Origin of the sequence: Streptomyces sp. NPDC058240 (assembly GCF_042882135.1) — a bacterium.
GTDB lineage: Bacteria > Actinomycetota > Actinomycetes > Streptomycetales > Streptomycetaceae > Streptomyces.
The window spans coordinates 253,822-311,085 of sequence record NZ_JBHVWT010000002.1 but is presented as its reverse complement, the minus strand read 5'-3'; the positions used below and the strand labels follow the sequence as shown (position 1 = coordinate 311,085).

General features: G+C 69.5%; 47 protein-coding genes, 2 pseudogenes and 1 riboswitch (1 of these 50 only partly in view). Of the genes and pseudogenes, 27 read left to right on the top strand and 22 right to left on the bottom strand.

Annotation, left to right across the window (positions count from 1 at the left end; genetic code table 11):
- The 5 genes from ACFVX4_RS06640 to ACFVX4_RS06620 all read left to right on the top strand — a co-directional run.
- Positions 1-2,097, top strand: partial view of a plasmid pRiA4b ORF-3 family protein gene (locus ACFVX4_RS06640; RefSeq protein ID WP_389972573.1) — the 3' portion only. Its footprint begins 147 nt before the window's first position; the window shows 2,097 of its 2,244 coding nt (coding positions 148-2,244); its start codon lies off the left edge, out of view; its stop codon occupies positions 2,095-2,097.
- Between the two features lie 184 nt (positions 2,098-2,281).
- Complete coding sequence (locus tag ACFVX4_RS06635) at positions 2,282-5,065, top strand: DEAD/DEAH box helicase (protein ID WP_389972928.1); 2,784 nt, start codon at positions 2,282-2,284, stop codon at positions 5,063-5,065.
- Complete coding sequence (locus ACFVX4_RS06630; RefSeq protein WP_389972571.1) at positions 5,062-6,297, top strand: SWIM zinc finger family protein; 1,236 nt, start codon at positions 5,062-5,064, stop codon at positions 6,295-6,297. Before ACFVX4_RS06635 ends, ACFVX4_RS06630 begins: the two co-directional genes overlap by 4 nt.
- Positions 6,298-6,536: 239 nt before the next feature.
- The gene (locus ACFVX4_RS06625; RefSeq protein WP_389972569.1) at positions 6,537-7,436 is read left to right on the top strand and encodes an LLM class flavin-dependent oxidoreductase; all 900 of its coding nucleotides are present in this window, start codon (positions 6,537-6,539) and stop codon (positions 7,434-7,436) included.
- Between the two features lie 120 nt (positions 7,437-7,556).
- Entirely contained in the window at positions 7,557-8,423 is an 867-nt protein-coding gene (locus tag ACFVX4_RS06620; RefSeq protein ID WP_389972567.1) for a Cof-type HAD-IIB family hydrolase, read from the top strand.
- Between the two features lie 36 nt (positions 8,424-8,459).
- Here ACFVX4_RS06620 and ACFVX4_RS06615 read toward each other — a convergent pair whose 3' ends face one another.
- The 5 genes from ACFVX4_RS06615 to hisC form a co-directional block, all read right to left on the bottom strand.
- Entirely contained in the window at positions 8,460-10,166 is a 1,707-nt protein-coding gene (locus tag ACFVX4_RS06615; protein WP_389972565.1) for a GAF domain-containing sensor histidine kinase, read from the bottom strand.
- Between the two features lie 57 nt (positions 10,167-10,223).
- Complete coding sequence (cydD, locus tag ACFVX4_RS06610; protein ID WP_389972563.1) at positions 10,224-13,808, bottom strand: thiol reductant ABC exporter subunit CydD; 3,585 nt, start codon at positions 13,806-13,808, stop codon at positions 10,224-10,226.
- Positions 13,809-13,915: 107 nt separating this feature from the next.
- Positions 13,916-14,917: a cytochrome d ubiquinol oxidase subunit II gene (gene cydB, locus ACFVX4_RS06605; RefSeq protein ID WP_266416733.1), complete on the bottom strand. Its 1,002-nt coding sequence runs from the start codon at positions 14,915-14,917 to the stop codon at positions 13,916-13,918.
- An 18-nt stretch (positions 14,918-14,935) separates the two neighbouring features.
- Positions 14,936-16,444, bottom strand: a complete 1,509-nt coding sequence (locus ACFVX4_RS06600; RefSeq protein ID WP_389972561.1) for a cytochrome ubiquinol oxidase subunit I — start codon at positions 16,442-16,444, stop codon at positions 14,936-14,938.
- Positions 16,445-16,730: 286 nt separating this feature from the next.
- Positions 16,731-17,810: a histidinol-phosphate transaminase gene (gene hisC / locus ACFVX4_RS06595; protein ID WP_389972559.1), complete on the bottom strand. Its 1,080-nt coding sequence runs from the start codon at positions 17,808-17,810 to the stop codon at positions 16,731-16,733.
- A gap of 371 nt (positions 17,811-18,181) precedes the next feature.
- On the opposite strand from hisC, the gene ACFVX4_RS06590 reads away from it, so the two are divergent.
- From ACFVX4_RS06590 to ACFVX4_RS06580, 3 genes are all read left to right on the top strand, one after another.
- On the top strand, positions 18,182-19,294 hold the full coding sequence (locus ACFVX4_RS06590) for a LacI family DNA-binding transcriptional regulator (RefSeq protein ID WP_093548194.1): 1,113 nt from the start codon (positions 18,182-18,184) through the stop codon (positions 19,292-19,294).
- 173 nt (positions 19,295-19,467) lie between these two features.
- Positions 19,468-20,526, top strand: coding sequence for a metallophosphoesterase (locus ACFVX4_RS06585; protein WP_389972557.1), 1,059 nt, complete (start codon positions 19,468-19,470; stop codon positions 20,524-20,526).
- Positions 20,527-20,708: 182 nt separating this feature from the next.
- Positions 20,709-21,530 carry a hypothetical protein gene (locus ACFVX4_RS06580; RefSeq protein WP_389972555.1) on the top strand — a complete coding sequence of 274 codons (822 nt, stop codon included), beginning with the start codon at positions 20,709-20,711 and terminating at the stop codon, positions 21,528-21,530.
- 83 nt (positions 21,531-21,613) lie between these two features.
- Here the strand turns inward: ACFVX4_RS06580 and thiC are convergent, their stop codons facing one another.
- Complete coding sequence (thiC, locus tag ACFVX4_RS06575; RefSeq protein ID WP_389972553.1) at positions 21,614-23,428, bottom strand: phosphomethylpyrimidine synthase ThiC; 1,815 nt, start codon at positions 23,426-23,428, stop codon at positions 21,614-21,616.
- Positions 23,421-23,554: riboswitch (TPP riboswitch) on the bottom strand. It overlaps the preceding gene by 8 nt.
- A 70-nt stretch (positions 23,555-23,624) precedes the next feature.
- On the opposite strand from thiC, the gene ACFVX4_RS06570 reads away from it, so the two are divergent.
- Positions 23,625-24,947, top strand: a complete 1,323-nt coding sequence (locus tag ACFVX4_RS06570) for a YibE/F family protein (RefSeq protein ID WP_389972551.1) — start codon at positions 23,625-23,627, stop codon at positions 24,945-24,947.
- A gap of 80 nt (positions 24,948-25,027) precedes the next feature.
- Here the strand turns inward: ACFVX4_RS06570 and ACFVX4_RS06565 are convergent, their stop codons facing one another.
- From ACFVX4_RS06565 to ACFVX4_RS06550, 4 genes are all read right to left on the bottom strand, one after another.
- Entirely contained in the window at positions 25,028-25,465 is a 438-nt protein-coding gene (locus ACFVX4_RS06565; protein WP_072488197.1) for an SsgA family sporulation/cell division regulator, read from the bottom strand.
- 101 nt (positions 25,466-25,566) lie between these two features.
- Entirely contained in the window at positions 25,567-26,337 is a 771-nt protein-coding gene (locus ACFVX4_RS06560) for an IclR family transcriptional regulator (RefSeq protein ID WP_389972549.1), read from the bottom strand.
- A gap of 243 nt (positions 26,338-26,580) precedes the next feature.
- Positions 26,581-26,793 carry a DUF5326 family protein gene (locus tag ACFVX4_RS06555; protein WP_389972925.1) on the bottom strand — a complete coding sequence of 71 codons (213 nt, stop codon included), beginning with the start codon at positions 26,791-26,793 and terminating at the stop codon, positions 26,581-26,583.
- A gap of 149 nt (positions 26,794-26,942) precedes the next feature.
- A complete protein-coding gene (locus tag ACFVX4_RS06550; protein ID WP_072488196.1) occupies positions 26,943-27,260 on the bottom strand; it encodes a cupin domain-containing protein in 318 nt (105 codons plus the stop codon).
- Between the two features lie 68 nt (positions 27,261-27,328).
- Between ACFVX4_RS06550 and ACFVX4_RS06545 the strand changes: the two genes are divergently transcribed.
- The 4 genes from ACFVX4_RS06545 (at position 27,329) to ACFVX4_RS06530 (ending at position 30,533) form a co-directional block, all read left to right on the top strand.
- Positions 27,329-27,706: a phage holin family protein gene (locus tag ACFVX4_RS06545; RefSeq protein WP_266416748.1), complete on the top strand. Its 378-nt coding sequence runs from the start codon at positions 27,329-27,331 to the stop codon at positions 27,704-27,706.
- A 67-nt stretch (positions 27,707-27,773) separates the two neighbouring features.
- Positions 27,774-28,904 (top strand): cystathionine gamma-lyase, encoded by a 1,131-nt coding sequence (locus ACFVX4_RS06540; RefSeq protein ID WP_389972546.1) that lies wholly within the window; start codon positions 27,774-27,776, stop codon positions 28,902-28,904.
- Positions 28,905-29,093: 189 nt separating this feature from the next.
- Positions 29,094-29,990, top strand: coding sequence for a LysR family transcriptional regulator (locus ACFVX4_RS06535; protein WP_389972544.1), 897 nt, complete (start codon positions 29,094-29,096; stop codon positions 29,988-29,990).
- A 63-nt stretch (positions 29,991-30,053) separates the two neighbouring features.
- Positions 30,054-30,533 carry an NUDIX domain-containing protein gene (locus ACFVX4_RS06530; protein ID WP_385825119.1) on the top strand — a complete coding sequence of 160 codons (480 nt, stop codon included), beginning with the start codon at positions 30,054-30,056 and terminating at the stop codon, positions 30,531-30,533.
- 37 nt (positions 30,534-30,570) lie between these two features.
- Here ACFVX4_RS06530 and ACFVX4_RS06525 read toward each other — a convergent pair whose 3' ends face one another.
- Positions 30,571-31,752 carry a globin domain-containing protein gene (locus ACFVX4_RS06525; protein WP_389972541.1) on the bottom strand — a complete coding sequence of 394 codons (1,182 nt, stop codon included), beginning with the start codon at positions 31,750-31,752 and terminating at the stop codon, positions 30,571-30,573.
- A gap of 322 nt (positions 31,753-32,074) precedes the next feature.
- Between ACFVX4_RS06525 and ACFVX4_RS06520 the strand changes: the two genes are divergently transcribed.
- Together ACFVX4_RS06520 and ACFVX4_RS06515 are read left to right on the top strand one after the other, a co-directional pair.
- Positions 32,075-32,602: a DUF2269 domain-containing protein gene (locus tag ACFVX4_RS06520; RefSeq protein ID WP_389972539.1), complete on the top strand. Its 528-nt coding sequence runs from the start codon at positions 32,075-32,077 to the stop codon at positions 32,600-32,602.
- A gap of 5 nt (positions 32,603-32,607) precedes the next feature.
- Entirely contained in the window at positions 32,608-33,477 is an 870-nt protein-coding gene (locus ACFVX4_RS06515; protein ID WP_389972537.1) for a GNAT family N-acetyltransferase, read from the top strand.
- Positions 33,478-33,547: 70 nt separating this feature from the next.
- On the opposite strand, the gene ACFVX4_RS06510 is transcribed toward ACFVX4_RS06515, so the two are convergent.
- Together ACFVX4_RS06510 and ACFVX4_RS06505 are read right to left on the bottom strand one after the other, a co-directional pair.
- Entirely contained in the window at positions 33,548-33,976 is a 429-nt protein-coding gene (locus ACFVX4_RS06510; RefSeq protein ID WP_389972535.1) for a heme-binding protein, read from the bottom strand.
- A 74-nt stretch (positions 33,977-34,050) separates the two neighbouring features.
- The gene (locus tag ACFVX4_RS06505) at positions 34,051-35,262 is read right to left on the bottom strand and encodes an MFS transporter (RefSeq protein ID WP_389972533.1); all 1,212 of its coding nucleotides are present in this window, start codon (positions 35,260-35,262) and stop codon (positions 34,051-34,053) included.
- Positions 35,263-35,403: 141 nt separating this feature from the next.
- On the opposite strand from ACFVX4_RS06505, the gene ACFVX4_RS06500 reads away from it, so the two are divergent.
- The 3 genes and pseudogenes from ACFVX4_RS06500 to ACFVX4_RS06490 form a co-directional block, all read left to right on the top strand.
- Positions 35,404-35,871 (top strand): MarR family winged helix-turn-helix transcriptional regulator, encoded by a 468-nt coding sequence (locus ACFVX4_RS06500; RefSeq protein WP_389972531.1) that lies wholly within the window; start codon positions 35,404-35,406, stop codon positions 35,869-35,871.
- 79 nt (positions 35,872-35,950) lie between these two features.
- Positions 35,951-36,403 (top strand): GNAT family N-acetyltransferase, encoded by a 453-nt coding sequence (locus ACFVX4_RS06495; protein ID WP_266416773.1) that lies wholly within the window; start codon positions 35,951-35,953, stop codon positions 36,401-36,403.
- 140 nt (positions 36,404-36,543) lie between these two features.
- Positions 36,544-36,714: pseudogene (locus ACFVX4_RS06490) on the top strand (winged helix DNA-binding domain-containing protein); the annotation flags it as partial.
- 39 nt (positions 36,715-36,753) lie between these two features.
- Here ACFVX4_RS06490 and ACFVX4_RS06485 read toward each other — a convergent pair.
- Both ACFVX4_RS06485 and ACFVX4_RS06480 read right to left on the bottom strand, forming a co-directional pair.
- Positions 36,754-38,136, bottom strand: a complete 1,383-nt coding sequence (locus ACFVX4_RS06485; RefSeq protein ID WP_389972528.1) for a serine hydrolase domain-containing protein — start codon at positions 38,134-38,136, stop codon at positions 36,754-36,756.
- Between the two features lie 323 nt (positions 38,137-38,459).
- Positions 38,460-38,945, bottom strand: a complete 486-nt coding sequence (locus ACFVX4_RS06480; protein ID WP_389972526.1) for a carboxymuconolactone decarboxylase family protein — start codon at positions 38,943-38,945, stop codon at positions 38,460-38,462.
- Positions 38,946-39,143: 198 nt separating this feature from the next.
- On the opposite strand from ACFVX4_RS06480, the pseudogene ACFVX4_RS06475 reads away from it, so the two are divergent.
- Positions 39,144-39,808, top strand: a pseudogene (locus ACFVX4_RS06475) (sigma factor).
- Positions 39,809-40,058: 250 nt separating this feature from the next.
- Positions 40,059-40,805: a dienelactone hydrolase family protein gene (locus tag ACFVX4_RS06470; RefSeq protein WP_389972524.1), complete on the top strand. Its 747-nt coding sequence runs from the start codon at positions 40,059-40,061 to the stop codon at positions 40,803-40,805.
- A 64-nt stretch (positions 40,806-40,869) separates the two neighbouring features.
- Here ACFVX4_RS06470 and dnaB read toward each other — a convergent pair whose 3' ends face one another.
- Entirely contained in the window at positions 40,870-42,330 is a 1,461-nt protein-coding gene (gene dnaB / locus ACFVX4_RS06465) for a replicative DNA helicase (protein ID WP_266425630.1), read from the bottom strand.
- Positions 42,331-42,806: 476 nt separating this feature from the next.
- Between dnaB and ACFVX4_RS06460 the strand changes: the two genes are divergently transcribed.
- Positions 42,807-44,144 carry an MATE family efflux transporter gene (locus ACFVX4_RS06460; protein WP_389972522.1) on the top strand — a complete coding sequence of 446 codons (1,338 nt, stop codon included), beginning with the start codon at positions 42,807-42,809 and terminating at the stop codon, positions 44,142-44,144.
- Between the two features lie 173 nt (positions 44,145-44,317).
- Here ACFVX4_RS06460 and rplI read toward each other — a convergent pair whose 3' ends face one another.
- The 4 genes from rplI to rpsF all read right to left on the bottom strand — a co-directional run bounded on the left by rplI (position 44,318) and on the right by rpsF (position 46,033).
- On the bottom strand, positions 44,318-44,764 hold the full coding sequence (gene rplI / locus ACFVX4_RS06455) for a 50S ribosomal protein L9 (protein ID WP_072487612.1): 447 nt from the start codon (positions 44,762-44,764) through the stop codon (positions 44,318-44,320).
- A gap of 18 nt (positions 44,765-44,782) precedes the next feature.
- Positions 44,783-45,019, bottom strand: coding sequence for a 30S ribosomal protein S18 (gene rpsR / locus ACFVX4_RS06450; protein WP_003967857.1), 237 nt, complete (start codon positions 45,017-45,019; stop codon positions 44,783-44,785).
- 43 nt (positions 45,020-45,062) lie between these two features.
- Positions 45,063-45,668, bottom strand: coding sequence for a single-stranded DNA-binding protein (locus tag ACFVX4_RS06445; RefSeq protein ID WP_344512583.1), 606 nt, complete (start codon positions 45,666-45,668; stop codon positions 45,063-45,065).
- 74 nt (positions 45,669-45,742) lie between these two features.
- Positions 45,743-46,033 (bottom strand): 30S ribosomal protein S6, encoded by a 291-nt coding sequence (rpsF, locus tag ACFVX4_RS06440; RefSeq protein ID WP_266416788.1) that lies wholly within the window; start codon positions 46,031-46,033, stop codon positions 45,743-45,745.
- A 277-nt stretch (positions 46,034-46,310) separates the two neighbouring features.
- Between rpsF and ACFVX4_RS06435 the strand changes: the two genes are divergently transcribed.
- From ACFVX4_RS06435 to ACFVX4_RS06425, 3 genes are all read left to right on the top strand, one after another.
- A complete protein-coding gene (locus ACFVX4_RS06435; RefSeq protein ID WP_365464192.1) occupies positions 46,311-46,625 on the top strand; it encodes a hypothetical protein in 315 nt (104 codons plus the stop codon).
- A 235-nt stretch (positions 46,626-46,860) separates the two neighbouring features.
- Positions 46,861-47,979 (top strand): peptidoglycan bridge formation glycyltransferase FemA/FemB family protein, encoded by a 1,119-nt coding sequence (locus tag ACFVX4_RS06430; RefSeq protein ID WP_266416792.1) that lies wholly within the window; start codon positions 46,861-46,863, stop codon positions 47,977-47,979.
- A 117-nt stretch (positions 47,980-48,096) separates the two neighbouring features.
- Positions 48,097-49,128, top strand: coding sequence for an alanine racemase (locus ACFVX4_RS06425; RefSeq protein WP_124719891.1), 1,032 nt, complete (start codon positions 48,097-48,099; stop codon positions 49,126-49,128).
- A 48-nt stretch (positions 49,129-49,176) separates the two neighbouring features.
- Here the strand turns inward: ACFVX4_RS06425 and ACFVX4_RS06420 are convergent, their stop codons facing one another.
- Both ACFVX4_RS06420 and ACFVX4_RS06415 read right to left on the bottom strand, forming a co-directional pair.
- Positions 49,177-50,676 carry a glycosyltransferase family 87 protein gene (locus ACFVX4_RS06420; protein ID WP_389972519.1) on the bottom strand — a complete coding sequence of 500 codons (1,500 nt, stop codon included), beginning with the start codon at positions 50,674-50,676 and terminating at the stop codon, positions 49,177-49,179.
- 101 nt (positions 50,677-50,777) lie between these two features.
- Entirely contained in the window at positions 50,778-53,480 is a 2,703-nt protein-coding gene (locus ACFVX4_RS06415; RefSeq protein ID WP_389972517.1) for a transglycosylase domain-containing protein, read from the bottom strand.
- Positions 53,481-53,869: 389 nt separating this feature from the next.
- On the opposite strand from ACFVX4_RS06415, the gene ACFVX4_RS06410 reads away from it, so the two are divergent.
- From ACFVX4_RS06410 to ACFVX4_RS06400, 3 genes are all read left to right on the top strand, one after another.
- On the top strand, positions 53,870-54,577 hold the full coding sequence (locus tag ACFVX4_RS06410; RefSeq protein ID WP_266416801.1) for a PadR family transcriptional regulator: 708 nt from the start codon (positions 53,870-53,872) through the stop codon (positions 54,575-54,577).
- A 62-nt stretch (positions 54,578-54,639) separates the two neighbouring features.
- Positions 54,640-55,722, top strand: coding sequence for an inositol-3-phosphate synthase (locus tag ACFVX4_RS06405; RefSeq protein WP_389972515.1), 1,083 nt, complete (start codon positions 54,640-54,642; stop codon positions 55,720-55,722).
- A 124-nt stretch (positions 55,723-55,846) separates the two neighbouring features.
- The gene (locus ACFVX4_RS06400; RefSeq protein WP_389972513.1) at positions 55,847-57,115 is read left to right on the top strand and encodes an MFS transporter; all 1,269 of its coding nucleotides are present in this window, start codon (positions 55,847-55,849) and stop codon (positions 57,113-57,115) included.
- Positions 57,116-57,264 lie beyond the last annotated feature (149 nt).

Sequence of the window (57,264 nt, the reverse complement as noted above, 5' to 3'; positions counted from 1 at the left end):
TGGCAGGGTGGCCATCTGCACCTCTTCACCGACGAGTCCGGCCAGGTGTACGGCGACGCGGCCCTGCTCACCGACATCGATCTCGGCTTCAGTCCCGGCAGCAGCGACCAGCACGCCACCGCGCTCGGTGATGTTCTGCCCGAGGATGGGGCGCGGCTGCGCTATGTCTACGACTTCGGCGATGACTGGGAGCACCGGATCACGCTGGAGAAGACACTGCCGCGACCGGTCGGCGCGGAGCGAGCGGTGCGCTGCGTCGGCGGCCGTCGTGCCGACGTACCGGCCGAGGACATCGGCGGGGTGTGGGGCCTGGGCGAGATACTGGCACACCTCGAAGTACCTGACAGGGCGGGAGACGGCCCGTACGACGGGCTGGTCGCCGAGCTGCGGTCGGCCGGCTACGACCCGGCGGCCTTTCCCCGGGGCGGGATCGCTGAGCGGCTGGCCCGTTTGACGCCGGACACGGTGCCCGGCACGGCGAAGCCGCCGGCCAGTACCCGGGCCGGGCGCGGCGGTGGGGGACAGCCGGCTGCCGAGGGCACGGCATCGTGCGCCTGCGGGCGCTGTCGAGGGTCGGGCGGCCCGGTCGACGCCGGAGTCGACGGACCGGTCGCGAGTATGCCCGTGCTGCGCCCGGTGACCCTGGCTCCGCGGGAGGACCTCGCGGCGGCTGTGCGGGATGTCCCGCTCTTCGACTCGGCGCTGCGGCTCACCGCCTGGTGTCGCGAGGGACGGCAGGTCACCGCGGGCCGGGTGCTGCGGCCCGCGCTCGCCCGTGAGGCCGTCGACGAGCTCCGGCTATGGGAGTTCGCCGACGAGGACTCGCCATACGCCGAGGCCGCCGCCCGGGCCCGTGCGTTGAAGGCGCTGCGTAGCGCCAAGGACGTGGACGTTCTCGACGAGCCGTGGAGTTTCGCCGTGAACCGCGGGCTGATCACGATCAGCGGGGGCCGCGCCTGGGGCGGCGAGACGGCCGACTTCGCCGGTGAGAATCTTCTGGAACTCTGGTCCGTCACCCTGGGCGACCTGCTGGAGGAGATCGACGGGACAGGGGTACTGGACGAATCGTTCGGCGAGCTGGGCGAGCTGTCGGCCGAGATCGCCGACGCGCTGATCGGGCAGCTGTACGACGCCCTGGACGGCGCCTGGGTGGAGATCGACGACCTGCGGGCGAAAGCCCGAGAGGCGGGTGCTGAAGGGCCCGAGCTCGATTTCTTCCTGGCTTTGATCGCGACGGCCTTCCGGGACCTGGCGGCAGAGCTCGCCTACCTGGGCGCGGTGGAGTTCGTGCCCGGTGACCGTGATGTCGCGACCGAGGATGTCCTGGCCACGTCGCTGAACGCCGTCAGCAGGCGCGGGCTCGCCGGTTCGGATGCCTGGTTGGACGCGCCGGGCCGGCCGTGGGACCAGGAGAACGGGGACCGCATGCGGCTGACCCCGCTCGGCCGCCACGGACTGCGTGCCTACCTGATGGAATGCGGTGCGATCGCACCGCTGCTCGGCGAGTACGCCGAAGCCGACGCCGACACCCTCCTCCAGGGCCTTCTGGGCTACTCCCCCGAGGAGACGCGCCAGGAGGTCGAAGGGTGGCTGAAGCACCGTTCCGGGGCCGACGCCGCGGTTGGACTGCTCGACGCCTGTGCGGGCGACGGCCCCGACATCGCGGCCAGACGCGCCGTGGTCCAGCCGGTGCTGGCCGTACTCGACGACTCGCGAGCACTGCGCGTGCTGCACAAGGCGGCGGACTCCGACGTCGAGGGATGCCGCCAGGTGGCCGCCGCGGCCCTGGGCGCACGCCCTGAGGCGGACGCGTACGCGGATGCGGCGCGCGCGGAGCAGGCCCGGTTGTGGCTGTTCATCGACGGTCTCTCGCTCTTCGTCGGTGCCCAGGAGGACGAGGAGCTGCTCCTGGGCTTCCAGGAGAACCCGAACGTGGCACCAGAGGAACTCGAACAGCGGGTGGACGAGCTGTGGCGAGTGGAGCACCCGGCCACCGCCCAGGTGCTTGCCGAGCTGGGCGAGAGCCTGCGCGACGTCGACAAGCGGCTGGCCAAACGCATCCGCACCGCGGCGAACAAGGCGCGCTCCCGCCGGTGACGGCGGGGCGGCGGAACTCACCGGAGAACGACGGGTACGTGGTGATGAGCGAGGCCCGGCGCGGCTCGCTCACAGAAGGACGGAGTTGAGGAAGGTGGCACGAGTCGTCGTACGGGAGCCGGGCACGGGCCGGAGGAGTGTGCTGCCGCTGGCGGCACCGGAGTCGGCCTCCTGGGCGCGGGGCCTGCTCGACAACGGCTGGGCGGCGGTGTTCCTGCCCGGCGAGCCCGCCCGCCTCGGCCGGCTGCTGCTGTGGCAGCCCGCCGGGGCGGCCGCCGCCGAGGGCACGGCACCCACCGGCGTCGAGACCGACACGGTGGAACTGGTGCTGCCGCACGGCCGCTCGGTCAGGCGGCGCAAGGTGACGGGCCACGCGCTGCCCGCCGCCCTCGCCGTCGCCGCCCTGACCGGGGCGCGGCCACCGCATCCGTCCGCCGCCGCCTGGCAGGCCGCCGCCCGCCTCGCGCTCCGGCTGCTCGCCGACGGCCGTCTCCACCCCGCCCTCACCCCCGCCGGCTACGACACCTGGCAGGCGGGGCCTTTCACCGCCGCCCAGCGTCAGACCCTGGACGCCCTCGCCGCCGCGTTCCCGCCCCACGCCCACTGTCTGCCCGAGCCCGGCCCCCCTCCGGTGCGGATCGCCGAACCCGCCGCGCTGGTACGCCAGTTCTGCGACGCGGTCGCCGACGACCTGGTCCGCACCCCGGCCGCGCCGCTCGCCATGGGGGCGCTGCCGTACGCCTGGCGCGAGACGCGTGCCGTACCCGCCCTGCGCGAGTGGGCCGAGGAGACCGCCGCCGCGTTCACCGCCGATGTCGGCGTCTCCTTGCGCGTCGACCCCCCGGAGGGACGACGCCGAGTGTTCCGGGCCGTGCCGCAGCTGCACACCGCGGCGGATCCGGGGCTCGTCGTCGAGGCCGCCCGGCTGTGGAGCGAGCCGGACGAGGTGGAACGGCTGCTCGGCCCGCGCGCCGAGACCGAGACGCTGCTGGCGCTGCGCCGCGGCGCCCGCGCCTGGCCTCCGCTTCAGCGGCTGCTGAAGGACGCCGTTCCCGACGAACTCCGCCTGTCCGACGACGAGGCCCTTGACCTGCTGGGCGACGCCACCGACACACTGCGTTCGGCCGGCATCGACGTGCACTGGCCGCGCGAGCTGGTCAAGGCACTCACCGCGACCGCGGAGATCGGGCAGCGCACCGCCCCCGGCTCCAGTGCGGGCGGGCTCCTCGACGCCGACGCGCTCCTCGACTTCCGCTGGCAGATCTCGCTCGGCGGCGAGCCGCTCACCGAGGCTGAGATGGACGTCCTCGCCGAGACGCGCCGCCCTCTGGTCCGGCTGCGTGACCAGTGGGTGGTCGCCGATCCGAAGCTGGTGGCCCGCGCCAGGCGCCGCCGGATGGAACCGCTCACGCCCATGGAGGCGCTGAGTGCCACGCTGACCGGCGAGGTGGAAAGGGACGGCGAGCAGATCCCCTGTGAGGCGGTCGGCGCGCTCGGCGACCTCGTCGCCCGTATCCGCGATCCCGAGTCACGTACTCCCGCCCCGCAGCCCGCCGCGCTCAAGGCCATGTTGCGCGACTACCAGAAGCGGGGCCTCGCCTGGCTGGCGGAGATGTGCGGACTCGGCCTCGGCGGCTGCCTCGCCGACGACATGGGCCTGGGCAAGACCATCACCCTGCTCGCCCTGCACCTGCACCGCCAGACCGACCCCACCACCGCCGGCCCCACCCTCGTCGTCTGCCCAGCCTCCCTGCTCGGCAACTGGGAGCGCGAGGCGGCCCGGTTCGCGCCGTCCACTCCCGTGCGCCGCTACCACGGCGGCGAGCGCCACCTCGACGACCTGGCCGGCGACGAGATCGTCCTGGTCACCTACGGGGTGCTGCGCCGCGACCGCGAAGCCCTCGCCGGGACCGACTGGTCGCTGATCGCCGCGGACGAGGCGCAGCACGTCAAGAACCCCTACGCCGTCACCGCCCGCGAGCTGCGCGCCCTGCCCGCCCGCGCCCGCGTCGCCCTCACCGGCACGCCCGTGGAGAACAACCTCTCCGAGCTGTGGGCGCTCCTCGACTGGACCACTCCGGGGCTCCTCGGCCCCCTCGCGGCCTTCCGAGACCGGCACGCCCGCGCCATCGAGTCGGGCGAGGACCCCGAGGCCGCCGAACGCCTGTCCCGTCTCGTGCGCCCTTTCCTGCTGCGCCGCAGGAAGTCCGACCCGGGAATCGCGCCCGAGCTGCCGGCCAAGACCGAGACCGAGCGGGTCGTGGCGCTGACGGCCGAACAGGCGGGCCTCTACGAGGCGGTGGTCCGCGAGACCTTGGCGAAGATCGCGGAATCCGAGGGCATCGCCCGCCGCGGTCTGGTGCTCAAGCTGCTGACCGGGCTGAAACAGATCTGCAACCACCCCGCCCAGTATCTGCGCCAGTCCACGCCGCTTGGCGGCCGTTCCGGCAAGCTCGACCTGCTCGACGAGCTGCTCGGCACCATCACCGCCGAGGGCGAGTCGGTGCTGGTCTTCACCCAGTACAAGCAGATGGCGACCCTCCTGGAGAAACATCTCGCCGAACGCGGCACCCCCACCCTCTTCCTGCACGGCGGCACCCCCGTCGCGCGGCGCGAGGAGATGGTGGAGCGCTTCCAGCGCGGTGAGGTACCGGTGTTCCTGCTGTCGCTGAAGGCGGCGGGCACGGGACTCAACCTCACCCGCGCCACCCACGTCGTGCACTACGACCGCTGGTGGAACCCTGCGGTCGAGGACCAGGCCACCGACCGCGCCTACCGCATCGGCCAGGACAGGCCCGTCCAGGTGCACAAGCTCATCGCGGAGGGCACCGTGGAGGACAAGGTGGCGCTACTGCTGGAGTCCAAGCGCGCGCTCGCCGACGCCGTCGTCGGCTCCGGCGAGGCCACCCTGACCGAACTGTCCGACGCCGAACTCGCCGAACTCGTCGCCCTGGGAAGGCAGTCATGACCCGCTCACTCCCCGGCCAGCGCCGCGCACCCGCCCGCGGCAAGCGCGCCTTCGCCACGACCTGGTGGGGCCAGGCGTGGGTGACGGCCCTGGAGGACTCCACCCTGGACGCCGGACGCCTGTCCCGCGGACGTACCTACGCCCGTCAGGGCAAGGTCGGCCCAGCCGATGTCGCCCCGGGCCGGGTCAAGGCCGCCGTCCAGGGCAGTCTGCCGAGCCCGTACCGCTCCTCGGTCCGTCTGCCCGTCCTCACCGACGCCCAGTGGGACACCCTGCTCGACACCGTCGCGGCCCGTGCCGGGCATCTGGCGGCGCTCCTCGACGGCGAGATGCCCGCCGAACTCGTCGACGACGCCCACCAGGCGGGCGTCCCCCTTCTCCCTCAGCCCACCGAACTCGACCCGGACTGCTCCTGCCCCGACTGGGGATACCCCTGCAAACACGCCGCCGCGCTCTGCTACGCCATCGCCGCCGCAATCGACGCCGACCCGTTCGTGCTCTTCGCGCTGCGCGGCCGAGGCCGCGAGGAGGTCCTCGCCCAGCTGCGCACACGCCGTACGGTGCCCCGGCAGGCAGCGAGCCCGCCGGCCCCGACCGGCGTCCCGGCCTCCGCCGCGTACACCAACTGGGCCGAACACGCCCCCGGGCTGCCAGAACTCCCCGCACCGGCCGCCCACACCGCAACCCTGCCCGTAGCCCCACCACCCGGCAGCGGCCTAACCTCCACGGACCTGGAGCACCTCGTAGCCGACACCGCCTCACGCGCCGTACGGCTCCTCGCGGGTGACACCGCCGACCTGCACCTGACCCAGCACCAGGACACGGTACGGATCGCCGCGTGCAGCCCCGGCCCCGAGTGGTTCCACCACCTGATCGAGAACACCGGCACCAGACCGACCGATTTCGCCCGCCTCACCCGCGCCTGGCGCCACGGCGGCACGACGGGCCTCACCGTCGCCGAACAACCCCACACCCCAGCTCCGGCGACGATGTCGGCCGCCCGCGCCACTCTGACCACAGCCCTCACCGAGATGACCACCGCACCCGGCCCTCTCCGGACCTGGCGCAACCGCCTCACCCTCACCGACCACGGCATCCAGCTGCGCCTGGGCCCCGACACCTGCTGGTACCCCTACCTCCAGGATGACGACGGCGAATGGTGGCCCGCGGCACCGGCCGATACCGACCCGATCACAGCGCTCACCGCGGTCTGGCAGCAGACCGAGGCGTGACACGAACGACGGGCCCGTGGGCGGTGGGGCACAGGTCCACGTCAGTCGCGCCTCGTTCATGCATCATGCACTGACCTGCGAAACCGACCGGCACCCTGCTCTTGCGGACTCCGGTGACCGACTTCGGGACAGTGCTGCGGTCAGAGGCCGATGAGCCGGACTGCTGCCGCACAACCGGGACAAGTCGTCGAGGTCGGACGGGAGGATGGCGGCCCTCGGCCGCCGCGTAGGCTCTGCCCATGCGTCTGAGCACCGTAATCCTTCCGATCTATCCCTGGGCCGAGGGGAAGAAAGTGTGGCAGCGAGCCGAGAGCCTCGGCTTCCACGCCGCCTACACCTATGACCACCTGTCGTGGCGGAGCTTCCGCGACCAGCCCTGGTTCGGCGCCGTACCCACCCTTACCGCTGCCGCCGCATCAACCGAGCGTATCCGTTTGGGCACCCTCGTCACCTCCCCCAACTTCCGGCACCCCGTCACGCTCGCCAAGGACCTCATCACGCTCGACGACGTCTCCGACGGGCGCCTCACCCTCGGCATCGGCGCCGGCGGCAACGGCTTCGACGCCACGACACTGCGCCGGAGCGACGAGGAGCCGTGGACGCCGCGCGAACGGGCCGACCACTTCGACGAGTTCGTACCGCTGCTCGACCAGCTGCTGCGTGAGCCCTCGGTGACGCACGAGGGCAGGTTCTACTCGGCGAACGAGGCCCGGAACATCCCCGGCTGTGTGCAGCGGCCCCGGCTGCCGTTCGCGGTGGCCGCCACCGGCCCGCGCGGAATGAAGCTCGCCGCCCGGTACGGCCAGGCCTGGGTCACCACGGGCGACCCGAAGCTGTACGAGTCGGGTACCCCGGAGCAGTCCGTGGAGGCCATCCGGGGACAGCTCACCAAGCTGGGCACGGCCTGCGAGTCCATCGGCCGGGATGTCGCCGAGCTGGACAAGATCCTCCTCACCGGCTTCACCCCGGACCGCCCGCTGCAGTCCTTCGACGCCTTCGTCGACTTCGCGGGCACCCACTTCGCGCTGGGCTTCACGGAGATCGTCGTTCACCTGCCGATCCCCGACTCCGACTTCGCGGCGGACGAGAAGGTCTTCGAGCGCATCGCCACCGAGGGTCTGGCCCAGCTCGGCCACTGACCCGCCCACCGTCGGGACCGTTGGCATATACACCAGGCATGTTCGCCTGGTCAGGGGCGCGCATCCTCAGATGTGCGCCCCTCCGCACGCCCGTGCACCCTCGTGCGCGAGAATGGCCCGGTGACCTCAGCTACCGACTCGCCTTCGCCTGCCGTTATCCGGCTGATCGCCACCGACCTGGACGGCACCCTGCTCCGCGACGACAAGACGGTCTCCGACCGTACGGTCGCCGCGCTCGCCGCTGCCGAGGAGGCCGGTATCGAGGTCTTCTTCGTCACCGGGCGCCCGGCCCGCTGGATGGATGTCGTCAGCGACCATGTGCACGGCCACGGCCTGGCGATCTGCGCCAACGGCGCGGCGGTCGCCGATCTGCACGCCGGCGGCGAGCTGGTCGAGGTCCGGCCGCTGGAGCGCGCCATCGCCCTCGACGTGGTCCACTCGCTGCGCGCCGCCGCCCCCGGCACCACCTTCGCCGTCGAGCTGGCCACCGGCATCCACTACGAACCGGACTACCCGCCGTTCCACCTGGACCCGTGCGCCTCGGTCGCCGTAGCCGAGAAGCTGCTGCACGAGGAGCCGCCCGGCACCGGCGTCCCCGTACTGAAGCTCCTCGCCCACCACGCCGAACTCGCCCCGGACGACTTCCTCGCCCTGGCCCGTGCGACGGCCGGTGAGCGGGCCTCTTTCACCCGGTCCAGCCCCACGGCCCTGCTGGAGGTCAGCGGTCCCGGGGTCTCCAAGGCCAGCACGCTGGAGCTCTGCTGCGCCGAGCGCGGTATCTCGCCCGCCGAGGTCGTCGCCTTCGGGGACATGCCCAACGACGTGGAGATGCTGAGCTGGGCGGGCACGTCGTACGCCATGGGCAACGCCCACCCGGCCGCGCTCGCCGCCGCCTCCGGCCGGACCTCCACCAACGGCGAGGACGGTGTCGCGGTCGTCATCGAGCGGATCATCGCCGAGCGCCGGGCGTCCGGCATCGGGCGCTGAGCCCCCTCCTCCGGAAGAGGCAGGGCCCGGCCGCCTTCACAGAGGCGCCTCCCACACCACCGTCGTACCGCCCCCGTCCTCCCCGATCCCGGGCCCGAACCAGCTCGCGCCGCCGAGCGACTCCGCCCGGCGCGCCAGGTTCCGCAGCCCGCTGCGGCGGCCGCCCTCGGGGATGCCCACTCCGTCGTCGGCGACCGACAACCGCACCGCGTCCCTCCCGTCGGGCAGCGTGGCGGTCGCGTCGACGACCACGTCGATCAACGACGCCTCGGCGTGCCGGAAGGCGTTGGACAGCGCCTCCCGCAGCGCCGCGATGAGGTTCTTGCCGGTCAGCTCGCCGACCAGCGAGTCGACCGGGCCGAGGAAGCGGTGCGAGGGCTTGAAGCCCAGCGGGACCGCCGCCATGTTGATCTCGCGCAGGACGCGGGTGCGCAGCCCCGAAGGCGCCTCGGCGGGTTCCTGCTGCAGCGCGAAGATCGCGGTACGGATCTCCTGGATGGTCACGTCCAGTTCGTCGACCGCCCGGCCGACCCCGGTCTGCACCTCGGGCACGACCGACCGGCGCTGGGCGCTCTCCAGCATCATCCCGGTGGCGAACAGCCGCTGGATGACCAGATCGTGCAGATCGCGGGCGATCCGGTCCCGGTCCTCGTAGACCGCCAGCCGCTCCCGGTCCCGCTGTGCCTCGGCCATCATCAGCGCGAGCGCCGCCTGCGAGGCGAACTGGGTGGCGAGGGTCCGCTCCGCCTCCGTGAAGGGTCTGCCGCCCCGGGCGCGGGGGGTGGCGAGCGCGCCGAGCACCCGCCCGCCGCTGTGCAGGGGCAGCAGCATGCTCGGGCCGTACCGATGGGCCAGCCTGGTGACCATGCGGGGGTCGGTGGCCGAATCGTCCACGAAGACCGCCTCGCCGCCCAGCAGCTTCGCCGCCACCGAGCTCTCGGGCCCGATGATCACTCCGAGCGAGGAGGAGGGGTCGTCCGCGGAGACGGCGACGATCTCCAGCCCGCCGTCCTCGGTGGGCAGCAGTACGATCCCGGCGGCGGAGTCGGCCAGCCGGCGGGCCTGTTCGGCGACGACGGAGAGCGCGTCGTCGGCGTCCCCGCCGGAGAGCAGGGCGGTTGTCACGGCCACCGATCCGTCGATCCACCGCTCGCGCTGGCGTGCCGCCTCGTACAGCCGGGCGTTGCCGATGGCGATCCCGGCCTCCGTGGCGAGCACCCGGACCATGTGCAGGTCGTAGTCGTTGAACTCGCCGCCGTCGTCCTTCTCGGCCAGATAGAGATTTCCGAAGATCTCTCCCTGCACGCGGATCGGGACGCCGAGAAAGGTCCGCATCCGGGGATGGCCGGGCGGGAAACCGGCGAACCTCGGATCGGCCGTCAGATCGGCGAGCCTCACCGGTACCGGATCGTGGATCAGCGCGCCCAGCAGTCCCCGGTGCCCGTCGGGGCGGTGCCCGATCTCTTCCGCCACCTCGTCCGGCACTCCGTACGTGACGAAGTCGGAGAGCCCTTCGCCCTCCTCGTCCACGACCCCGATGGCGGCGTAGCGGGATCGGGCGAGTTCGGCGGCCGTCTCGCAGATCCGGTCGAGGGTGGAGTGCAGTTCCAGCCCCGCGCCGACGGAGCGCATGGCTTCCAGCAGCTGAGGGATGCGGGCGGTGATCTCGGTGGACAGGCCCTGCAGGCTGCGGGTCGCCCGGGTAGCCGCTTCGAGTGAGTCCTTCGGGTCCTGCTCCGGCATACCCCGAGAGTAGTTAGTCCTGATTGGGGAGGAAAGTCGGCTGTCGCGCCGCCCGGCTCACACCTGCACGCCCACGGCCCCTTCCGGCACCCGCGCACTCTCCCGCTCGACCACGGTCCCTTCCGGCGCCCGTGCGGTCTCCCGCTCGCGCTCCAGCATCCGGCGCAAGGGGCCTTCCCCGGCGGCGAGATCGGTGTACGAGCCACGCTGCACGACCCGGCCGGCGTCCAGCACCAGCACCTCGTCGACGGCTTCGAGTCCCTGCAGGCGATGGGTGATCAGCACGGTCGTGCGCCCCTCGGTGGCGGCCAGCAGGTCCGCAGTCAGGGCGTCCGCGGTCGCCAGGTCGAGATGCTCGGCGGGCTCGTCCAGGACCAGGACGGGAAAGTCGGCGAGGATCGCCCTGGCCAGGGCGAGGCGCTGGCGCTGGCCGCCGGAGAGGCGTGCGCCGTGTTCGCCGACGAGGGTGTCGAGCCCGTCGGGCAGCGCGTCGGCCCAGTCGAGCAGCCGCGCCCGGCCGAGGGCGGACCGCAGCTCCTCCTCCGTCGCACCGGTTCGGGCCAGCCGCAGATTCTCCCGGATGGAGCTGTCGAAGACATGGGCGTCCTGGGCGCACAGCCCGACGAACCGCCGGACCGTGTCCCCCTCCAGCGCACGGGCCTCGACGCCGCCGATCCGGTACGTACCGGCCCGCTCGTCCAGGAAGCGGACCAGGACCTGCGCGAGGGTCGTCTTCCCGGAGCCGGAGGGTCCGACGACGGCGATACGCCGGCCAGCCGTCAACGTCAGATCGACGGCGTCGAGGGCGTCCCGGCCTGCTCCCGGGTACCGGGCCGACAGCCCCCGTACCTCCAGCGGGAAGGGCGATACGGGCGCCTCGGCCGGGTTGTCGGGTTCGCGTACCGGCAGCGGGGCGTCCAGCACCTCGTACACCCGCTCCGCGCTCCGCTCGACCCGCCGACGGTACTGCACGGCGAGCGGCAGACCGGTCACGGCCTCGAAGGCGGCCAGCGGGGTGAGCACCACCACCGCGAGTTCCACACCCGCGAGCCGGCCGTCGTGCACGGCGGGAAGGGCGACGAGCGCGGTGGCGACGACGGTGAGGCCGGCGACCAGGGCGATGAGGCCGCCGCCGAGCGCGGTGGCGGTCGCCGCGCGGGCGGCGATGCGGGTCAGTACGCCGTCGGCGTCCCGGGTCCGTTCCGTACGGGCTGGCAGGGCACCCGCGACGGTCAGTTCGGCGGTCCCGCCGAGCAGGTCCGTGACCCGGGTGGCCAGATCGGCGCGCGCGGGGGCGAGCCGGCGTTCCGCGTGACGGGAGCAGGCACTGCTCACCAGCGGCACTCCCACTCCGGCCAGCAGCAGTCCGGCGGCCAGCACGGCGCCTGCTGCCGGCAGCAGCCAGCCGATGAATCCGGCAGCCGCCGTTCCGACGACCACGGCGGTCCCGGCGGGCAGCATCCAGCGCAGCCAGTAGTCCTGCAGGGCGTCGACATCGGCGACGAGCCGGGAGAGCAGGTCCCCGCGCCGGGTCCGGCGCAGTCCGGCGGGCGCGACGCGCTCCAGGCCCCGGTAGACCGCGACGCGCAGTTCGGCGAGCATCTTGAGCACCGCGTCGTGCGACACCAGACGCTCGGCGTAGCGGAAGACGGCCCGCCCGAGTCCGAAGGCGCGGGTCGCGGTCACGGCGACCATCAGATAGAGCACCGGGGGCTGTTCGGAGGCGCGCGAGATCAGCCAGCCGGAGACGGCCATGAGCCCGACGGCCGAGCCCAGGGCGAGGCTTCCCAGCAGCAGCGCGAGTGCCAGCCGGCCGCGCTGTGCCCCGGCGGCCTCCCTGACCCGTGCCAGGACCCGGCCGGAGCGGGCCGCGGTGTCCCTCAGCACCTCGGGCTCCGCTCCCTCGTCGATCCGGTCGGAGGGAGCGCTCGTCTCCGTCCGGTCGGAGGGAGCGCTCGTCGGCCGCGGCACGGCCGCGGACGCCTCGGTCATCGCCGGCCGCGCCGTCGCGCCCGGTTCGAGGGTCACCACCCGGTCGGCCACCGAGAGCAGCGCCGGGCGGTGCACGACCAGCAGCACGGTCCGTCCCACCGCCAGCCGCCGTACCGCCTCGACGATCCCCGCTTCCGTCTCGCCGTCCAGGCTCGCGGTCGGCTCGTCGAGCAGCAGCAGCGGGCGGTCGGCGAGGAAGGCCCGCGCGAGGGCGAGCCGCTGCCGCTGTCCGGCGGAGAGGCCCGCGCCGTCCTCGCCGATGAGCGTCCGTGCCCCGTCCGGCAGTTCCGCCACGAAGTCGGAGGCCCCGGCGTCCCGCAGCGCGGCCGTCACCGCGCTGTCGTCGGCATCCGGCCGGGCCAGTCGTACGTTCTCCGCGATGGTGCCCGCGAAGAGGTGCGGGCGCTGCGGCGCCCAGGCGATCCGTTCCCGCCATCGCTCGGGCGCGAGCGTCGTCAGGTCGACGCCGCCGACGCGTACCCGCCCCTCGTCGGGGTGCGTGAAGCCGAGGACCACGTCGAGCAGGGTGGACTTCCCGACGCCGCTGGGGCCGACCAGGGCCACGGTCTCCCCTTCGTCCACCACCAATGAGGCCCCGTCCAGCGAGGGTTCGGCACGGCCCTCGTGCCGCACGGTCACCCGCTCCAGCTCCAGCCGCAGTGAACCGGGCACGTCCGCCGTGCCGTCCTGCCGGAGCTCGGTCTCCAGGACCGCGAAGATCTCCTCCGCGGCCGAGAGCCCCTCGGCGGCGGCGTGGTACTGCGCTCCGACCTGGCGGATCGGCAGATAGGCCTCGGGCGCCAGGATCAGCACCACCAGGCCGGTGTAGAGGTCGAGTTCGCCGTGCACCAGCCGCATGCCGATGGTGACGGCGACGAGGGCCACCGACAGCGTCGCCAGCAGTTCCAGGGCGAAGGACGACAGGAACGCGATCCGCAGGGTCCGCAACGTGGCCCGGCGGTACTGCGAGGTGATCGTACGGATGGACTCGGCCTGCGCCTTGGCGCGGCCGAAGACCTTCAGCGTCGGCAGTCCGGCGACCACGTCGAGGAAGTGGCCGGAGAGCCGGGACAGCAGCCGCCACTGGCGGTCCATCCGTGACTGGGTGGCCCAGCCGATGAGGATCATGAAGAGCGGGATGAGCGGCAGCGTGACCACGATGATCGCTGCCGAGACCCAGTCCTCGGTGAGGATCCTGGCAAGGACCGCCACCGGCACGACGACCGCGAGGCCGAGCTGCGGCAGATAGCGCGCGAAGTAGTCGTCCAGCGCGTCGACGCCACGGGTCGCGAGCGCCACCAGGGAGCCGGTGCGCTGTCCGTTCAGCCAGCCGGGGCCGAGCGCCGCGGCCCGCGCCAGCAGCCGGCCGCGGAGTTCGGACTTGACCGCCGCGCTGGCCCGGTACGCGGCCAGTTCGGTCAGCCAGGAGACCAGCCCCCGGCCGAGCGCGACCGCGGCGAGCAGGATCAGTGGGGTCCGCAGAGCGGAGACCGTCAGTCCGTCCTCGAACCCGCCCACCACCACTTCGGCGATGAGCATGGCCTGGGCGATGACCAGCGCCGCCCCGACAACTCCGAGCGCCACCACGGCCGCCAGGAAGAGGCGGGTGGCGCGGGCGTATCGGAGCAGACGCGGGTCGATCGGTTTCACGTGAAACAGCCCCTAGGCAAGCTCGGTCGGTGGACCAGGGCCGGTCCGGCGGATCGGGGTCGGCGTCGTGCCCCGGCCGCGATCCGCCGGACCGGCTTCAGATGCGTTCAGTGCGCCTCGGCGATGTGCTGCGTGCCGATGCGCTTGCGGAACACCCAGTACGTCCAGCCCTGGTACAGCAGGACGACGGGGGTGGCGATCCCCGCACACCAGGTCATGATCTTCAGTGTGTACGGGGTGGACGAGGCGTTGGTGACCGTGAGGCTCCAGGCGTCGTTCAGCGAGGACGGCATGACGTTCGGGAAGAGCGTCAGGAAGAGCATGGCGACCACCGCCGCGACGGTCACGCCGGAGAACGCGAACGACCATCCCTCGCGTCCCGCCGCGATCATGGCGACCGCGCCGACCAGTGCCACCACAGCGACGATCATCGCCAGCAGGCTCCAGCCGTCCCCGTTGTCGAGCTGGGTCCAGATCAGGAAGCCGAGCGCGAGCACCGCGGTGACGATCCCCAGCTTCAGCGCCAGCCTGCCCGCCCGCTCCCGGATGTCCCCGGCCGTCTTGAGCCCCGCGAACACGGCGCCATGGAAGGTGAAGAGGGAGAGCGTGACCAGTCCGCCGAGGATGGCGTACGGGTTGAGCAGGTCCCAGAAGTTGCCCACGTACTCCATGTCGGCGTCGATCTTCACGCCGCGCACGATGTTCCCGAAGGCCACGCCCCAGAGCAGGGCCGGGAGCAACGAGGTCCAGAAGATGGCGTGTTCCCAGTTGGTCTGCCACTTCTCGCCGGACCGCTTCGCCCGGTACTCGAAGGCGACCCCGCGCACGATCAGGCAGACCAGGATGAGCAGCAGCGGCAGGTAGAAGCCGGAGAACAGGGTGGCGTACCACTCGGGGAAGGCGGCGAAGGTCGCACCGCCCGCGGAGAGCAGCCACACCTCGTTGCCGTCCCAGACGGGCCCGATCGTGTTGATCAGGACCCGTCGTTCCTTGCGGTCGCGGGCCAGCAGCTTGGTGAGGACACCGATCCCGAAGTCGAATCCCTCCAGGAAGAAGTAGCCGGTCCAGAGGACGGCGATGAGTACGAACCAGACGTCGTGGAGTTCCATCTCTCAGCTCCTCTGCTCTCAGTAGGAGAAGGCCATCGGCCGGTCGGCGTCGTCATGGTCGCCGCCGATCTTGGTGGGCGGGTTGAGGTCGGCCTCCGTGAGCTCCGGCGGACCTGCCTTGATGTACTTCACGAGCAGCTTGACCTCGACGACCGCGAGCACGGCGTAGAGCAGGGTGAAGCCGATCATCGAGGTGAGCACCTCGCCCTGCGAGACGCCGGGGGAGACCGCGTCGCGGGTCTGGAGCACGCCGTAGACGACCCAGGGCTGGCGGCCCATCTCGGTGAAGATCCAGCCCCAGGAGTTGGCGATCAGCGGGAAGAGCAGCGTCCAGAGCGCGACGATCCAGTAGCACTTGGCGAGCTTCGGGCTGAGAGCCTTGTTCTTGAAGAGGACCAGGTGGGGCACTTCGTCCTCACCGGTCCGCAGCCCCGGCGGCAGCATGAACTTCTTCCGGGTCAGCCACAGTCCGAGGATGCCGAGGCCGAAGGACGCCATCCCGAAGCCGATCATCCAGCGGAAGCTCCAGAACGCGACCGGGATGTTGGGCCGGTAGTCGCCGGGTCCGAACTTCTCCTGCTCGGCCTTGTTGATGTCGTTGATGCCGGGGACGTACGAAGTGAAGCTGTCGTCCGCGAGGAAGGACAGTATCCCCGGGATGGAGATCTCCACGGTGTTGTGGCCCTTGGCCACGTCGCCGACCGCGAAGATCGAGAAGGGCGCCGAGTCCTGCCCCTCCCAGAGCGCCTCGGCGGCGGCCATCTTCATCGGCTGCTGCTTGAACATGACCTTGCCGAGCTGGTCGCCGCTGATGGCGGTGAGCAGTCCGGCGATGACCACGGTGACCAGGCCGAGCCGCAACGAGGTCCGCATCACCGGGATGTGCTTCTTGCGCGCCAGATGGAAGGCGGCGATGCCGACCATGAACGCGCCGCCGACCAGGAAGGCCGCGGTGATGGTGTGGAAGAACTGGGCGAGCGCGGTGTTCTGGGTGAGCACGTGCCAGAAGTCGGTGAGCTCGGCCCGGCCGCGTTCCTTGTTGATCCGGTAGCCGACCGGGTGCTGCATCCAGGAGTTGGCCGCCAGGATGAAGTACGCGGACAGGATGGTGCCGATGGAGACCATCCAGATGCAGGCGAGATGGATCTTCTTCGGCAACTTGTCCCAGCCGAAGATCCACAGGCCGATGAAGGTGGACTCGAAGAAGAACGCGATCAGTGCCTCGAACGCGAGCGGGGCACCGAAGATGTCGCCGACGAACCGCGAGTAGTCGGACCAGTTCATGCCGAACTGGAACTCCTGGACGATGCCGGTGACGACGCCCATGGCGATGTTGATCAGGAAAAGCTTGCCCCAGAACTTCGTCGCCCTGAGGTACTTCTCGTTGTTCGTCCGGACCCAGGCGGTCTGCAGGCCGGCGGTGAGCGCGGCGAGAGAGATCGTCAGGGGGACGAACAGGAAGTGATAGACGGTAGTGATACCGAACTGCCATCGCGCCAGGGTTTCCGGCGCCAGAGCTAGCTCCACGTCGTCTTCTCCTTACGTCGCCGTAATCACACCGGCACTTTGCCCTTTAAATCCGACTAATCACGGGAGGAACAGGACACGCTTGTGAACGCGTTCACATTCACAAGCATTATGGCGCACAGACTTTCGGGACGTTCGGGCGGGGTACCCCTCTTGGGACGTTCCGATCAATCTGCCCGAACCAGACGCCCGGGAGCACCGCGGACCCCGACAGCGAGAAGGCCCCGCACCTCGTCGAACGAGGTGCGGGGCCCGGTCCCCGAGTCGCGCGGCCTGCGCGACCGCCCTACAGCTCCTTGCGGTACGACTCCGCCACCCTCAGGAACAGGTCGTTCGCCTCGTCCTCCCCGATCGTGACCCGCACGCCCTCGCCCGCGAACGGCCTGACCACCACTCCGGCCCGCTCACATGCCGCGGCGAAGTCGGCGGTACGGTCCCCGAGCCGCAGCCAGACGAAATTCGCCTGGGAATCCGGCACGGTCCACCCCTGGCCGGCCAGTGCCCGCTGCACACGCTGGCGCTCGCACACCAACGAGCCCACCCGCCCCATGAGTTCGTCCTCGGCACGCAGCGAGGCGACCGCCGCGTCCTGCGCGAGCTGACTGACCCCGAAGGGCACCGCCGTCTTGCGCAGCGCGGCCGCCACCGGCTCGTGGGCCACGGCGAAACCGACCCGCAGACCCGCCAGGCCGTACGCCTTGGAGAAGGTCCGCAGCACCGCCACATTGGGCCGGTCCCGGTAGATCTCGATGCCGTCCGGCACCTCGACGTCACGGATGAACTCCCGGTACGCCTCGTCGAGCACCACGAGGACATCGCCCGGCACCCGGTCCAGGAACCGCTCCAGCGCGTCCCGGCGCACCACGGTGCCGGTCGGGTTGTTCGGGTTGCAGACGAAGATCATCCGGGTGCGGTCCGTGATCGCGTCCGCCATCGCGTCGAGGTCGTGCACGTCACTGTCGGTCAGCGGGACCTTCACCGAGGTCGCACCGCTGACCTGCGTGATGATCGGGTACGCCTCGAAGGAGCGCCAGGCGTAGATGACCTCGTCACCCGGGCCCGACGTGGCCTGGAGCAGTTGCTGCGCGACGCCGACCGAGCCGGTTCCGGTGGCGAGGTGCGAGAGGGGCACACCGAAACGCTCGGCCAGCTCGTTCATCAGGCCGGTACAGGCCATGTCCGGGTAGCGGTTGAAGTTCGCAGCCGCGGCCAGGGCGGACTCCATCACCCCGGGCAGCGGCGGATACGGGTTCTCGTTGGAGGACAGCTTGAACGCGACCGGTCCGCCGGCAGCGGCCGGCTTGCCCGGTACATAGGCGGGAACGCCGTCCAGCTCGGCGCGCAGCTTGGGGCTCGTCTCGCTCACCGCAGGTCCTCCTCGACCGTCTGTACACATCAATACTGCTCACCTTATGAGGATTGGGCGCTGCTGCGAATGGCCGGAGCGGTCCAATCGTCCGGTGCGACCAGGAATGGGGGGAGCGCCATCCGCTCCGGCGCGCGCCGGTGGCTCACTCCGTGGCGCGCATCCCTCGAAGAGGTGAGATGAGACCTCTTCGAGACATCGGCCATTTAGTAGGCCCATCGACTTCGACACATGACACACTACGGTCAAGTCCCTCAACATCCTTGCTTTGCAAGGCATTTGACCTTAAATGATCATGCAAAAACGTGCCTGTCAACGAGTGGATATGCGACCAGGCCAACCGCCCTTCCGAGCCCTACTATCGGCTCGCCATGACAGCAGCAGGGAAGCACCAGGTGAGCCGGACGGACACACCCCGGCGCGGCGGCCGGCAGGGACGAGCGGGAATCCGGGACGTGGCCGCCGCCGCCGGAGTCTCCATCACGACCGTCTCCGACGCGCTCAACGGCAAGGGCAGGCTCCCGGACGCCACCCGCCGCCATGTCCGCGAGGTCGCAGAGCGCCTGGGCTACCGCCCTTCCGCCGCGGCCCGAACCCTCCGTACCGGCAAGTCCGGCCTCATCGGCCTGACCGTGACGACCTACGGGGACGAACCCTTCACCTTCACCGAATTCGCGTACTTCGCGGAGATGGCCAGAGCGGCCACCTCCGCCGCGCTCGCCCGCGGCTACGCCCTCGTCATCCTGCCCGCCACCTCACGCCATGACGTCTGGTCGAACGTCGCCCTCGACGGCACGGTCGTGATCGACCCCTCCGACCAGGACCCGGTCGTCACGGAACTCGTACGCCAGGGACTGCCCGTCGTCTCGGACGGGCGCCCGGCCGGCACCCTCCCGGTCACCGCCTGGGTCGACAACGACCACCGGGCCGCCGTGCTCGATCTGCTCGACCATCTCGCCGCCGCCGGAGCCCGCCGCATCGGCCTGCTCACCGGCACCACCACCGACACGTACACCCGCCTCTCCACCACCGCGTACCTCCACTGGTGCGAGCGCGTGGGCCAGGACCCGGTGTACGAGTCGTACCCCGCCCACGACCCGTGTGCGGGCGCGGTGGCCGCCGATCGGCTGCTCGCCCGCCCGGACCGGCCCGACGCCGTCTACGGGCTCTTCGACCCCAACGGCACCGACCTGCTGGCGGCGGCCCGCCGGTACGGCCTGCGCGTCCCCGAGGACCTGCTGCTGGTCTGCTGCAGCGAATCCACCGTGTACGCGACGACCGAGCCCCCCATCACCACCCTCTCGCTCAAGCCGCGCAGGATCGGCACGGCGGTCGTCCAGCTCCTGATCGACGCGATCGAGGGCGTGACTCACGACGGACCGGTGGAGCAGGTCATACCGACCGAACTCATCGTGCGGACCTCCTCGCAACGCCGTCCACCCCGCACCACGGTCAGTGCGCCCCGCTCCCCGGCAGGGGATTGATCAGGCGATTTCGGACCAATCGGCCGGTGAACCCGACGTGCGTCCGGATTCACCACCCCTGGTGCGTCACAGAGCACGATCCGCATTCCTATGATGGGCGCACGACACCGCGGACCGCCCCGACCAGCAGGGCCCGTCAGGTGTACGGCGGCGCGACGGTGGTGGAGGGGTCGATGACACAGGGGGCCGGTCAGGAACCCGTGGTGCGGACTGCGACGTTGCGCGACTTCCGCGTACCGCCCTATGCCCAGAACCCGGTGCCGCCATCGGCACCGCACCCGGGCAATGCCGTCCCCGGCGGCGAGCCGCCGGAGGGGTACACCCCCACCGCGCGCGATCTTCCCGTGATCAACCGCGGTGACACCCTGCAGGTCGCGGCCGTCCCCGACCCCCGGCCCGTTCCGGACCAGGGCCTCGGGCCGCTGTACGTCGTCGGCGACGTCCACGGCTATCTGGACGAGCTCCACGCCGCCCTCGCCGAACAGGGCCTCATCGACGCCGACGGCAAATGGTCGGCGGGCAATGCCCGGCTCTGGTTCCTCGGCGACTTCACCGACCGGGGCCCCGACGGCATCGGGGTCATCGACCTCGTGATGCGCCTGTCCGCCGAGGCCGCCGCCGCCGGCGGCTACTGCAAGGCCCTGATGGGAAATCACGAACTGCTGCTCCTCGGCGCGAAGCGGTTCAGCGACACCCCGGTCAACTCCGGCGCGGGCACCGCCACTTTCCAGGCGGCCTGGCTGCTCAACGGCGGCCAGAAGAACGACATGGAGCGGCTCCAGGACGTCCACCTCCAGTGGATGTCCCGGCTCGACGCGATCGTCGAGGAGGACGGGCATCTGCTGATGCACTCCGACACGACGGCCTACCTCGAATACGGCACCACCATCGAGGACGTCAACGACACCGTGCACGCCATCCTCACGCGTAACGACGCCGATGAGTGCTGGGACCTCTTCCGGAAGCTCACCAAGCGGTTCGCCTTCCGTGACGAATCGGGTCCGCAGGCGGTCCGGGAGCTGATGTCGGCTTACGGCGGACAGCGCATCGTCCATGGTCACAGCCCCATTCCGTACCTCCTCGGAGAGGTCGGTTCGGAGGACGGCGAGGACGGCTCCGGCCCTGTGGTCGAAGGTCCGCACGTGTACGCGGACGGGCTCGCCATCGCCATGGACGGCGGAGTGACCATGGCCGGAAAGCTACTGGTCGTCCAACTGCCCCTGCATGACTGACGTTCTTCTGGGCAGACGCATCCACGAACCGACCACGCCGACCACTGGGCCTATTTCCGGAAACCCCCTGTCACCCCGTGCCGTGGGCGCTCTACCATCGGCGTATCAGTAGCAGGCTCTCCTCCGTTTCCGCCCAACTGCCCGTTCAGAGCGGGCATTCAGGCCCTACGGAGCATCGGGGGATGCACATGAACAGCGCTCCGCACCTGCTGGCCGAGGACCGCCCCGAGTACGAGCGGATCCTCGACGACGCACTGCGCCATGCCCATGAACGGCCGGATCTGGCCGCGGTCGGCGAGCGGCTCAACGCCGTGCAGCTGCGCACCATGGCGCTGGACGCCACGGAGCTGATCACCTCGACGGCCGCCACCGAGTACAAGCACTATGTGCAGGCCCGCGAGGAACTGCGCGGCCCCGCCGAAGAGGCGGACCAGGACACGGGCCCCGGGTCCGGCACCGCCCGTCCGCATCAGTCGGGCGTCGGCATAGGAGCAGTCGTCACGGTCCTGGCACCCGTGCTCGCCGGAACCGCCGCGTTCATATTCCTGCTGGCGGGCTACCTGCTGAGGCTGCTCGACCCGCCGCCGTCCTTCGCCTCCGCCATGGTCTCCGCGGGCTGGTTCTTCGCGGCGGTCACGGCCGCCGCCATCCTGGTCGCCGCCGCCGGGCTGCTCATCACCGCGCTGCGCAACGGATCGACGTCGCAGCCCGTCGAGGACCCCGAGGACGAATTGCCGGAGGACGTGGCACGGGCCAGAGAGGCGTGGCGCCACGCCCTGCTGGAGCGCGGCATACTGCCGTTCCTGCGGGACGCGCTCGCCGATCCCGAAGCCGCTCCCGCCTCCCGCAGACCGCTCCGTTCGGCGAACCGCATCCCGAAGATCGGCTACAGCAGGCCGGACTTCTCCAGCCCGGACGACGGCCCGGCGGGCCCCCGCCCGACGTTCACCTCACCGGACTTCACCAGCCCCGACTTCGGCGGCCCCGAGCACGAACTGGACTGACCGAGCCCGCATACCGGCCGGACGGCAGGAGCGGTCGCCCCGGAGACAGGAGTCTCCGGGGCGATACCTCGTCCCGGGTACGGTCAGTCCGCGATCGGCAGATAGACCCGGTTGCCGGCCGCCGCGAACTCCTTGGACTTCTCCGCCATGCCCGCCTCGATCTCCGTCTGCGAGCCGCCGTGCTCACGCCGGATGTCCTGGGAGATCTTCATCGAGCAGAACTTCGGACCGCACATCGAGCAGAAGTGCGCCGTCTTCGCCGGCTCGGCGGGCAGTGTCTCGTCGTGGAACTCCCGTGCGGTGTCCGGGTCGAGAGCCAGATTGAACTGGTCCTCCCAGCGGAACTCGAAACGGGCGTCGGAGAGCGCGTCGTCCCAGTCCTGCGCCCCCGGGTGCCCCTTGGCGAGGTCCGCCGCATGCGCCGCGATCTTGTAGGTGATGACGCCGGTCTTCACATCGTCCCGGTTGGGCAGGCCGAGGTGCTCCTTCGGCGTGACGTAGCAGAGCATCGCCGTCCCCCACCACGCGATCATCGCCGCGCCGATGCCCGAGGTGATGTGGTCGTACGCCGGAGCGACATCGGTGGTCAGCGGGCCGAGCGTGTAGAACGGCGCCTCCTCGCAGATCTCCTGCTGAAGGTCGATGTTCTCCTTGATCTTGTGCATCGGGACATGGCCCGGCCCCTCGATCATGGTCTGGACGCCGAACCGCTTGGCGACCGTGTTCAGCTCGCCGAGCGTGCGCAGTTCGGCGAACTGGGCCTCGTCATTGGCGTCGGCGATCGAGCCGGGACGCAGCCCGTCGCCCAGCGAGTACGTCACGTCGTAGGTCGCGAGGATCTCGCAGAGCTCCTCGAAGTGCTCGTACAGGAAGGACTCCTTGTGGTGCGCGAGGCACCACGCCGCCATGATCGAGCCGCCGCGGGAGACGATGCCGGTCTTGCGGCGGGCGGTCAGCGGTACGTACGGCAGGCGCACGCCGGCGTGGACCGTCATGTAGTCGACGCCCTGCTCGGCCTGTTCGATGACGGTGTCCTTGTAGATCTCCCACGTCAGTTCCTCCGCCCGGCCGTCGACCTTTTCGAGGGCCTGGTAGAGCGGAACCGTGCCGATCGGCACGGGGGAATTGCGCAGAACCCACTCACGGGTGGTGTGAATGTTGCGGCCGGTGGACAGATCCATGACGGTGTCGGCGCCCCAGCGCGTCGCCCACGTCATCTTCTCCACCTCCTCCTCGATGGAGGACGTCACCGCGGAGTTGCCGATGTTGGCATTGACCTTCACCAGGAACCGCTTGCCGATGATCATCGGCTCGATCTCGGGGTGGTTGACGTTGGACGGCAGCACGGCCCGGCCGGCCGCGATCTCCTCGCGCACCACCTCGGGCTCGACGCTCTCCCGGATGGCCACGTACTCCATCTCCGGGGTGATCTCGCCCCGGCGGGCGTACGCGAGCTGGGTCACCGGCTGCCTGTCCCGGCTGCGGCGCGGCAGGCGCGGGCGGCCGGGGAAGACCGCGTCGAGGTTGCGCAGTCCTTCCCCGGGCTCTCGGCTTCGCTCGAGCAGGGGAGACCCCATTCGCGGCGAGGTGTGCTTGAGCCCGTCGTCCTCGGGACGGGCGGGGCGGCCCGGATACTCCTCGGTGTCGCCGCGGGCGACGATCCAGCTCTCCCGCAGCGGTGCGAGCCCGCGGCGGACATCGGTCTCGACGGTGGGATCGGTGTACGGCCCCGACGTGTCGTACAGCGTCACGTCCTTGCCGTTGGTGAGGTGCACCTGACGGACCGGCACCCGGAGGTCCGGGCGCGAGCCCTGGACGTACCCCTTGTGCCAGCCGATGGACTTCCCGGCCTCGTCGCTCTGGTTCGAGGCAGGCGTGCGTGCGTCCGCTGTGGTCATGAGACCTACTCCCTACGCCGGCATTACCCGGTAACAGGTTCGGCGGTCGGCGCAGCCTGTCCCGTACGGACGTACGGATATCAGCGCCCTCTCAGCCCGGTGCTCCGAGCTCCCGCGTGTGCAAAGGTCCCTCCACGCTAGCGCCCCGTCCGGCGTAATGAACAGAGGGCCCGTCCCTTCTTGCGATGATCGGCTGGTGACGTCCCTCGATATCGACCACGAACCGCAGGGCCATCAGCACGGCCACTCGCACAGCCACGGCCCTGCCGCGCCCGTCTCCAAACATCTGCGCAAGGTCATCGCGGCCGTACTGATCCCGTTCGCCACCGCCGTCGTCGTCGGCCTGGTGGCGCTCTGGCCGGGTGGTGCGCCGCCGCACGAGCGGACCGGCGTCGGATTCGACCGGCAGACCCAGCAGGGAAAGGTGGTGAATGTCGACATGGTGGACTGCAAGGACGTGAACGTGGTCCAGACACCCGTCGGCGGGGATACCACACCGCCCTCGGGAAGCGGAAAGGGAGTGTGCAAGAAGTCCACGATCGAGGTGACGACCGGTCACGACAAGGGCCGGACCTTCACCGAGGTCGTCCCGCCCGACGCACCGCGTCAGTTGCGCGAGGGTCAGGGCGTGGTCGTGGCGTACGCCCCCGACGCGCCCCATGATCTGCAGTATTCGGTGACGGACGTGAACCGGAAGTTCCCGATGGCCCTGCTGGCCGGGATCTTCGCCCTGGTCGTGGTCGCGGTGGGCCGCATGCGCGGGGTGATGGCGCTGGTCGCGCTCGCCGTGTCCTTCGCCGTGCTGACCCTGTTCATCCTCCCGGCCATTCTCCAGGGCTCGAATCCGCTGCTCGTCGCGGTGGTCGGGGCCAGTGCGATCATGCTGATCGCGCTCTACATGTGTCACGGCCTGACCGCCCGCACCTCGGTCGCGGTGATCGGCACGCTGATCTCGCTGCTGCTGATCGGGCTGCTCGGATCGCTCTTCATCGGCTGGGCGAGCCTGACCGGCAACACCGACGACAACACCGGCCTCATCCACGGCCTGTACCCGCACATCGACATGAGCGGTCTGCTGCTGGCCGGTGTCATCATCGGTTCGCTCGGCGTCCTCGACGATGTGACCGTGACCCAGACATCGGCGGTCTGGGAACTGCACCAGGCGAACCCGACGTTGGGTGTGCGGGGCCTCTACCGGGCAGGCATCAGGATCGGACGCGACCACATCGCCTCGGTCGTCAATACGCTGGTGCTCGCCTACGCGGGCGCCGCACTGCCGTTGCTGCTGCTGTTCTCCATCGCGCAGAGCAGCGTGGGGACGCTGGCCAACAGCGAGCTGGTGGCGGAGGAGATCGTACGAACGCTGGTCGGCTCGATCGGACTGGTCGCCTCGGTGCCGGTGACGACGGTGCTCGCTGCGCTGGTCGTCTCCGCGGACCGCACAGGGCTCGGCGCGGAAGCCGGAGCTTCGGCACCCGTACGGGCCGGGAAAGGCCGTCGTCGTAGGACGAAGCCTTGAACGTCTCCGTCAGGTGAACAATTCACCCATTCGGCAGGTGCCGTGTTCGACCGGCGAACCGGTCGGCGGCGCCGTTCTTGTCAGCCGGCGTTCTGTTCCTCGGCAAGGATCCGGCCCAGGGCGTCCTCCAGGTTGCCCTCGAAGTCACCCAGCGTGCACTCCTGCCCGAGCGGCACAAGCTTGTCCGTCCGGTCGAGAAACGCCACAAGTGGTGCCGTACCGGCCCTGAAGAGGGCCCGGTCCTCGCCGACCTGGAGCCGGATATGTACGTCGGAAAGCCCCTCGGGCTCGGTGGGTCCGATGTGCACATCACCGTCACCACTGGGGCTGTTGAGGCCGTCGAGCAGCAGCTCACGGCCGAATGCCCAGGTGACGGGGGCGTCACCGGGCAGATGGAAGGTCATCCGGATCGCATACGGATCGCAGACCTCGTACCGGAGCTCCACCGGGATCCGGAAAGAGAGCTCCTCGGAAACGAGGAAGCTCATCATGACCTCAGCTTGAACCGACTCGCGCATCGTTCAACCCCGCAGTAGATGAATCTGGCCAGGAATGATCCCCCGTGGCCCTATTGACGCCATCGTGGTGCACGCGATAGCAGATCACAAGGAGTGATTTTTCAGATACTGATAGAGAACACGAACGAACGCAAGAGGTTGGCCACTTCGCCACGTAGTTGTTCGACTGCAGGGAGCAACCGACTTTCCTGCTCCAGGGGTACGGAAATCGCCATCGCGGCGGCGGTGAAACCGGCTGTGATCGGGATGGCCGCGCAGACCGTGCCCAGGGCGTACTCCTGCCGCTCGATGACAGGTTCCATCCGTTTCATCGAGCGCAGTCGTTCCAGGAGCGCCGCACGATCCTTCACCGAGTAACGGGTGAGCGGACGCACAGGGTGACGGTCCAGGTGGTCCTCGCGGGCCTTCTCGTCGAGTTGGCTCAGCAGACACTGGCCGATCGCGTGGGCATGCCCGGTCTCCCGGAAGGACGCCCACTCGTCGACGGCGGGGTTGGCGGGGGTGTCGGCGACCGCGATGAGTTCGATCTCGCCCTCGCGGTAGACGGCGCAGTACACCGGTGCGCCGATGATGTCGCGCCAGCGGCTCAGCGACTCGGCCATTCTGCCGCGGCGACTCTGCAGCGTCCCCTCGCCGACCAGGCGTTCAGCCGCGGTCCCGATGAGGAAAACGCCGTTCTCCCGACGCAGATAGCCCTCATGCGTCAGGGTGCGCAGCAGATGGTAGGCCGTGGGAAGGGGAAGGCCCGCTTCCCTGGCCAATTGCTTCGCGGGCGCCCCGTCACGATGGGCGACCACGGCTTCCAGCAGCCTCAGCGCTCGCTGCACCGAACCGATCAGCGTCGGGGCAGCAGTGCTCGATGCCGTGGTCAACAGTCACCCCCAGGCATGGTGACGGGTGGTCATCCCGCCTGTGGGGGCCGCCCCCACGGGCTGCCGCACGGCTGGGGTCCGGAGACCGAACGCCGTACAAACCACTGGTCAGCGTGGTGACGCACTGTTAATTCCCAGGTGGTGGCAGCGAAATGCCACTGTATCGGCCGGGTCCGCGAGGGGCGTCGTTTCGCCTTCCGCTTAGCTCAGCTGGGCTAACGCCCCGGCCGGTCTCCGATCGTCCTACCAGTCGCCACGAGAAGAGGACGACGACATGAACTTGCGTACGACGAAGACGAGCCCACCGACCAGGATCACGAAGATCAGGACCTTGAAGAGCAGTCCGATCACGAACCCGATCACGCTGGCGATCAGACCGCCGAACACGACGATCGTGATGACCGGCACCGCGATCCACTTCACCCACCAGGGCATCCCAGCGAATATCTCCCGCACGGCCATCGTCGCTACCTCTTCTCCTTGAGTTCCTGCTTCGATGCTAGAGCCGCGGAGGGGGCCGACGGGGGCCGCGCAGCCCTTGAAGTCCCCTGATCGACCCCTGAGGGATCCCTGAGACCGGACCCCCCGCCCTCCGGCGGCTCGGCTCAGCTCTCCGGCGGGGAGAACACCACCATCACTCGCAGGTCCTCGGTGATGTGGTGGAACTTGTGGGCGACACCGGCCGGCACGTACACCACGCTTCCTCTGCCCACCTGCGTGGTTTCCATGCCGACCGTGATCGAGGCGCGGCCGCTGACGACGAGGTAGACCTCGTCCTGGTTGTGCGGCTGCTGCGGGTCAAGTTCACCGGCGTCCAGTGCGTACAGGCCGACGGACATGTTCCGTTCCTTCACGAACTGCAGATACGCGCCGTCGTTGGCGGCCCGTTCCGCCTCCAGCTCGTCCAGTCTGAATGCCTTCATGGCCTGTCCGCCCCTTGCCTCTGCACTGCCGGTGTCCGCCACCGATCACGTCTGCCACGATCAGACACATGAAGAATTTCGTAGTCAAGACGATCGCCAACGCAGGTGCGCTGGCCGTGGCCATCTGGTTGATCCAGGACATCACGCTGACCGGTGGCAGCACCGGGCGCAAGGCGCTCACGCTGGTCGTGGTCGCCTTGCTCTTCGGCCTGGTGAATTTCGTGGTCAAGCCGATCGTGAAGCTGCTGACCCTGCCGCTCTTCATCCTCACGCTCGGGCTGATCACGCTGGTGGTCAACGCGCTCATGCTGCTGCTGACCTCCTGGCTGGCCGGGCTGTTCGACCTGAGCTTCCATGTCGAGGGCTTCTGGACCGCCGTCCTCGGCGGCCTGATCATCTCGATCGTGTCGTGGGCCCTGAACGTGGTCCTGCCCGACGAGGACTGACCCGGCACCTACTGGAACAGTGCGGGCAGGACCGGTGGCACACCGGAGAGAGAAGTGAGGAAGCGGTATGAGCACCATGGGTGACGGAACCCGGGCGGTACGGGCCGGGCTGCCCGAACCGGCGCAGTTCGAGCCCACCCTGCCCGGTCCGGTCTTCGCCGCGCACTTCCACCTCTCCGGTGAACCGACCGGTCCGTACACCTACGGCCGGGACACCAATCCGACCTGGACCCTTCTGGAACGCGCCATCGGCGAACTGGAGGCACCGGGGGAGCCCGTCGAGACCACCGTCTTCGCCTCCGGGATGGCGGCGATCTCGGCCGTGCTGCTGTCCCAGGCACGCACCGGCGACGTGGTCGTGCTGCCCGCCGACGGATATCAGGCGCTGCCGCTGGTGCGTGCGCAGCTGGAGGCGTACGGCGTCGAGGTGCGGACCGCGCCGACCGGTGGCGATGCCCAGCTCGCGGTCCTCGAAGGCGCGAAGCTGCTGTGGATCGAGACCCCGTCCAATCCGGGGCTCGACGTCTGCGACGTACACCGGCTCGTCGAGGCGGCGCACTCGGCCGGCACTCTGGTGGCCGTCGACAACACCCTCGCCACACCGCTCGGCCAGCGCCCGCTGGAGCTGGGGGCCGACTTCTCGGTGGCCAGTGACACCAAGGGCCTGACCGGACACGGGGACATCCTGCTCGGCCATGTGACCTGCCGTGATCCGGAGCTGGCAGCGGGAGTACGGCGCTGGCGCAAGGTGGTCGGCGCCATCCCGGGCCCCATGGAGGCCTGGCTCGCGCACCGGTCGCTGGCCACGCTGGAGCTGCGGATCGACCGGCAGTGCGCCACCGCCCTGACGCTGGCGGAGGCACTCGGCAAGCGGCCGGAGGTGACCGGGCTGCGGTATCCCGGGCTGCCCACCGACCCTTCGTATCCGAAGGCCGTGCGGCAGATGCGGCGCTTCGGCTCCGTGGTGTCGTTCGTCCTGCCCGACCGCGAACGGGCCGAGCGCTTCCTGACCGAGCTGCGGCTGGTCGACGACGCGACGAGCTTCGGTGGTGTGCGCTCCACCGCCGAGCGCCGGGCGCGCTGGGGCGGTGACGCCGTACCCGAGGGCTTCATCCGCCTCTCGGTCGGCGCGGAGAGCCCGGCGGACCTGGTGGCGGATGTGGAACGGGCGCTGGATGCGGCGCTGGGCGAGCACTGAACGACCCGGGTACGGGCGGTCCGAGCCTCCCCCCTCGTGGCTCGGACCGCCCCGGCTCCTCCTGCGAAGAACCGCCTGAACCAGGCTAGTTGACTCTCCGTCAGTGTCCAATCACGGTAGCGACAGCGACCTATCGACATATTTATAGTTGTACAGGTCCGAAGCGTCGCGAGGGTGGGAGGACAGGACATGGACCTGGCCCTGCTGCGCACGTTCGTCACGGTGCACCGGGCCGGCTCCTTCACCCGGGCCGCTGCCCTGCTCGGCCTCTCCCAGCCCGCGGTCACCTCGCAGATCCGGACCCTGGAGCGGCAACTGGGCCGCCCCCTCTTCCTGCGCAGGGCCCGCGGCGTGACCCCGACGACCATCGGCGACGAACTCGCGCACCGGGCGGCGCCGCATCTGGACGCGCTGATCGAGATCACCGAGACGGAGCTCGACGAGGAGTCGGGCGTACGGACCCTGCATCTGGCCGGACCTCCCGAGTTCACCTCGATGCGCGCCCTGCCCGCGCTCACCCCGCACGTCGGCCAGGGCCTGGCTCTGCGCAGTTCGTTCTTCACCGGCGCCGAGGAGACGCTGGAGGGGCTGGCCGCCGGACACCATGATCTGGCCATCGCGACGACCCGCCCGCGCGGTGGGCTGCTCACCGCGACTCCGCTCTGCGACGAGGAACACGTCCTGGTCGCCGCGCCGCGCTGGGCCGGGCGCCTCGGGCCCGGGACTCTGCGGCACAAGGGGCCCGTGGTGCTGGACCAGCTGCCAATCGTGGAAGTCCACGAGAGCCTGCCGCTCGTCTCCCGCTACTGGGCCGCCGTCTTCGAGAGCCGGCCCGCCGTCGCGGGGACCGTCATCGTGCCGGACCTCCGGGCGGTCCTGGAGTGCACCGCGGCGGGCGCCGGGCTCGCCGTGCTGCCGCGCTATCTGTGCGAGAGGGCACTGGAGCGGGGCGAGGTCGTGGCCCTCCTGGACCCTCCCGTGCCTCCCCTGCGCACATACTTCCTGACCGTGCGGACCGGCACGCTCGCGCTGCCCCACATCGCGCGGGCGCACGCGTGGCTGCTGCGCGCCGCCGTCGACTGGTGAGCGCAGGACGGCCCGGCACCGGTCCGGTGTTTCAGAACCGGTCCCGCGGGCCACGCTCTTGCCATGACCGAACGTCCTGTGGTCAAGCGCACCGCACGCGCCATCCTGCTCGACGGCAACGACCTGATCCTCATCAAGCGCACCAAGCCCGGGGTGGATCCCTACTGGCTCACGCCCGGTGGCGGGGTCGAGCCCGAGGACGCGACCGTGGTCGACGCCCTGCACCGCGAGGTGGACGAGGAGCTCGGCGCCAAGATCACCGATGTGGTCCCCTGCTTCGTCGACACCGTGGAGCACATCGAGGGCGGCGGGGTGAAGGGCGTGAAGGTCCAGCACTTCTTCGTCTGCCGGCTGGACTCGATGGACCCGTCCCGGCGGCACGGCCCCGAGATCGACGATCCCTGCGGGGAGTACGACATCGTGCGGGTGCCGTTCAGCCGGATGGGGATCGCCGCCGTCCACCTCGTGCCGCTGTCGCTGCGGCACTACCTGGACGGCAACATCGAGGGCGTACGCGCGATGCACGCGCCCGACCTGGGCTGAACGGCCGCTGCTCCGGGGCCGATGACAGCCGCCGCGGTCAGGCGGGGCCGGTCGCGGCCAGGTCCTCCACGAAGTCGTGCCGGATGCGCTCGGTCGGCATGCCGCTGCCTCTGAGCACGTCCACGCCACTGCGGATCATGCCGGGCGGGCCCGAGAGATAGGCGTCGTACTCGTGCCACGGGCCGCACTCCCGCACCGCCTCGGGCAGCAGTCCCCTCATCAGGCCCCCTCCCGTTCGCGGTCCGGTGGAGACCACCGGCCGCACCGCGAGCCAGGGATAGGTGCTCTGGAGCCGCATCATCGTGTCGATGTCGTACAGGTCGTGATCGCTGCGTGCCCCGTAGAAGACCTCCACGGGGCGCCGGTCACCATGCTCCGCAACATCCTCGACGAGCGCCTTGATGGGTGCGATGCCCGTGCCTCCGCCCAGGCAGAGCAGACCGTTGTGGGTGGAGTGGTCGACCGTCATCGATCCCGTGGGCGGGCCGAGGCGCAGGATGTCGCCGGGCCGGGCCCGGTGCACCAGTGCGTTGGAGACCCAGCCGGCCGGGACCGCCTTGATGTGGAAGGTGAGCAGACCATCGGGGCGGGGTGCCGAGGCGAAGGAATAGTGCCGCCAGTTCCGGGGCCACCACGGGGTCTCCACGGCCGTGTACTGGCCTGCGAGGAAGGGGTAGGCCTGGTCGGGGCGGAGCGTGAGCACCGCTATGTCACGGGTCCTGAGGTCGTGGGACACCACTTCCGCGTGCCACCAGGCAGGGGCCTGCTGCTCGTCCTCGGCGGCGGCGTCGATCATGATCTGCGATATCGCGGTGTAGGCGCGCACCCATGCCGCTTCGGTCTCCCCGTCCCAAGTGGTGGTCGCGTAGCGGCTCAGGGCGCCCATGAGCGCCTCCCCCACTGCGGGATAGTGCATGGGCAACGTGCCGTACTTGCGGTGCCCCCGGCCCAGTTCGCCGAGGTACTCGGCCAGTGCACGCGGATCGTCCAGCCGGTCGGCCGCGGTGAGGATCGCGCGGAGGAGACGGTCGCGCTGGACGTCCATCGCGACCGGGAACAGGTCACGCAACTCCGGGTGCCGCACGAAGAGCAGCGCGTAGAAGTACGAGGTCGTCTGATCCGCGACGGGCGAGATCTCGGTCAGGGTGCGATGGATCAGGGCCGCGTCGGGAGATCTATCCGTTCCGTCTTCGGTCCACCCGGTGGCCGGAGCATCCATACTGTGCCTCGCCTCGTACGTCTCGTGATCGCCTTACGCACCAGCGCGGCCCGCAGCCCCCTGCCCGCGGACGCACTCGGGTCCTGCTGACGATCGCCGGTCGGCCACTGCCCACGGTCCCTCGGCCCAGGATGCCTTGCGACGGACACGGGCGGGCCGTGACGCCATGACAGCCACCCATGAACGCATCCGTACCCGACGAGGCGGCAACTCACCGCCGGAGACGGCAGCAGAGGAGTGCGTGCTGTACGCCGAGGCTAGTACGCGCGATTACTCCCGCGGTCAGACGCCCGATCGCTCCGCTCCCGGCACCGTGTTTCACGTGAAACCACTCAAACGCTCCGCCCGCCGCAGCCTCCTGGTGGCGCACGTCGCGGTATCCGTGGGCTGGCTGGGACTGACCGTCGGACTGCTGGCCCTCGGAATCACGGCCTTCTCCACCGCGGACCCCGCCACCGCACAGGCCGCCACCCGCGCCATGAAGATCTTCGGGGACTGGCTGGTCGTACCGGTCGCCCTGTTCTCGCTGTTCAGCGGTCTCGTCCTGGCACTCGGCACGCCATGGGGGCTGGCCAGGCACCGGTGGGTCTGGACGAAGTTCTGGCTCACCCTGATCACCGTGGCACTGTCCGTCTTCTCCCTGCGGCCCGGCATCGACGAGGCCGCGGCACGTGGCGCCGTCGATATCGACCTGGTGGTCGCTCCGTCAGTGGCAACGGTGACGTACCTCTTCATCACCGCGATATCGGTACTGAAACCCTGGGGGCCCACCCGGCGCGGCCGCCGGCTGCGCCGCTCGGCCGGAGCCGGTAAAGGAGTGGACGAGCGAACACCTCGTCGGACAGCCTGACCTCCATGCCCAGCTCACTGCCCCGTCCGATCGCCGAACTGCCTGTCCGGCGCCTCACCCCGGGTGACCTGGTCGCCTGCGCCGATCTCTGCGAAGACCGTGGCTGGCCACGCGATGAGCACAGGTGGGGCCTGCTTCTCGCCGCCGGAACCGGCTACGGCGTGGACGACCCCGGGGGCAAGGGGCTGATGGCCAGTTGCGTAGTGACCTCCTACGGCCCACGGCTGGCCGCCATAGGCATGCTGCTCGTCGCGGAGCGATACGCGCGGCAGGGCATCGCGCGGCGTCTGATGAACCATGTGATCGCCGAGTCCGGAGGCACACCGCTCAGCCTCTACGCGACAGCCGCGGGACAACCGCTCTACGAGCAGATCGGCTTCTCGGTCGTGGGCCGCTCCCAGCGGGTCACCGGCTCCTTCCGGCCGGCCGGCGACAGGTCCTCCGCCGTGACCGTCCGCCCGGCCACGGCGGAGGACCTGCGCGCCATGGTCCGGCTGGACTCGGACGTCTTCGGTACCGACCGGACCCATGTCCTCGCCCGGCTGCCCGCGTACGCCGACCACATCCGGGTCGCACAGGACGAGGGACATCTCATCGGTTACGCAGCGGCGTGGCCGAGCGAACGGACACATGTGGTCGGTCCGCTGATCGCGCGCGACACCGCCACGGCTCAGGCGCTCGTCGCCTCTCTCGCGGAGGCGACGGATCTGCCCCTGCGCGTGGACGTCGACGCGCGCCATACCGAACTGCTCGACTGGTTCGAGGAGTGCGGTCTGCGGCCCGGCTCCTCGACCACGGTGATGACACTCGGTGCCTCGGACCTGCCGGGCGACTGGACCCGTCGCTACGCCCCACTGACCGTGGCGACGGGCTGACCGCCGGCACCCGCGCGGCCGGATGCCGTCATCGGCGGCCATGGGCCCGGCAAGTGCGTCAGGCGATGCGTCAGGCGAGATCCCTCACGGCGGCCGTCGCGAAGCCGTGGTCCTGGTCGGGAGCACCTCCGCCGACGCCGATGGCACCGATGAGCCGGCCGCTGCGGTGCACCGGAACGCCGCCGGCGATGAAGAGCAGCGGCCGGTCGAGGGCGGTGGGCAATGTATGGAAGGGCCCGCCGGGCTGGACCGCGTCGACGAGGTCGGCCGTGGGGGCGTTGAGCTGGAGGGCCGTGTACGCCTTGCGGGTGCTGGTCTCGCCGGCAATGAGGACGGCCCGGTCGTCGCGCCGGAAGGCCAGCAGGTGGCCACCCGCGTCGAGGACGGTGACGGCGACCGCGACGCCGGCGGCCTCGGCGGCGGTCCGGGCCGCGTCGATCAGTGCTTCGGCGTCCGGGGTCGTCAGCGGGGCGACGGCGACGGTGGTGGTGGTGCTCATGGGGTGACTCCTTGGTGCGAGGTGGTGCGAAATGATGCGGCGCGGTGTGGCGCCGTGCTCTGCGGTAGGGGACATCAGCTCCGGGACGCGGGGGCCAGGGCCGGCTCAGGGCTGTGCCGGGCGACCAGTCGGCTGGGCATGACCGTGCGGCGTTCCAGCACACCGGAGACGACCGCGAGGGCCAGGGCGGAGGCTGCCAGAGCTGCGCCGACCCAGTTGGGAGCGGTGTAGCCGAGGCCTGCCGAGATGGCGAGGCCACCGAGCCACGCCGAGAGCGCGTTGCCGAGGTTGAAGGCACCGATGTTGGCCGCGGAGGCGAGGGTCGGAGCATCGGCCGCCTGGTCGAGCACCCGCTTCTGCAGCGGCGGTACGGTCGCGAAGCCCAGGCCGCCGATCAGCACGATGGTGACGGCCGAGGCGATCTTGTTGTGAGCGGTCAGGGTGAACAGGGCGAGCACCACGGAGAGCGCGCCCAGCGACACGTACAGCAGGGGCATCAGACGGCGGTCGGCGAACTTGCCGCCGATCAGATTGCCGCCCACCATGCCCAGTCCGAGCAGGACCAGCAGCCAGGTGACGGACGACGTGGAGTATCCGGCGATCTCGGTCATCATCGGGGTGATGTAGGTGATCGCGGCGAAGACCCCGCCGAAGCCCAGCACGGTCATCGCCATGGCGAGCAGGACCTGCACATTGCGGAACGCGGCCAGTTCGTCGCGGAGCCGTACGCCCTCGTTCCGCGGCTGTTCGGGGACGAGCCCGGCGACGCCGAGAAGACCGATGACGCCGATCGCGGCGACGGCGAAGAACGTGGTCCGCCAGCCGACACTCTGCCCGATGTAGGTGCCCAGCGGTACACCGACGACATTGGCCACGGTGAGGCCGGTGAACATCATGGCGATCGCGCCGGCCTTCTTCCGGGGAGCGACCAGGTCGGCCGCGACGACCGTTCCGATGCCGAAGAAGGCGCCGTGGGCGAGTGAGGCGATCACCCGGCCGACGACCATCACACCGAAGACCGGGGCGACCGCGGAGACGACGTTGCCCACCACGAACAGCCCCATGAGCAGCATCAGCATGCGTTTGCGGGTGACCCGGGTGCCGAGGGCAGTCATCACCGGGGCACCGAGGACGACGCCGAGGGCGTATCCCGTGACGAGGAATCCCGCGGTCGGGATCGAGACCTGGAAGTCCGCAGCAACCTCGGGGAGCAACCCCATGATCACGAACTCGGTGGTCCCGATACCGAAAGCCCCGATGGCGAGGGCTAGGAGCGCGAGCGGCATGGGTTTCACCTTCCCTGAAGATTGCGTCTGCGCCTTACGAGCGTCCACAATAATTGCAGACGCCGATTAATTGCAAGCGCGGGCTATTGCGGCAGTCGCCTATCCTGGTGGCAAGCGGCTCCGACGCGGAGGAGAGACCCCATGACAGCGACAGACCCCGCACTGACCGCCCTCTCCCAGGGCTGGTGCGCTCTCTCCTTGCTCCACGGAAAGATCGAGGCCCGTATCGAGCGGGCGCTGCAGTCCGGGCACGGGCTCAGCGTGCGGGAGTTCTCCCTGCTCGGCGTCCTGAGCAGGCAGCACAACGGCCCCGGTGGGCATCTCCAGATGAAGCAGGTCGCGGACGCCGTCGTACTCAGCCAGAGCGCCACCACCCGCCTGGTTACCCGCCTGGAGGACCGCGGACTGCTGACGCGGTATCTCTGCGACACCGATCGCCGCGGCATCTACACCGATGTCACCGAGGCCGGCCTCGCTCTGCTCGCCGAGGCCCGGCCGACCAATGACAGCGCGCTGCGTGCCGCGTTGGACGAAGCCGCGAAGAGCCCCGAACTGGCTCCGCTGGTCAGGGCGGTCGAGGACCTGAAGGCCCCCGTGCAGATCGCGTGAGTCACCACGTGGTGGCGAGGGCCCCACGAGGCCCGACGAAATCCCGCGCCACCCGAATGATCTGCGTACCCTGCCGATCATGAGCGATCTCGAAATACGTCCGGCCGCCCTCGACGACATCCCCGCGATCGTGGCCATGCTCGCCGACGATCCGCTGGGTGCACAGCGTGAGTCGCCGGATGACCTCACCCCGTACCACGCCGCGTTCCGGCGGCTGGTGGACGATCCGAACCAGCATCTGGTTGTCGCGGTGCGCGAGGGCCGCGTCGTCGGAACCCTTCAGCTGACCGTGATTCCCGGGCTTTCCCGGCGCGGCTCGACCCGCTCGGTCATCGAGGGCGTACGCATCCACGCCGACGAGCGCGGCAGCGGCCTCGGCACCCTGCTGATCGAGTGGGCCGTGGACGAATCCCGGCGCCAGGACTGCCAGTTGGTCCAGCTGACGTCCGATGCGACCCGGACCGATGCCCATCGCTTCTACGAGCGGCTCGGATTCACCGCCAGCCATGTGGGCTTCAAGCTCGCGCTCTGACCCCCGTCCGGAATCCGGGAGGTCGTCCGGGCACCGTGTCAGTGGCGGACAGCGCAGGAGCGGGCTCGGTCGGCGCCACCTCCCGGCCCCGTCCGTACGAGCCGCGTCCCCGGTGCCCGTGGCCGACGCGGTCGTCGTGCGGCTGGGCCCAGCGAGCCGATGGTGAGCCGGCACGGCGGCTGCTGTCCGACGTCGGCCGGGATGCCTCCGCCGCGATCGAAACGGCAGCATCCCGGCTTTCGCGATGGGCGGGGCAGGCACGGGTCACGCCACGCTTCCGCACCCCGCCGGAAAGGGAGTTGGCGTCCTGAACCGGCCCGCCCCCTCCCGTTTCACGTGAAACGTGATGCTCAGGCCCCCAGGCCCCGCCATCCGCCCTCGTCCACACCACCGGGAACGGCCGCTGCCGGGTCGTACGGCTCCCGAGTGAAGACGAACGAACCCAGATCGAGATGGTTCACGCTGCCGTCGCTGTTCCGGACCACACGCAGCGTCTCCCCCGCGTAGTAGCCGTCAAGGCCGATCCAGGTGCCATCGGACTGTGCGGTGAACCGGGCACCGCGGCCGGCGCCCTGCAGGGGCCCGAGCTCCAGCCCACCGTCCGGGACCATCCGCAGGACGTTCGAGCGCGTGCCCCAGTACCAGGGGCCGGTCAGCGCGAGAAGCTCGGCATCCACCTCCGGCAGCGGGCGCCAGGGCTCCGGAATGCGGGGCTCGGCCTCGGCCACGATGTCCACGAGGTCGGCGGCAACACCACCGATCATCGGTCCCGACGTCGCGTTGGTGAGCGCGACAGCCACCACGTCGTCCTCGATGCTGATCCACAGGGCGGCCAGGAAGCCGGGCAGCGAGCCCGTATGTCCGAAGAGCGTGCGGCTGCCGCTGCGCACCACCTGAAGGCCCAGACCGTAATTGGACTGCCAGTCGCCGGACTCGGTCGGCGCGGACGGCTCACGCATCTGCTCCACGGAGGCGGCACAGAGCACCCGGTCGTCCCCCTCGGCCAGGAGGGTCGCGAAGCGCAGGAGGTCATCGGTGGTGGACCAGAGCTGACCGGCCGGAGCCATCAGCCCGAGATCCTCGGCCGGTTCAGGCAGCATGACATCGGCCCAGGGATGCACGGCCCAGCCGCCTGCGTGCGGCGGCTGCGGGTGGGGGCCGGTGCGGTGCATGCCGAGCGGTTCCAGGATCTCGCGTCGCAGCACCTCCGCCCAGCTCGCCCCGCGCACCTGCTCGACCAACGCGCCCAGCAGCGTGTAGCCGGGGTTCGAGTAGTGGTGATGGTGCCCCGGACGGTGCATCCGCGTCTGCTCGCCGAGTACGTCGGCCAACTCGGGCCGCAGCGTGCCCGGGGTCCGCTCCCACCAGGGTCCGGGTGACTCGGCACCAAGTCCCGCACTGTGTCCCAGCAGTTGGTGGATCGTCACGCCACCGACGCCGGTGCCGGGCAGATGCTTCTCCAGCGGATCGTCCAAGTCCAGAAGGCCCTCGTCACGCAGGCGCAGGACCAGCACCGCGGTGAAGGTCTTGGTGAGGGAGCCGATCCTGAACTGTGTGTCCGCGTCCGGGGCATGCCCGTCCACGCAACTGCGGGAGCCGTTCCAGACGGTCTGCCCCTGCCTCTGTACCGCGGCGACGAGCGAGGGCGCCCGGCCCTCCGACTGCGCGGTGGCGATACGGTGCAGCAGAGCACGCTGCGTCCCGGGGAGCAACTGTTCGGGTGAGAAGGTCATGCTCAAACAACTACCCGCAGAACGAGGCGGTGGCGAGTCCATTTCACCGCACCCGGACCGTGCCCGGCGATGGCGGAGCGCATCCCGTCGGCGAGCCCGCGTGCGCCCACTCGCCCATCGCGCTGTACCGGCCGTGGGCTGAACGGGATCGAGGAAACGTGTCATGGTCATCGACTCTCCTGCGTCAACTGCACTTGAGGTCAAGTGCACGGGCTCGAACACGAGTCGTCGCAGGGGATCGACGCCGGCGGGGTGAGGTGGCCCTGCCGCTGGGCCGGCCCGGATCGAGTGGTCGAGGGCCGGCCCGACGGCATCGATGGTGATCAGCCGGCGATGGTGGCGAGATCTCCGGGCTCGTAGGCGCCGCCCTGGTTGTTGAGGATCACGCCGAGCCGGTTGGTCGCGTTGATCACGGCGATCAGGGAGACCAGCGCGATGGCCTGGTCGTCGTCGTAGTGCTTGCGGACCTGGGCCCAGGTCTCGTCGGCGACGCCCTCGTAGCTGTCGATGATGCGGGTGCCCTCCTCGGTGAGGGCCAGCGCGGCGCGCTCGGCCTCGGTGAACACGGTGGAGTGACGCCAGGTGGCGACCAGGTTCAGCCGGGCCGCGGTCTCGCCGGCGGCTGCGGCGTCCTTGCCGTGGATGTCGACGCAGAAGCCGCAGCCGTTGATCTGGCTGGCGCGCAGCTGCACCAGCTCCTGGGTGGGCTCGGGCAGCGGCGACTCGCGAATCACCTCGCTGACGGCGAAGATCCGCTTGCCGATCTTGGCGCCGGTCTCGTTCGCGAACAGGTTCATACGGGGTTCCATCACAACGTCCTCGCTCGTGGAAGCGTGTACCGCGCGGATCGACCGCGCAGCGTCCAGATGCCCATGAGTCGCCGGCCGCCCCGGCCCTGTGACAGCACGACGGTGTGACGAAGGCCACCGGCACCTGTGTCACAGGAGAGCGAGGAGCGGCGACTTGTGCGTGACACGGAGAAGAGACGCAACAGGCGGGAGCCGACGATGGACGAGCGCACCGAGCCAGCGACCGCCGTGACCGGGCACAGCCCTCGCGCCGGAGGTACGGACTCCGCCACCGAGGCGTTCGTCGCCCATCGCAACCTGCTGTTCACCGTTGCCTACGAGATGCTCGGCTCCGCCGCCGACGCCGAGGACGTCCTTCAGGAGACCTGGCTGCGCTGGGCGGACATCGACCACGACACGGTTCGGGACCCGCGTGCCTTCCTGGTCCGCATCACCACGCGCCAGGCGTTGACCCGGCTGCGCATGCTGCGTCGGCGCAAGGAGTCCTACATCGGCCCCCGGCCCAGACGCGCAGTGCGCTCGCGGCTTTCCAACAGGCGGTCGAAACGGGCGACCTGCAGCGACTGCTCGACATGATCGCCCCGGACGTCGTGCTGCTGACCGACGGCGGCGGAGTCGTACAGGCCGCACTGGAGCCTCTCGTGGGTGCCGGAACGGTGGCCGACGTGCTGAGCAGGCTCACCTCCGCAAGCTTGCAGTCGGCCCAGGTCAACGGCTACCCGGCCTTGATCCTGCGTACGGGCGGCGCGATCGACGCCGTCCTGGCGGTACGCCTCGAAGGTGGCCTCATCACCGGGCTCTACGCCGTCCGCAACCCCGAGAAGCTGTCACGCATCGACCGGGAGACCGCAGTGGGCCGCTGAGCCGGGAACGTCCGGTGAGCCGTTGTCCGGAAAGGTGGATGCGCTGGACAGCAAGTCCTGTCACCGCCGCACAAGCCCGAGGTGCCGTCTCAGGGACGTGTCATTTCCTCTACCTGCGACCGGCACGGCCGCCTCGGGCGGAGTGGCTGTGGTCGGACAGGACTCCCTCGATGGCGGCCCGCACCCACGCTGTTCTGCCGACGGTGAAGACCGGCCCGACCGGGCTCGACAATCACTACAGTCCAGCCTCATGACGACGGTCACCACGCGCACAGTCGAATACCCCGCCGACGGCCTGACGATGATCGGGCACCTCGCGCTCCCCACCGGTGTCGACCGCCGGCCCGCAGTCCTGATCGGGCCCGAGGGGCCGGGCCTGAACGACTTCCAGCGCCGCCGGGCCGACGCCCTCGCCGAACTGGGGTACGTGGCGCTGGCCTTCGACATCAACGGCGGGCGCTGGTTCACCGACCCACAGGAGATGCTGGCGCGCGCGACCCCCCTGCTCGCCGATCCCGACCGGATGCGGGGCATCGGCCATGCAGCACTCGATGTGCTGCGTGCCGAACCGCGGACCGACCCCGACCGGATCGCCGCCATCGGCTACGGCACCGGGGGCGCGATCGTGCTGGAACTCGGGCGCGACGGCGTCGACCTGCGGGCGATCGGGACGGTCAACGCACTGACCACGGGCCGACCGGGCGAGGCGGCACGCATCCGTTGCCCCGTGTGGGCCGGGGTCGGATCGGAGGACCCGATCATGCCCGCTGAGCAACGGGATGCCTTCGCCGCCGAGATGCAGGCCGCGGGCGTCGACTGGCGCCTCGTGGTCTACGGCGGAGCCCTGCACGCCTTCCACCACCCGCCGGTCGACCAGACCGTGCTCCCCGGCGTCGGCTACCACCCGCAGCACGCGCAGCGAGCCTGGCGCGATGTCCTCGACCTGCTCGCCGAGTGCCTGCCCGCAACCTGCCGGTCTCAGGATCGTGTCCTATAGGGCCTCACCTGGACATCGCGTGTGAGATCAGGACACGAAATCTGAGCCCCTGCAACAGGTGCCGTCAGGTCTGAGCCATGTCCACGAAGCGCGAGTAGTGGCCCTGGAAGGCCACCGTGATCGTCGCCGTCGGACCGTTACGGTGCTTGGCCACGATCAGGTCGGCCTCACCGGCGCGGGGGGACTCCTTCTCGTACGCGTCCTCGCGGTGCAGCAGGATCACCATGTCGGCGTCCTGCTCGATGGATCCGGATTCACGCAGGTCGGAGACCATCGGCTTCTTGTCCGTGCGCTGCTCGGGACCACGGTTCAGCTGGGAGAGCGCGATGACCGGGAGCTGAAGCTCCTTCGCCAGCAGCTTGAGGTTTCGGGACATGTCCGAAACCTCCTGCTGACGGCTCTCGGCACGCTTCGAGCCGCCGGACTGCATCAGCTGCAGATAGTCGATGACCACGAGCTTGAGGTCGTTGCGCTGCTTGAGACGACGGCACTTCGCCCGGATCTCCATCATGGAGAGGTTCGGGGAGTCGTCGATATAGAGCGGGGCGGCCGAGACATCCGGCATGCGGCGGGCCAGTCGCGTCCAGTCCTCGTCGGTCATGGTGCCGGAGCGCATGTGGTGCAGCGCCACCCGTGCCTCGGCGGAGAGCAGACGCATCGCGATCTCGTTACGCCCCATTTCGAGGGAGAAGATCACGCTGGGCAGGTTGCTCTTGATCGAACAGGCCCGTGCGAAGTCGAGGGCCAGCGTGGACTTACCCATGGCGGGACGGGCGGCGATGACGACCATCTGGCCCGGGTGCAGGCCGTTCGTCAGAGCGTCGAGGTCGGTAAAGCCGGTCGGCACCCCGGTCATCTCGCCGCTGCGCGAACCGATCGCCTCGATCTCGTCGAGCGCGCCCTCCATGATGTCGCCGAGCGGGAGGTAGTCCTCGCTGGTGCGCTGCTCGGTGACGGCGTAGATCTCGGCCTGCGCGGAGTTCACGATGTCGTCGACATCGCCGTCGGCCGCGTATCCCATCTGCGTGATCTTCGTACCGGCTTCGACGAGCCGCCTCAGGACCGCCCGCTCGTGGACGATCTCCGCGTAGTACGAAGCGTTGGCCGCGGTCGGCACGGACTGGACGAGGGTGTGCAGATACGGCGCCCCGCCCACCTTGGTGATCTCACCGCGCTTGACCAGCTCGGCAGCCACCGTGATCGGGTCGGCCGGCTCGCCCTTGGCGTAGAGGTCGAGGATCGCCTGGTAGACGGTCTCGTGCGCGGGACGGTAGAAGTCGTGGCCCTTGATGATCTCCACGACATCGGCGATGGCGTCCTTGGACAGGAGCATGCCGCCGAGGACCGACTGCTCGGCATCGAGGTCCTGGGGCGGCACCCGCTCGAAACCAGGAGAGCCGCCCTCCCATCCGCCGCTTTCCCTGCCGCGATCGTGCTGCTCGCCGCGGTCCCGGCCTTCACCGCGGCGCTGCCGGGAAACAGGCAGACGGTCGCTGGGACCAGTCTCGGCCCAGGGGTCGTCCAAAGGCTCGGGAATGCTCACCGGGCCACCTCCTCCCGTCCGCTCCGCGGACCTCGCCATGCCACTCTTTCTTACGGCACAGCACCGACAAACAAGACGCCCGACTCCGGTTCCGGCGCGTCGAGTTCTGCTGGTTCCAAGACGGGAACGGGGTGCGGGCGCCGGTCCACGGTAGGCCGCTCGGCACCGTCAGCCAATCTGGTTATCCACAGGGCATGTGGACGACCGACCAGATGCTGTGGAGAACTCTGCAGAACCTGTGCACGGAGCGGGGGACAGCACTGTGGACAAACTCATAGCACCTGCGCCATCAGCGCGCTGACCTGGGCTTTCCCCATCCACGGGCTGTGGGGGAGAAAAACTTTCCGAGTCAGCACAAGATCACGACAAACGGCACACGGGAGAACGCCGACCCTCAGCAAATGTAAGGACTACTAGAGCATTGCATCTATTACCTGTGGAAGATTAGATTGACCCCCATGATCCAGGCCCCGGCACCCCCGCCGCCCAGTCGTCGACGGCACGACCGCGAGATCATCTCGCTCGCCGTCCCTGCCTTCGGCGCGCTCGTCGCCGAGCCGCTCTTCGTGATGGTCGACAGTGCGATCGTCGGCCATCTCGGCACCCCGCAGCTGGCCGGCCTGGCCGTCGCCGCGGCTCTGCTGACCACCGCCGTCAGCGTCTTCGTCTTCCTCGCCTACGCCACCACCGCGGCGGTGGCACGCCGGGTCGGGGCGGGCGATCTGGCCTCCGCGATCCGACAGGGCATGGACGGCATCTGGCTGGCACTCCTGCTGGGCATCGCCGTCATCGCCGTCGCTCTTCCCGCGGCCCCCTGGCTGGTGGACATCTTCGGAGCCTCCGACACGGCAGCCCCCTACGCGACCACGTATCTGAGGATCTCCAGCCTCGGCATCCCGGCCATGCTCGTGGTGATGGCCGCGACCGGAGTTCTCCGTGGCCTGCAGGACACCAGGACACCGCTGTACGTCGCCGTCGGAGGCTTCGCGGCCAACGGAGCCCTCAACGCAGGACTGGTCTACGGCGCCGGTCTCGGTATCGCCGGATCGGCCTGGGGCACCGTGATCGCGCAGATCTCGATGGCCGTCGCCTACCTGATCGTGGTGGTACGGGGGGCGCGACGGCACGGCGCCTCGTTGCGTCCCGATGCCGCGGGCATCAGGGCCAGCGCCCAGGCAGGCGTTCCGCTGCTGGTCCGTACGCTGTCGCTCCGTGCCGTCCTGATGATCGCCACAGCCGTCGCCGCCCGCCTCGGCGACACCGAGATCGCCGCGCACCAGATTATCCTCTCCCTCTGGAGCCTGATGGCCTTCGCCCTCGACGCCATCGCCATCGCCGGTCAGGCGATCATCGGCCGCTATCTGGGAGCCGATGACGCCAAGGGCGCACGCGAGGCATGCCGCCGCATGGTGCAGTGGGGCATCGTTTCCGGGGTGGTGTTCGGGGCGCTGATCGTGCTTGCCCGCCCACTGTTCGTGCCCTTGTTCACCAGCGACCGGACCGTGCAGGACACTCTGCTCCCGGCGCTGCTGGTGGTGGCGCTGTCCCAGCCGATCGCCGGCGTGGTCTTCGTCCTGGACGGAGTGCTGATGGGAGCCGGAGACGGGCGGTACCTGGCGTGGGCCATGCTCGTCACTCTTGCGGTCTTCGCCCCGGTCGCTCTGCTGGTGCCGGTGATCGGTGGCGGCCTGACGACACTGTGGTGGGCGATGGCCCTGATGATGACCGTCCGCATGGTGACGCTCTGGCTGCGCACCCGCTCCGGCAAGTGGATCGTCACCGGTGCCACCCGTTGAGCCACCGGCCGTGGTCCGTTCGCCGGGCCACCGGCCGTGGTCCCGTTTCACGTGAAACAGTGAAACCGTGAAACGGGGCCACGGGAAGCCGGACCAGGACGGCGGAGCCCGAAACGCTGAAGGGCCGCACCCCGTGGGGTGCGGCCCTTCAGCTGCTCAGGTGAGCTGTGCCCTTAGGCAGCAACGACCTCGATGCCGAGGTTCGCAGCGACCTCGGGGTGCAGACGCACGGACACCTGGTGTCCGCCGAGCGTCTTGATCGGCGAGCCGAGCTCGACGCGACGCTTGTCGACGTCGGGGCCACCGGCGGCCTTGATCGCCGAGGCGATGTCGGCCGGGGTCACGGAGCCGAAGAGACGGCCGGCGTCGCCGGAGCGAACAGCCAGACGGACCTTCACGGCCTCGAGCTTGGTCTTGATCTCGTTGGCCTGCTCGATCGTGGCGATCTCGTGGATCTTGCGGGCGCGGCGGATCTGCGCCACGTCCTTCTCGCCACCCTTGGTCCAGCGGATGGCAAAGCCACGCGGAACCAGGTAGTTACGGGCGTACCCGTCCTTGACGTCGACGACGTCGCCCGCAGCACCGAGGCCGGAGACCTCGTGGGTGAGGATGATCTTCATGATTCGGTCACCCTTCCCTTATCGCGCGGTGGACGTGTAGGGCAGCAGCGCCATCTCACGGCTGTTCTTGACTGCCGTGGCGACGTCACGCTGGTGCTGCGTGCAGTTGCCGGTCACGCGGCGGGCACGGATCTTGCCACGGTCGGAAATGAACTTCCGCAGCATGTTCGTGTCCTTGTAGTCCACGTACTGGGTCTTGTCCTTGCAGAACGCGCAGACCTTCTTCTTAGGCTTGCGCACAGGCGGCTTCGCCATGGTGTTTCTCCTGTGTGATCAAGAAGTGGGGGTACGAGCTGCCCTAGAAGGGAGGCTCGTCCGAGTAGCCGCCGCCGGAGCCGCCGGAGCTTCCGCCCCAGCCGCCTCCGCCGCCTTGCTGGCCCCCGCCCTGCTGACCGCCGGACGGCGCGCTCGTGGCCCACGGGTCGTCGGCGGGAGCGCCGCCACCACCCTGCTGGCCACCGCCACCGGGACCGCCGCCCCAGTTACCGCCGCCCTGCTGGCCACCGCCGTATCCACCCTGGCCGCCCTGACCACCGCGACCGGTGGTCTTGGTGACCTTGGCCGTGGCGTTCTTCAGGCTGGGGCCGACTTCCTCGACATCCAGCTCGTAGACCGTGCGCTTGACGCCCTCGCGGTCTTCGTACGACCGCTGCTTCAGCCGGCCCTGCACGACGACGCGCATGCCTCGCTGGAGCGACTCGGCGACGTTCTCCGCCGCCTGCCGCCAGACCGAGCAGGTCAGGAACAGGCCTTCGCCGTCCTTCCACTCATTGGTCTGCCGGTCGAAGATGCGGGGAGTGGACGCGACACGGAACTTCGCGACCGCCGCACCGGACGGGGTGAAGCGCAGCTCGGGGTCGTCGACGAGATTGCCGACGACCGTGATGACGGTCTCGCCTGCCATGGATGAACCTCTCGGCGGGGATTGCTTCTGGCTGCTTGCTGCTACTCGAACCCGATGACCACTGAGCTAGATGCTCAGTGGGACTCGGGACGGAGGACCTTGGTCCGGAGGACCGACTCGTTCAGGTTCATCTGGCGGTCGAGCTCCTTGACGATCGCAGGCTCGGCCTGCAGATCGATGACCGAGTAGATGCCCTCGGGCTTCTTCTTGATCTCGTAAGCGAGACGACGACGGCCCCAGGTGTCGACCTTCTCAACCTTTCCGTTGCCCTCACGGACGACGGAGAGGAAGTTCTCGATCAGCGGGGAGACAGCGCGCTCCTCGAGATCGGGGTCGAGGATGACCATCACCTCGTAGTGACGCATGTGGAACCCACCTCCTTTGGACTCAGCGGCCACGGTCGTTCCGTGGCAGGAGGGTCGTGATGCGTAAGCAACAGTGTCTCCGAGTAAAACAGCCGCCACTGACAACGCCCTCCATCGAGAAGGGGCTGATGTGCTGGCCTGGGCAGACACCGGTGCAGACCATACAGAGTACCCGCACACCGGCTTCCGGTTGAAATCCGGTGCTCAGGAGACGCAATCTGGACACATCGGGTGTGACCGGCGCCACGGCGCGCCCCTTTCGGCCAGGAGGTACTCCATGGCACAGGCAATACGACCCCGTCCCCCCGTTTCCCTTCTCGCCACGGACGGCAAGACCCACCCGCTCCAGGAGACCCTGGTCGCGGTGACGCTGATCCTCGGCGTGCTGGCCTTCGTGACGGCGATGTTCCACAACCTGCATCTGATCAGCTCGTGGGCCGGACTCATCGGGATCCTCACGGGTGCGTACGGGCAGTACATCTCGGTGACCACGCGCGAACGGTTCCCGCTGATCATCGGCATGGGCGCAGCCGCCATCGGCTTCTTCCTGGGCATGGCCCACGGCGGCCTCTTCGGCGGCGTGGTGGGCTGACGCACGGCAGACAGCAGGTGATCCACGACCGGCACACAGCAAACGGACGGCGCGAGGAACCACACAGGGGCCTCGCGCCGTTCCCCGTACAAGGACCCGGCCACCCGGGTCGCCACGGCGGCGGAGCCGCAAGGTCCCATAGGGCCAGACGGCCCGCTCGTCGGTCACAGTAGGCTTCGGCGCGAGAGCCGGAGCCCCTGACCGATGGGGACACACCTGCCGAGGAGCGCCCCGCATGAGCCTGACCCTGAGGACCATCAGCCGAGAGCAGCATCTGGCATACATCCAGAGCCTGCCCGCGGCGAGTCACATGCAGGTCCCGGCATGGGCGGACGTGAAGGCGGAGTGGCGCTCGGAGAGCCTCGGCTGGTTCGACAAGAACGGACAGCTCGTCGGCGCCGGCCTGGTGCTCTACCGGCAGTTGCCCAAGATCAAGCGGTACCTCGCCTATCTGCCCGAGGGCCCGGTCATCAACTGGTACGCCCCGAACCTGGACGACTGGCTGCGGCCGATGCTGGCGCATCTCAAGCAACAGGGCGCCTTCTCCGTGAAGATGGGCCCGCCGGTCATCATCCGTCGCTGGGACGCGGCCGCCATCAAGTCGGGCATCCAGGACCCGGAAGTGAAGCGTCTGCGCGACGTCGAGGCCACCCACATCGAGCCGCGTGCCTTCGAAGTGGCGGACCGGCTGCGGAAGATGGGCTGGCAGCAGGGCGAGGACGGCGGCGCCGGATTCGGTGACGTACAGCCCCGCTACGTCTACCAGGTGCCGCTGGCGAACCGGTCGCTCGAAGACGTCCACAAGGGCTTCAACCAGCTGTGGCGACGCAACATCAAGAAGGCCGAGAAGGCCGGCGTCGAGGTCGTCCAGGGCAGTTACGCCGAGCTCGACGAGTGGCAGCGGCTGTACGAGATCACGGCGGAGCGCGACCACTTCCGGCCGCGTCCGCTGGGCTACTTCCAGCGCATGTGGACGGCCCTCAACAACGAGGACCCCAACCGGATGCGGCTCTACTTCGCCCGGCACGAGGGCGAGAACGTCGCGGCCGCGACCATGCTGATCGTCGGCGGGCACGTCTGGTACTCCTACGGCGCGTCCGCGAACCACAAGCGCGAGGTCCGGCCCTCGAACGCGATGCAGTGGCGGATGCTGCGCGACGCGTACGCCATGGGGGCCACCGTCTACGACCTGCGCGGCATCTCCGACTCGCTGGACGAGACCGACCACCTCTTCGGTCTGATCCAGTTCAAGGTCGGCACCGGCGGGCAGGCGGCCGAGTACGTCGGGGAGTGGGACTTCCCGCTCAACAAGCTGCTGCACAAGGCGCTCGACATCTACATGTCGCGCCGCTGATACGCGTAGTCCGATACGCACCGCCCCGCTGACGAAACCGGCTTCATTGGTTTCAATGGGGACTTCGGCTCCACACACCTCCCACACAGCAGCCACCAGAAGGGTTCCGGACCGGCCATGGCGCTCTCCCTGTACGTCGACACCGCGCGCTGGCGGGCGCACCAGAAATCCGTCCTCGACCAGTTCCCCGGCCTCGTCCCGGTCTGCAAGGGCAACGGCTACGGCTTCGGCCACGAGCGGCTGGCCGACGAGGCCATCCGCTTCGGCTCCGACATGCTCGCCGTCGGAACCACCTACGAGGCGGCCCGCATCAAGGACTGGTTCAGCGGCGACCTCCTGGTCCTCACCCCGTTCCGCCGGGGCGAGGAGCCCGTGCCGCTGCCCGACCGCGTCATCCGCTCCGTGTCCTCCGTGGACGGCGTGCACGCCCTGGTGGGCGCACGGGTCGTCATCGAGTGCATGAGCTCGATGAAGCGCCACGGCGTCAAGGAGGAGGAGCTAGGGCAGCTGCACGCCGCCATCGAGGACGTACGGCTCGAAGGCTTCGCCCTGCACCTGCCGCTGGACCGCACGGACGGCTCGGACGCGGTCGAGGAGGTCATCGGCTGGATGGACCGGCTGCGCGCGGCCCGGCTGCCGCTGCACACCATGTTCGTCAGCCATCTGCGCGCCGAGGAGCTGGGCCGACTCCAGCAGCAGTTCCCGCAGACCCGTTTCCGCGCCCGCATCGGCACCCGCCTGTGGCTCGGTGACCACGAGGCGACGGAGTACCGGGGCGCCGTCCTGGACGTCACGCGCGTGGCCAAGGGCGACCGCTTCGGCTACCGCCAGCAGAAGGCCGCCTCGGACGGCTGGCTGGTGGTCGTCGCCGGCGGTACGTCGCACGGCGTGGGCCTGGAGGCCCCGAAGGCCCTGCACGGTGTGATGCCGCGCGCCAAGGGGGTCGCCCGCGCGGGCCTGGCCACCGTCAACCGCAACCTGTCGCCGTTCGTCTGGGCGGGCAAGCAGCGCTGGTTCGCCGAGCCGCCGCACATGCAGGTGTCGATCCTGTTCGTCCCGTCGGACGCCCAGGAGCCGAAGGTCGGCGACGAGCTGGTGGCCCATCTGCGCCACACGACCACCCAGTTCGACCGCCTCGTCGACCGTTAGGTCCCCTCCGGCGGGTCGGGGTCTCTCCGGACGGGAGAGACCCCGGCCTCAGTCGGCGACCGGTCCGCGCGCCGCGCCCCATTCCACCCGCGGCCCTTCCACCGCGGGGTGGGCATGCTGCGACGGATGCGCCGCCCGCCCCAGCACGAACACGTCCGGGGCCCCGTCGAGCACCCCGCCGGACGGATCGTCCGACCCGTCGCGCCGTACGACGTCCCGCTCCGGCATGAGGATGTCCCGTACGACCACGGCGCAGAGGTACAGCGTGCCCAGCAGATGCAGGGCGATCGCCAGCTGATACCCCTCCGTGGGCAGCCCCTGGTGCTTGTCCCCGCTCGTCGTGTACGCGAGGTACATCCAGATCCCCAGGAAGTACATGACCTCGCACGCCTGCCAGATCAGGAAGTCGCGCCAGCGCGGCCTGGCCAGGGCGGCCAGGGGGATCAGCCACAGCACGTACTGCGGCGAGTAGACCTTGTTGACGAGGATGAACGCCGCGACGACGAGCAGGGCGAGCTGCGCGAAGCGCGGCCTGCGCGGCACCATCAGGGTGAGCGCGCCGATGCCCGCGCACAGCAGGACCGTCGTCAGGGTCGAGACGGTGTTGACGGTCGACACCTCGATGCTCTCGCCGGTGCGCTGGGTGATGATCAGCCAGAAGGAGCCGAAGTCGATGCCCCGTTCCTCGCTGAATGTGTAGAACTTCTTCCAGCCCTCGGGTGCGAAGGCCATCACCGGCAGATTCACCACCAGCCAGGACACCACGGCCCCGAGCGTCGCCATGCCGAACTCCCGCCATTTGCCCGCCCGCCAGCACAGGACGAACACCGGCCCCAGCAGGAACACGGGGTAGAGCTTGGCGGCCGTGGCGAGCCCGATGAGGATGCCGAACGCCAGTGCCCGCCCCCGGGACCACATGAGCATCGCCGCGGCCGTCAGCGCGACGGCCAGCAGGTCCCAGTTGATCGTCGCGGTGAGCGCGAAGGCCGGCGCGAGGGCGACCAGCAGTCCGTCCCAGGGGCGGCGCCGGTGCGTACGGGCGACGCAGACGGCGATGATCACGGCGCAGATCATCAGCATGCCCGCGTTGACCATCCAGTACATCTGCTCGCGGTGCTGAATGGACCCGCCCGGCGTCAGCCAGGAGGCGACCTGCATGAACACCCCCGTCAGGACGGGGTACTCCAGGTACTGCATGTCACCGGGCAGCCGGTCGAAGTACGGCACGAGACCGTCGGAGAAGCCACGTGCGGCGAAGAGATGCGGAATGTCCGAGTAACAGGCGTGCGTGTACTGCGAACCCGCGCCCCTGAACCACGCCCAGTTGTAGCAGGGCAGCTTCTGCACCATGCCCAGCGCGAACATCCCGAGGGCCACCAGTGCGACGACCGCCACGGGTGTGAGCGCCGTGCTGCCGAGCCGTGTCCAGCGTCCCGACCGCCCGCCGATCAGCTCGCTGCCGGCCGCGGCGACCTCGTCCTGGTGCGTGGGCCGCACGACGGACCGTCCCTGGTGCTGGTGCACACTCGTGTCTTCTGCGCTTGGCATGCGCTCATCCTGCCGTACGGGGTTGTGGAAACGACGAGGGCCGCCGCACCGTGTGGTGCGGCGGCCCTCATGACCGGTCGGCCCACCGGGCCGTGCGGACGCTATCCGGCCGGCCCGCCGATAAATCCGCCGTTGCTGTTCGCGCCGTTGCCGTTTCCGCCGTTCGCGTTGCCGCCGTTCGCGTTCCCTCCGGTCGGTGGCTCGGGGGTCGTCGGCGGAGTGCTGCCACCACCGGTGTCTCCGCCGTTCGCGCCGGTGCTGGTCCCGCCGTTGTTGTGCTGGCAGTCCCAGTCCCACGTACCGCAGGTCTCGCTGGGGTCGGGCGGCGACGGGGTGGTGCTCGTCGAGGGCGACTCGGTCACCGACTTGGACGGCGCCGGCGTCGTCGGCGCGGTGGGCGTCGGCCTGGGGCTCTGCGCACCGCCGCCGTAGACCGTGTCACCGATCGGCCCGGGCTCCGGGAACGTGACGGCCGGCTTCCCCTTCAGCGCACCCAGCATGTAGTCGTGCCAGATCTGGGCCGGGAACGACGCACCGTGGATCGTCTTCTCGCCACCCGTGCCGTACATCTTTTCGAACTTGCGGTTCTTGTTCGTCGCATCGTCGTCGAGCCGGTACATGCTGATGGCCGTGGACAACTGCGGGGTGTAGCCGACGAACCAGGCCGACTTGTTGTCGTCCGTCGTACCCGTCTTGCCCGCCACGTCCCGGCCGGGGAGCTGAGCGGGGGTACCGGTTCCCTTCTCGACGACGTTCTTCAGGACATCGGTGACGTTGTCGGCGATCGCGGAATCGAAGGCACGCTTGCGGGCGTCCTTGTGCCGGTAGATCGTCTCGCCGCCCTTCTTCACCTCGGAGACCGAGTAGGGCTCGCGCTGCTGACCGCTGGCGGCGAAGGTCGCGTACGCGCCGGCCATGCGGATCGCGCTGGGCGAGGACGTACCGATGGAGAACGACGGCACATGCGAATCCGCCATCTGTTCGTCGTCCTTGAGCCCCGCGGCCATGGCGATGTCCTTCACCTTGTCGGTGCCGACGTCCATGCCGAGCTGTACGTACGGGGAGTTGGCGGACCACTGCATCGCCTCGCGAAGGGTGATGTTGCCCTTCGACTCACCGCCGTCGTTGGCCTGCAGCCACTCCTTGCCGTTCTCGTCGGTCCAGATCTCGCCGTTGTACTTCTTGATCTTCAGTTTGTTGTCGGCGTTGTAGATGCTGAGCGGCGAGACCTTGGTGCGCTCCGACGGTTCCTGGTCCTCCCCGAGCGCGGGGTTCCGCTTGCCGTACTCCATCGCCGCCGCCAGTACGAACGGCTTGAAGGTCGAACCGACCTGCGCACCGGTGGGGTTGGCGTTGTTGGTGAAGTGCTTGGTCGCGTCCTGACCGCCGTAGATCGCCACGATGGCCCCGGTCTTGGGGTCCACCGATCCGCCGCCGAACTGGACGTGGGTGTCCGTCTCGGGGCGCCGCTTCGGCTCGATCTTGCTGTCGTAGACCTTCTTGACCGCGGCGTTGAGCTCGTTGACCTTCTTCTTGTTGAAGGTGGTGCGGATCTGGTAGCCGCCCCGGGTCAGCATCTCCGCCGTGACGCCCTGGGTGTTGTTGCTGAGGAAGTACTGCCTGGCGAGTTCGACCAGGTAACCGGTCTGACCGCTCAGCTGGGCGTTCTTCTTCGGCGGGAGGGGCGTCGGGAACTCGGTGTACTTGTCGCGCTCCGCTTTCGCGAGGCGCCCGTCCTTCACCTCTTCGTCGAGGATCCACTTCCATCGCTTGATGGCCCGCTCGGTGTTCAGCTCCGGCTTCGCCTGCTTGGGGTCGACATCGGTAGCACCCGCCGGGTCGTAGTAGGACGCGCCCTTGAGCAGCGTGGCCAGGAACGCGCACTGGCTCGGATTCAGATCGACGGCGTCCTTGCCGTAGTACGTACGGGCCGCCGCCTGGAGCCCCGAAGCACCTCGCCCGTAGTACGAGACGTTGAGGTAGCCCGCGATGATGTCGTTCTTCTCCATGTCATTGCTGACCTTGAGCGTGATGAAGAGTTCCTGGAACTTCCGGCTCAGGGTCTGCTCCTGGGACAGACGCGAGTTCTTCACGTACTGCTGGGTGATCGTCGAACCACCCTGCGTCTCGCCTCCGGTCGCCATGTTGAACAGGGCTCGGGCGATACCCATGGGGTCGATGCCCCGGTCGTGCTCGAAGGACTTGTTCTCGGCCGAGATGACGGCGTTCCGCATCGCCTCGGGGATCTGCTCGAAGCTGATGATCTGGCGGTTGACCGCACCGCCCGTGGCGACCATCTGCGAGCCGTCGTCCCAGAGGTAGACGTTGTTCTGCGCCTCCGCGGCATCCTTCACCGTGGGCTTGCCGACCATCGCGTACGCGATGCCGGCGATACCCATGAGCAGGCCGAGGAAGCCGATGCAGAGGCCGGAGACCAGCTTCCACGACGGCACCCAGCGCCGTACTCCGTACTTCCCGGCCCGCGGGTAGTCGATGAAGCGCTTCTTCGCGGGGCGCTTGCCTGCGCGGCCACGCCCCCTGCCGGGCCCCTCCTGACCGCCGTCGTCACCACCACCGCGGCGACGTCCACCGCCACCGCGGCCCGCGCCACCGCGCTGGGCGGCTCGTCTGGCCTCGGCACGTCCGCCGTACGGACTGTCCCCACCATGCGAACCGGAAGGTGACTCAGAAGTTACTCCGCGTGACGGAGCGGCGCGGCGTCCTGAGGACTGCTGGGCGGCTCGTCTGGCCGCTGCGCGCCCACCACCTTGCGGTTGCGGCGTTTTGCGACGGTGCTCGCTCATCGAACGACTACTCCTCGGGCAGGCGAGAGCGCCTGGAAGCGGCAGTTGAGATCCGGTCCCCCCGAATTACGGACAAGCCTTGCGACAGGCTCGTCCGCCATGCGTCCGGCTGGCCCGCGAAGACTGACGCGCGTGGGCGTCGCACGGTTCCCGGTGGTCTGCATGCCGCACAGACTACGCACGGTCAAAACCCTCCTAGGGCCGAACTTCACCCCAAACAACGCAAGTCGGTGCCTACGAATTCGCGATGTGACGCCGTTCACGATGGCCCCCCTTGTCGCATCGCGACGACCGATCTATCGTCGTGATGTATCGAGTCGATACATCAGCTCGGTACATCAGCCCGGCACAGGGCCCCGTAGGAGCACTCGGAGAAGGAGGAGGCGAAGTTGAGCAGACGCTCCGGCATCCTCGAATTCGCTGTTCTCGGCCTGCTCCGCGAGTCCCCGATGCACGGCTACGAGCTGCGCAAACGCCTCAACACCTCGTTGGGGATCTTCCGTGCCTTCAGCTACGGCACCCTCTATCCCTGCCTCAAGACGCTGGTCGCCAACGGCTGGTTGATCGAGGAGCCGGGGGCCGCCCCTGCCGACCTTCCGCCCACCACCGGCCGTGCGGTCGCCCCCGCCTCCTCACTGGCCGGGCGCCGCGCCAAGATCGTCTACCGGCTGACAGCGGAAGGTAAGGAGCACTTCGAGGAGCTGCTCTCGCACACCGGCCCCGACTCCTGGGAGGACGAGCACTTCGCAGCCCGCTTCGCCTTCTTCGGGCAGACGGAGCACGAGGTGCGGATGCGCGTGCTGGAAGGCCGGCGCAGCCGGCTGGAGGAGCGGCTGGAGAAGATGCGGGCCTCTCTGGCCCGCACCCGCGAGCGCCTCGACGACTACACACTTGAGCTGCAGCGACACGGCATGGAGTCCGTGGAGCGCGAAGTGCGCTGGCTGAACGAGCTCATCGAGAGCGAGCGGTCGGGACGGGATCAGCGACGATCCTCGCCCGGGAGCGAAGCTCAGCAGAACACAGCAGGAGAGACGGGCGGCCTGCCCCGGCGCAGGGGTGACACCCCGCCGGATCCGTCCGACGACACCGCAAAGTGAGGTCCCCGCAGATCCGCGGGGCCTTCATCGGGAACATCCAAAACACACAGGGAGCAACCGGAATGGGTTCGGTTCGCGTAGCCATCGTCGGCGTGGGCAACTGCGCCGCCTCGCTGGTCCAGGGCGTCGAGTACTACAAGGACGCCGATCCGGCCGGCAGGGTGCCCGGTCTGATGCACGTCCAGTTCGGCGAGTACCACGTGCGGGACGTCGAGTTCGTCGCCGCCTTCGACGTCGACGCGAAGAAGGTCGGTCTCGACCTCGCGGACGCCATCGGTGCCAGCGAGAACAACACCATCAAGCTCTGCGACGTCCCGAACGCCGGCGTCACCGTGCAGCGCGGCCACACCCACGACGGTCTCGGCAAGTACTACCGCCAGACCATCGAGGAGTCGGCCGAGGCCCCGGTCGACATCGTCCAGGTCCTGAAGGACCGCAAGGTCGACGTTCTCGTCTGCTACCTGCCGGTCGGCTCCGAGGTCGCTGCGAAGTTCTACGCGCAGTGCGCCATCGACGCCAAGGTCGCGTTCGTCAACGCTCTCCCGGTCTTCATCGCCGGCACCAAGGAGTGGGCGGACAAGTTCACCGAGGCCGGTGTCCCGATCGTCGGCGACGACATCAAGTCGCAGGTCGGCGCCACCATCACGCACCGCGTGATGGCGAAGCTCTTCGAGGACCGGGGCGTCATCCTGGACCGCACGATGCAGCTGAACGTCGGCGGCAACATGGACTTCAAGAACATGCTCGAGCGTGAGCGCCTGGAGTCCAAGAAGATCTCCAAGACGCAGGCCGTCACCTCCCAGATCCGTGACCGCGAGCTCGGTGCGGACAACGTCCACATCGGCCCGTCGGACTACGTGGCCTGGCTGGACGACCGCAAGTGGGCGTACGTGCGTCTTGAGGGCCGCGCCTTCGGTGACGTTCCGCTGAACCTGGAGTACAAGCTCGAAGTCTGGGACTCCCCGAACTCCGCCGGTGTCATCATCGACGCCGTCCGCGCCGCGAAGATCGCCAAGGACCGCGGCATCGGTGGCCCGATCCTCTCCGCTTCCTCGTACTTCATGAAGTCCCCGCCGGTCCAGTACTTCGACGACGAGGCCCGCGAGAACGTCGAGAAGTTCATCAGGGGCGAGGTCTCCAACTGACGCAGCCGGACACGGTGCGTCCACGCGGCCGAGCACTGAGCGGCAACGCTCCTTCCTCCCCGCGCTGTTGAGGGTCCCCGGGCAATCTGCCCGGGGACCCTCAACGTATGTGACTCTTGATCGCATGGCCGTCGTGGGTGATCTGCGCATTCTTCTGCGCCTTCGGAACTTCCGTCGTCTGCTGGCCGTACGACTCCTCTCCCAGTCGGCCGACGGTGTCTTCCAGGTGGCGTTGGCGGCTCACGTCGTCTTCTCGCCGGAGAAACAGGCTTCGGCAGGTGCCATCGCCTCCGCGATGGCGGTGCTGCTGCTGCCCTACTCGCTCATCGGCCCCTTTGCCGGCGTTCTGCTGGACCGCTGGCCGCGCCGCCAGGTCTTTCTGTACGGAAACCTGCTGCGTGCCGCGCTCGCCTCCTGCACGGCACTCCTCATCCTCGGTTCCGTACCCGACTGGCTCTTCTACGCCTCGGCGCTGTGTGTCACCGCGGTCAACCGCTTCGTCCTGGCCGGCCTCTCGGCCGCGCTGCCGCGTGTCGTCGACAACGACCGGCTGGTGCTGGCCAATTCGCTCTCGCCGACCGCCGGGACGCTCGCGGCCACGGCGGGCGGCGGTCTCGCCTTCGCCGTACGACTGCTGCTCGCGGACTCCGATGCCGCGGTGGTACTGCTGGGCGCGACGCTCTATCTCGCTTCGGCGCTGGCCTCCCTGACCCTTCCCACCGGACTCCTCGGGCCGGATCCGGACGGACACCGGATCGGGCTGAGGGAGGTCCTGGCCGCCACCGCGCGGGGGCTGGCCGACGGGTTGCGCCATCTGGCGGAGCGGAAGCAGGCCACCCGGGTGCTGGCCGCCATGACCGTGATGCGCTTCTGCTACGGAGCGCTGACCGTGATGGTGCTGATGCTGTGCCGGTACGCCTGGACCGACAGCGAATCCGAAGGCCTGGCTCTTCTCGGACTGGCCGTGGGGGTCTCCGGTGCGGGGTTCTTCGCGGCGGCCGTGCTGACGCCCTGGGCAGCGGGACGGCTCGGCCGGTTCCGCTGGATGGCGGTGTGCGCGGCGGGGGCCGCCGTCCTCGAACCCGCACTGGGGCTGTGGTTCGTCCCCGTACCGATGCTGGTGGCGGCGTTCGTTCTCGGGCTGGTCACCCAGGGGGCGAAGATCGCGACGGACACGGTGGTGCAGACGTCGGTGGAGGATTCCTTCCGCGGCCGGGTCTTCTCCCTCTACGACGTGCTGTTCAACGTTGCTTTCGTGGGAGCCGCCGCAGTCTCCGCACTGATGCTGCCTCCTGACGGGCGATCGACCGTGGTGGTGATCGGAGTGGCGGTTCTCTACGCGGTCGTCGCCGTTCTGCTGTTCCGATGGGACCGCATCGGAGAGGCTCGCTAGCGCCGAGGCTCGGCAAAGCGAGGGGCGCTGTTTCACGTGAAACAGCGCCCCTCGTCAGTTCGGAGTGCGGCAGGGGGGAGGGGCCCCGTTTTCCCCTGAAAGCAAGAACCCTTCCCCCCCCCCCAACACGGCCCCGGACCCCCCCACCC

Excerpts from the sequence above, each read along its gene's own strand:
- ACFVX4_RS06630 (WP_389972571.1), top strand. The coding sequence starts at position 5,062 with ATGACCCGCTCACTCCCCGGCCAGCGCCGCGCACCCGCCCGCGGCAAG.
- ACFVX4_RS06625 (WP_389972569.1), top strand. The coding sequence starts at position 6,537 with ATGCGTCTGAGCACCGTAATCCTTCCGATCTATCCCTGGGCCGAGGGG.
- ACFVX4_RS06615 (WP_389972565.1), bottom strand. The coding sequence starts at position 10,166 with ATGCCGGAGCAGGACCCGAAGGACTCACTCGAAGCGGCTACCCGGGCG.
- cydB (WP_266416733.1), bottom strand. The coding sequence starts at position 14,917 with ATGGAACTCCACGACGTCTGGTTCGTACTCATCGCCGTCCTCTGGACC.
- ACFVX4_RS06590 (WP_093548194.1), top strand. The coding sequence starts at position 18,182 with ATGACAGCAGCAGGGAAGCACCAGGTGAGCCGGACGGACACACCCCGG.
- ACFVX4_RS06585 (WP_389972557.1), top strand. The coding sequence starts at position 19,468 with ATGACACAGGGGGCCGGTCAGGAACCCGTGGTGCGGACTGCGACGTTG.
- ACFVX4_RS06580 (WP_389972555.1), top strand. The coding sequence starts at position 20,709 with ATGCACATGAACAGCGCTCCGCACCTGCTGGCCGAGGACCGCCCCGAG.
- thiC (WP_389972553.1), bottom strand. The coding sequence starts at position 23,428 with ATGACCACAGCGGACGCACGCACGCCTGCCTCGAACCAGAGCGACGAG.
- ACFVX4_RS06565 (WP_072488197.1), bottom strand. The coding sequence starts at position 25,465 with ATGCGCGAGTCGGTTCAAGCTGAGGTCATGATGAGCTTCCTCGTTTCC.
- ACFVX4_RS06550 (WP_072488196.1), bottom strand. The coding sequence starts at position 27,260 with ATGAAGGCATTCAGACTGGACGAGCTGGAGGCGGAACGGGCCGCCAAC.
- ACFVX4_RS06545 (WP_266416748.1), top strand. The coding sequence starts at position 27,329 with ATGAAGAATTTCGTAGTCAAGACGATCGCCAACGCAGGTGCGCTGGCC.
- ACFVX4_RS06540 (WP_389972546.1), top strand. The coding sequence starts at position 27,774 with ATGAGCACCATGGGTGACGGAACCCGGGCGGTACGGGCCGGGCTGCCC.
- ACFVX4_RS06535 (WP_389972544.1), top strand. The coding sequence starts at position 29,094 with ATGGACCTGGCCCTGCTGCGCACGTTCGTCACGGTGCACCGGGCCGGC.
- ACFVX4_RS06530 (WP_385825119.1), top strand. The coding sequence starts at position 30,054 with ATGACCGAACGTCCTGTGGTCAAGCGCACCGCACGCGCCATCCTGCTC.
- ACFVX4_RS06525 (WP_389972541.1), bottom strand. The coding sequence starts at position 31,752 with ATGGATGCTCCGGCCACCGGGTGGACCGAAGACGGAACGGATAGATCT.
- ACFVX4_RS06515 (WP_389972537.1), top strand. The coding sequence starts at position 32,608 with ATGCCCAGCTCACTGCCCCGTCCGATCGCCGAACTGCCTGTCCGGCGC.
- ACFVX4_RS06510 (WP_389972535.1), bottom strand. The coding sequence starts at position 33,976 with ATGAGCACCACCACCACCGTCGCCGTCGCCCCGCTGACGACCCCGGAC.
- ACFVX4_RS06505 (WP_389972533.1), bottom strand. The coding sequence starts at position 35,262 with ATGCCGCTCGCGCTCCTAGCCCTCGCCATCGGGGCTTTCGGTATCGGG.
- ACFVX4_RS06500 (WP_389972531.1), top strand. The coding sequence starts at position 35,404 with ATGACAGCGACAGACCCCGCACTGACCGCCCTCTCCCAGGGCTGGTGC.
- ACFVX4_RS06495 (WP_266416773.1), top strand. The coding sequence starts at position 35,951 with ATGAGCGATCTCGAAATACGTCCGGCCGCCCTCGACGACATCCCCGCG.
- ACFVX4_RS06485 (WP_389972528.1), bottom strand. The coding sequence starts at position 38,136 with ATGACCTTCTCACCCGAACAGTTGCTCCCCGGGACGCAGCGTGCTCTG.
- ACFVX4_RS06480 (WP_389972526.1), bottom strand. The coding sequence starts at position 38,945 with ATGGAACCCCGTATGAACCTGTTCGCGAACGAGACCGGCGCCAAGATC.
- ACFVX4_RS06470 (WP_389972524.1), top strand. The coding sequence starts at position 40,059 with ATGACGACGGTCACCACGCGCACAGTCGAATACCCCGCCGACGGCCTG.
- ACFVX4_RS06460 (WP_389972522.1), top strand. The coding sequence starts at position 42,807 with ATGATCCAGGCCCCGGCACCCCCGCCGCCCAGTCGTCGACGGCACGAC.
- rplI (WP_072487612.1), bottom strand. The coding sequence starts at position 44,764 with ATGAAGATCATCCTCACCCACGAGGTCTCCGGCCTCGGTGCTGCGGGC.
- rpsR (WP_003967857.1), bottom strand. The coding sequence starts at position 45,019 with ATGGCGAAGCCGCCTGTGCGCAAGCCTAAGAAGAAGGTCTGCGCGTTC.
- ACFVX4_RS06445 (WP_344512583.1), bottom strand. The coding sequence starts at position 45,668 with ATGGCAGGCGAGACCGTCATCACGGTCGTCGGCAATCTCGTCGACGAC.
- rpsF (WP_266416788.1), bottom strand. The coding sequence starts at position 46,033 with ATGCGTCACTACGAGGTGATGGTCATCCTCGACCCCGATCTCGAGGAG.
- ACFVX4_RS06435 (WP_365464192.1), top strand. The coding sequence starts at position 46,311 with ATGGCACAGGCAATACGACCCCGTCCCCCCGTTTCCCTTCTCGCCACG.
- ACFVX4_RS06430 (WP_266416792.1), top strand. The coding sequence starts at position 46,861 with ATGAGCCTGACCCTGAGGACCATCAGCCGAGAGCAGCATCTGGCATAC.
- ACFVX4_RS06425 (WP_124719891.1), top strand. The coding sequence starts at position 48,097 with ATGGCGCTCTCCCTGTACGTCGACACCGCGCGCTGGCGGGCGCACCAG.
- ACFVX4_RS06420 (WP_389972519.1), bottom strand. The coding sequence starts at position 50,676 with ATGCCAAGCGCAGAAGACACGAGTGTGCACCAGCACCAGGGACGGTCC.
- ACFVX4_RS06415 (WP_389972517.1), bottom strand. The coding sequence starts at position 53,480 with ATGAGCGAGCACCGTCGCAAAACGCCGCAACCGCAAGGTGGTGGGCGC.
- ACFVX4_RS06405 (WP_389972515.1), top strand. The coding sequence starts at position 54,640 with ATGGGTTCGGTTCGCGTAGCCATCGTCGGCGTGGGCAACTGCGCCGCC.
- ACFVX4_RS06400 (WP_389972513.1), top strand. The coding sequence starts at position 55,847 with ATGGCCGTCGTGGGTGATCTGCGCATTCTTCTGCGCCTTCGGAACTTC.